Raw genomic sequence first — 42,081 nt, 5'->3', positions numbered from 1 at the left:
TCGTGAGGTTGAGGATATTGTCCTCGAAAATTCAATCCGCCGGCGTCGGGAGCGGCACCTTTTGGTTGCGGCCAGCGGCCGCGCTAAGGGAATACTACCTACCGTGTATATATTCTTTGCAAAAGATACGCATCATGCGCACCAATATCGTTATTGACGACAAACTGATGAACGAAACGCTACGCTTGAACTTTCGTGGCACGCAGACTCCTCAAACTGAGAAACTTGACGGACTGCTGGCATCTTTGCTGGTGGCCATCGCAGCAAGCTTTGCGGCGTCCGCCGCACTGTCTGCACCCTTGCCGCCTGAGCGGTTGCCGGACAGCCTCAAGCCCTGGATCGGCTGGGTTATGTACGGGCAGGAAACACTGGCCTGCCCGCCGGCCTTCAACGACGCGCGACAACGCACCTGCACCTGGCCGGGCGAACTGTTGCTTGAGATCAACGAACGCGGCGCTACGTTCCGCCAGCGCGTTGAGGTCTTTGCCCCGGAGAGTGTCGTCGCGCTGCCGGGCGATGGCGAAGCCTGGCCGCAGGAAGTCAGGATAGACGGCAAGGCGGTGCCGGTGCTGGCGGTGCAGGGGAGGCCGGCGCTGCGCCTTGCTGCGGGGCGTTACCAGGTCAGCGGCGTTTTGCCGTGGACGACGCTGCCGCAGAGCGTTACCGTCCCGGTGGCGACTGGCCTGCTCAGGACCACGCTCAAGGGCACGGCGATTGATGTGCTGCCCGACGCCGAGGGCCGCATCTGGTTGCAGAAGAGCGGCGAAGCACAGAGTGAGGACACGCTGTCGGTACGTACTTTCCGGCATTTCGACGATGCTGTGCCGATTCGTTCGACGGTGCGTTATGAGCTGACAGTCGCCGGCAAACCACGCGAAATCCGGCTGCCGGCGGCGGTGTTCAAATCCTGGCTGCCGGCGTCGATTGACAGCCTATTGCCGGTGCGCATCGATGCCAAGGGGGTCGCCACGGTTCAGGCCCGCGCCGGGCGCTGGGTGGTCACCGTCGGCTCGCGGCGCATGACGTCGGCCGGGGAGTTTACGCTGCCGGCCGAGGCCGGCAATGAGGAAATTTGGGCGCTTGCGGCACACAACGAAATCCGTGTCGTTACCGCGCAAGGCCTGCCTGCAGTTGATCCGAAAAATGTTGGCGCGCCGCCCGGATGGGCGGCCTTGCCGACTTTCCTGGCGCGGCCGGGAAGTACGCTGACACTGGTCGAGGCGCGACGTGGCAACGCCGCCGGCGATGCCGACAAGATCAGCATTGCGCGCACCTTCTGGCTTGACTTCGACGGCCAGGGCTATACCGTCCAGGACCGGTTGAGCGGCCAGCTCGGGCGCACCTGGCGGCTCGATCTGCCAGCGTTGATCGAGCTTGGCCGTGTTGCCGTCGGCGGTCAGGACCAGCCGCTTACCCTCAGTGTCGATGGTCAGAGCAAGGGGGTCGAGCTGCGTCAGGCGACTCTCGCTCTCGAAGCCGACAGCCGTATCGAGACGTCGCAACGAACGCTCCCGGTGAGCGGCTGGAAGGCCGATGTCTCCGGCTGGACGGGGCTGCTCAATCTGCCGCCCGGCTGGCGGCTGCTGCACGTCTCCGGCGTCGACAGCGTACAGGGTGCCTGGCTCAGTGCATGGACGCTGTGGGACATTTTCTTCGTCGCCGTCATTGTTGCCGGCACCTTCCGCCTGTTTGGCCTTCCCGTCGCTCTGCTGCTTGGCGTGGGGCTGATTCTTTCCTGGCACAGCCACGATATTCCGGTCTTTCCGTGGGTCGGTATCGTCGTCGCCAGCGCCCTCGTCCGCGGCTTGCCGGAAGGTCGATTGCAGGCCTGGGCGGCCCGTATCCGGGCGATGTTCGCGGTTATGGCGCTCGTGCTCCTGATCCCGTTTGCCATTCTCCAGGTCCGCCAGGCGTTATATCCCGCGCTACAGTTCCAGCATTACGCAGCGGAGCCGTCCGCTCTACGCGGCAAGAGCATGGTCGTACCGCAGTCGCAGTCATTACTCAAGGAGAAGCGCGAGCGTGCCAACGAGAGCAGTCTGATGGAAGCAGACAAGCTTGAGCAGATGGCGGACGCGGGCATCAATAACGAACCAGCCTATCCCAGCCTGAGTGGCAGCCTGAGTCGACGCTACGAAAAGATCGATCCGAATGCCAAGAGCCTGACCGGGCCAGGCATCCCGAGCTGGGCCTGGCGGTCCTTCCGGATGTCGATTCAGGGGCCGATTACGGCTGAGCAGACGCTGGGTTTCGTCCTCCTGCCACCGTGGGCGAACGCGGCCTGGGGAATCCTCTCGGTGATTATGCTGACGCTGGCGTTGTGGCGAACCTGCGGCGTCTCGCCGGCAAAACTGTCCGGCGATCTAAAAACCCTGGTCGGCCGCACGGCGCTGCTGGTCGTGCTTGCCGCTGTGAGCCTCGGTCATTCCGGCGAGTCACTGGCCGCCAAGGAGGCAACGCCGCCTGGCGCCGATGCCGGAGCGTCGTCTACGCCCTCCGCGGCCATTCTTGCCGAGTTGCGCGAACGCTTGACTGCTCCCCCGGCCTGCATGCCGGGCTGCGCCGAACTGTCCCGCTTGACGCTGATTGCGAACGGCGATCGTGTCGTCATTCGTGCGCAATACCACGCCCAGGCCATCGTTTCCGTTCCGTTGCCAGGTCAGGGGGCCCGTGCCAGACCGGCGGCCGTTACTGCGGGAGTCAATCCGGTAGCGATCCGGCGTGACGAGTCGGGCACGCTGTGGGCGACCCTGTCGCCGGGCGTTACTGAGATTACGATGGAAATTGCCGCCGGTCGGCTGTCGGAGCTTCCTGTGACGCTGCCGATGGCGCCGCACCAGATGCTTACTGAGCTTTCCGGATGGCAGCTTGCCGGTCTTGATGCGCGCGGGTTGGCCGCCGGTTCCGTGCAACTTACGCGGCAGGCGCCAATGGCCGGCGCCGAGCCACGGGATGGCGCCGCCAGCAGGGAGTCTTTGCCTGCGTTTTTCCGGGTCGAACGTACCCTGAACCTTGGCCAGACCTGGGGCATCACCACGCGGATCGTGCGCGAGGGGCAGAGCACGGCGCCGGCGACGGTGCGCGTTCCGCTGCTTGTCGGTGAAGCGGTAACCGACCCGGCGATCCGGGTCGATCAGGGTGACGCCCTGATCGAACTCGGGCAGAGCCCCGGCGCGGAGTTTGCCAGCAGCCTCAAGGAGGGGCCGCAGATCAGCATCAAAGCCGCGTCATATCCGTGGCAGAGTGAACTTTGGATGCTCCAGGCCTCGCCGCTGTGGCATGTGAGCATGAAGGGGATTCCACCAGTGCACCAGAAACGCGGCGATGCGTGGCTGCCGACCTGGCTGCCGTGGCCGGGCGAAGAAATGCAACTGACCATCGATAAGCCGCTTGCCGTTGACGGTCGCACCATGACCCTGGACGCCGTAGCACTACGCTCAGTGATTGGCAAGCGTTCGTCGGATGCCACGGCGCAGATCAGTCTGCGTGCCGGTACCGGTGGCAACTACAGCGTCACCCTGCCTGAAAACGCCCAACTGCTTGGGGTGAACGTTGACGGTGCAATGCAACCGCTGCGCAGCGAAGGGCGCAAACTGACTGTCCCGGTGACGCCGGCAACACGCCTGCTGAAAATCGATTGGCGCGATGCCAACGGGATTAGCGGCGCCTATGTCGCGCCACAGATCGATCTTGGCTTGCCGGCGGTCAATGCCCTGCTCGAGATTGTTGTCCCGCAAGACCGCGTCGTGCTGCTGACCACCGGGCCGCAGATGGGTCCGGCGGTCCTGCTCTGGGGAGTGCTGTTGGTCACCCTGATTCTCGCCGTCCTCGCCGGCCGCCATGCCGACACGCCGCTCTCAAGCCTTGACTGGCTGCTCTTGGGCGTCGGCCTGATGCAGTGGTCGATGCCCGCCACGGTGCTGGTCGCCGGCTGGTTTCTGATCATGGCCTGGCGCCGGCGCGCTACGCCGATGGCCTCGGCCTGGAAATTCAACGCCGTCCAGACTCTGCTGCTGGTGCTGACTTTCGCCGCCGCCTCGGCGCTGTTCTCGGTTCTCCAGAACGGCCTGCTCGGTTATCCGGACATGCTGATCCAGGGCAATGGATCGAACGCCTTCTTCTTGCGCTGGTACCAGGACCGGATCGGTACGCTGACCCCGGCGGCCAGCGTCTTCTCGATTCCCGTGATCGCTTACCGCGTCATCATGCTGGCCTGGGCGTTGTGGCTGGCGTTCTCGCTGATGAAGTGGATCAAGTGGGGATGGTCGTGCTACACCCAGGGCGCTTATTGGAAGTCGACGGCAATCATTTTCGGCCGCAAGAAGAAGGCGGCAGAGGCGCACGCCAGCTAGCAGCCTGTTGGACTCGACCGGAGGTCCCGGCTCAACGCCACTCCTCCGATGAGTGCCCTGCCTCGAACTGCTCGCGGTCGCGTGCAAACAAGGCGGCGAGTTCATCACGCCCCGCTTTGGCCGCAGAGACACGGCTCGCTTCGTCCTTGAAGTCGGAGACGCGGGCTTCCAGGTCGCGGACATTGTGGCGCCGGAAAATATTGGCCATATCCCGCGCCCGAAAGCGATCAATGCCCAATATCTCCAGGCTGTACCGGCCGGCCTTGAGCGCGGCTTCGAAGGTTTCCCGCTCGATGATGTCCACGCCGCGCGAGCGCAGTTCGACGTAGTGCATCACGTTGCGTGCACGGGCGATTATTTTCAGGCCGGGGAAATTTTCGCGCACGATATCGGCAAGCAACAGACTATCCTCAACGTCATCAATGGCATTCACGATCAGAGTGGCCTGGGCTGCACCGGCAGCGTGCAAGAGATCAAGGCGCGACGCATCGCCGTAGAATACTTTGTAGCCGAACTTGCGCAGCAACTCGATTTGATCCGGGTCATGATCCAGCACCACAGCATCGATCCCATTGGCAAACAGCAGACGGCCGACGATCTGTCCGAAGCGGCCGAAGCCGGCGATTATCACACGCGTATTCTTTGCGTTGATTTCGTCGGCTTGTTCTTTGCCAGCACATTCGATGCGCGCAATCCACCAGTCGTGCAACAGCAACAACAACGGTGTGCTGGTCATCGACAGCGCGACAGTCATGTTGAGCAAGTCAGCCCACTCGCGTGACAGTATCCCCGCCGTCTGTGCCGCACCAAAAACCACAAAACCGAATTCTCCGCCTTGTGAAAGCAGGATGGCAAACAACCAGCGCTGACGGGCCGTCACCCCGATGATGCGCGCAGTGAGCCAAAGCGTGGCGAGCTTCAATGTCAGAAAACCTGCCACCAGCATCGCCACCTTGACCGGCTGATTCACCAGCAGTCCGAAATCAATCGCCATCCCGACGGAGATGAAGAAAAGCCCCAGGAGCAAGCCCTTGAAAGGCTCAATATCGGTTTCCAGGGCGTGGCGGTATTCGGAGCTGGCCAGCAACACGCCTGCGAGAAACGTGCCCAAACCCATCGAAAGTCCAACCAACGACATGATCTGTGCGATGCCGATCACCAGCAACAAGGCAAATGCCGTGAACACCTCGCGCAGATTGGTTCGCGCCACGAGCCGTAGCACTGGACGCGTGCAATAGAGGCCAATGAGAATCACCGCAGCGATTGCTCCAAACGCCTTCGCCGCGCTGCTCCAAGCTGGCTCGGCCGGGCTTGCCCCGGTGCCGCTTGAGGCCATTTCACTCATCAGCGGAATGATGGCAAGCAAGGGAATGGCAGCAATATCCTGCAAGAGAAGTACGGCGAAACTTGATTGGCCGGTGGGGGTCGGCAGAAAATTGCGCTCGGTCATAGTGGCGATCGCAATGGCCGTCGATGAGAGCGCCAACGCCAGACCCACGATCAGCGCGGCTTTCCATTCCAGGCCAAGCGCCGCCGCAGCCAGGGCGAGCGCGATGCCAGTGAGCCCCAGTTGCAACGCCCCCCCGCCGAAAACGCTTTTCCGCATTTCTATCAGGCGCTTGGGTTCAAGCTCCAGGCCGATGACAAACAGCATCAGCACCACGCCCAATTCGGAGAAGTGCATGATGGAATCGACATCGGAAACGAGGTTGAATCCCCACGGCCCAATGGTAATGCCGGCGATCAGGTAGCCTAGCACCGCGCCGAGTTTGAAGCGCCAGGCGATGGGCACGCAGATGACCGCTGCCGCAAGATAGATCAGCGCATCACGCAAAATCATTTGGCATCCGAGTTGCGCTGGCAACTTGCGGGTCGGGCGACCACTCGGACAATCGATCGCGAAAGGTGATTGCCGCTGCCGCGATTTCATCATCCGGAATTACGTGCGCGCCATGCAGAGCCAGAGGCCGCTCCCATACCATGCCGCAGAATCTGGCCGTCTGGCGAATCGGCGCTGCAAATTCTTCGAAGGGCACTTGGTGTACTCCGGTCTCGGCGAAGGAAGATTTTTGCCCCCCGGTGGTTGTAACCCACAGGCAGTGTTTGCCTTGCAGCCTGTCACCCCCTTCGCCGTATGCCCAGCCGCGCAGTAGCACCACATCAAACCAGTGCTTCAACATTGCCGGCACGCTGTACCAATAGATCGGGTGCAGCCAGACAACAAGATCCGCACACGCCAAGGCGGCCTGTTCGGCAGCGACATCAATATCAAAATCGGGATAGCGATCATAGAGCGAGCGCACCTCCAGATTGGGCAGACCGCGCACCGCTTCAAGCATGGCGCGGCCTGCTCGGGAGCGCTGTGGATAGGGATGGGCGTGGATGATCAATATCATCGGTCAAGCATAGCGCAAAATTATGAGGGCTGGTTACTCCAAAAAACATGCTATATAGATATTAGCCGTAATGCCGGAAAACTCGCTGAACCAGAAAGATTCTCGGCGAGCTGTAGGGGAAGATGGATTGTTTTGTCGCGCCGCTGTTTAGCCCGGCTTTCCCTCATACTGCGCACATATGGTCTTTGGCGTTCATGCTCACTAGAATGCTGAGTATCAAATAAACCCTGATATAGATAAGCCACGGCGGCAGGAGGAAGCATGTTCAAGAAAGCAAAGATTACAACCTTGCTGGCATGGGGCTTCGGTTTGGTAATTGCCTTGATTGCCGGCATGACACTCGTCGTTTTTCTAAAAAGCGATAGCGTTAATCAGAATGCTTCCCGCCTGGCGGAGGATGTCAATCCCAAAGTCACCGCAGCGGCCACAATTCGCCTCAACATCATGCGTAACTGGTCGAACACCCTGCTGCTTGCTCAAATTTCAGACAGCAGCGAAGCTAGGCGCATCACTGATGAGATGGCTGAAAACAGCAAGGTGATCAGTGAGAAATTCAACTTGCTCGAAAAGGGCATGATCAATGAATCGGAAAAATCATTGCTCGGCGCAGCGTTGAAGGCACGGCAGGAGTACACGGATAGTCGCAAGAAATATCTGGAACTGCTCAAGGCGGGTGCAAAAGAGGACGCTAGTCAGCTTCTTGGCAGCAGCGTTCGAACAAGCGTTCGTGCTTATACCGATGCCATAGGCAAGGTGTTTGAAGATCAGTCAGAAAAAATGGTACGCGTTAGCAACGATACGCTGGCACAGTCGTCGCTTCTGAAAACTACCATGCTGAGCATCGCGCTTGCCGTAGTGCTTATTTCACTAATCGCCGCCTATATTGTTGGGACGGCCGTCCAAAGCATTTTGGGCGGCGATGCGCATTATGCTAGTAAGATTTCACGGGAGATTGCCAGCGGCAACCTCTGTGTCGAAGTCAATACTCAGGCGAACAATACGGATAGCCTCCTTTACTCCATGAAAACCATGCGGGACAAACTTCGCGAGATGGTGACGCGTATTCAGGTGGGCGCCGAACAAGTTGGGCAGTCGGCGCAGCAATTAGCAAAAACTTCGAGCGCGGTGGCCGCGGCGTCCGCTCAGCAGAGCGCGGCGACGATTGCTACTGCCGCTGCCGTTGAGGAAATGACGGTAGGGATAGAAAGCATTTCCAACAACGCCCACAGCGCAAAAACGTTCTCGCAAGAGGCGTCAGGTCTGTCACGGAAAGGTGGCGAAGTCATTCATGGCGCCGCTTCGGAAATAGAGAAAATTGCCGGCTCAGTCGAATCGTCTTCGGCCATTATCAGCGGCCTTGAACAGCAATCCAACGAGATATCCACAATCGTTAGCGTTATCAAAGAGATTGCCGATCAGACGAATCTGCTTGCCCTTAACGCGGCAATCGAGGCCGCGCGAGCCGGAGAGCAAGGTCGTGGCTTTGCCGTCGTCGCGGATGAAGTACGCAAACTGGCCGAGAGGACCACCCAATCAACCCAGCAAGTCGCTCTGACCATAGAGAAAATTCAGCGAGGAACAAAGTCTGCCGTCGAGAGCATGGTGGCCGGGGTCAATCAGGTCAGATCGGGGACCGCTCTTGCCATCCAGGCCGGTGAGTCGATCAAGGAAATTCAGCTTGGCGCTGAAAACGTGGTGGGTGTCGTCAGTGATATCTCCAGCGCGCTCCAGGAGCAAAGCAAAGTCAGTGCCGAGATCGCACACAACATAGAGAACATTGCACAAATGGTCGAAGAAAACAATTCATCTTCAGAACAATCGGCGTCAGCAGCCCGCCAACTCCAGCAGCTTGCGCAAGAGCTGTCTTCCTCCGTTGGGTCGTTCCGCGTTTGAGCCAACAAACTGACGGTTGATCCGTCCGATAAACGTGGGTTTCTCATCAATCGGCGCGGCTGGCGTTGACCTGGTAGTTCATGCGGCTGCTGTCCAGGCTGTCAAAGTGGCCGTCGGCGGTTTCAGCCTGGGGGTAGATTAGGAAGGGCAGTGTTTTTCCTGACGACCCGCGCAGACTGACGTCCTGGGCAACGTTGAAGCTAATCCAGTTCATTTCCCAGAAACCGAAGAGCAGTTTTTTCAGGACGGTCAGTTTGGGATCTCCCATGTTCAGTCGTTCATCACGAATGGCCTTGCGCACGTCGGAGGGGTCAACCGGGATCCAGCCGTAGCCTGGGGTATAGAATTCAGCTCGACAGTGTTGCGCTGTGCTCAGGTTGCCGATCACGCCGAGGCTGCCAAAGAGTCGCGAACTGTCCATGCGCAGGCCGAAGACGGGGCGTGCCGGTATCCCGATGGCGCGGCACAGGCCGACGAAAAGCAGGGCAATGTCGCCACTTTTGCCGCTCAGCTTGCCGCTTTCAAGCATGCTGCCGATATTGTCGTTGGCGACGCTCTTTAGGAACGGGTCGTACATAGTATTTTCAACGACCCATTCGTAAATTGCTTTGCCTTGGGCGAGCGGATCCCTGATGCGCCCGATGGCGTGCTCGGCGGTGTGCCGGACGATGCCGTCGGTGGGTACCCGATCAGTCGAGTGCAGGCAGCGGCGCAGAACTTCGGTGCGTTCGGCAACGGCGCCACGGCGGGTAATGTCGAAATGGCGGTCCTGCGTCGCGATCTGGCTGATGATCTGTAATTGCGGGTTGGCGACGCCTTCAGCCCAGTCGGCGTAGAAGACCTCCATTTCCGCCACCGGATCGCGATAGATGCCGGCATTCTCGAAATTGCCTTGCCAGTTGTGGCCAAGCGAGCGCTCCCACAGGGTATCCTTGTACTGGGCCAGCGGCAGCCAGAGGCGCGCTTTGCCATTGACCCGGTTCAGGGCAACCGTTGAGCGGATGTCGTAGGTGCGCCACTTGTCCGGTTCATCCGGCAAACTGATGACGTTGCGCGTTTCAGTCGGAGGGGTCGTCGGTGCTGCTGCCGGATTTTTTGGGGCTGGCCTGGCGGTTGATTTTGCCGGGCGCTTCTTCGCTGCTATCTTCTTTGCGGCGTTTGCTGGCGCTGCGGCCAGTACAGAGAGGACTGCCGAGGCAGCGAGGAAGTCTCGTCGTTTCAACCTAGAAACCTCACCGCAAAGACGCAAAGACGCAAAGATCGCAAATAAAACAAGGGGTTGCATGGTTTTCCCCATTCACCATATGGGTGAGCACCATGGACAAGAACAACAATATCTAAGCTGTTGATTTCTTTGCGGCACTCCGCGTCCTTCGCGCCTTTGCGGTGAACAACTGAGTTTTTAAGGTTCAATCGACTCTCCGGAATGTGCTGGATCCATTCGCCACGGCTCGAAGGGGGCGGATTATAGCACTTCGGCGGCATAATCGGCGAGACGGGAGCGTTCGCCGCGTTGCAGGGTGACGTGGCCGGAATGTTGCCAGCCCTTGAAGCGATCGACCACATAGGTGAGACCAGAACTGCCTTCGGTCAGGTAAGGGGTGTCGATCTGCGCGATGTTGCCCATGCAGACGACCTTGGTTCCCGGGCCAGCGCGGGTGATCAGGGTTTTCATTTGTTTGGGCGTCAGGTTTTGCGCTTCATCGATGATCAGGAACTTGTTGAGGAAGGTTCGTCCGCGCATGAAGTTGAGCGACTTGATCTTGATCCGGTTGCGGACCAGATCATGGGTCGCCGCGCGGCCCCATTCGCCGCCCTCATTGTCGCTCTTGGTGAGTACTTCCAGATTGTCTTCGAGAGCACCCATCCACGGCCCCATTTTCTCTTCTTCCGTGCCCGGCAGGAAGCCAATGTCTTCACCCACCGGCACCGTGACCCGGGTCATGATGATTTCAGAGTAGCGCTTGGCATCGAGCACCTGGGTCAGCGCAGCGGCGAGGGTGAGCAGGGTTTTACCGGTGCCGGCCTGGCCGAGCAGACTGACAAAATCGACTTCCGGATCCATCAGCAGGTTGAGCGCGAAGTTCTGCTCGCGGTTGCGTGCGGTAATTCCCCAGACGTTGTTTTTCGGGTGCGTGTAATCGGTCAGTGTTTCAAACTGCGCCGTTTTGCCGGAAACTTCACGGACGATGGCGTAGAGCGGCTGCTCGCCTTCCTGGTAGATGAACTCATTGATCAGCAGTTTCGGGCACAGCGGCCCTTTGACACGGTAGAGCGTCAGGCTGTCGCGTTTCCAGGATTCCATCCCCTGCCCGTGCTTGTCCCAGAAGTTTGTCGGCAGTTCAAGGATGCCGGTGTACAGCAGGTCGGTGTCTTCGAGAACCTTGTCGTTGAAATAGTCTTGCGCTTCCAGCCCGAGCGCACAGGCCTTGATGCGCATGTTGATGTCTTTGGACACCAGAAATACAGCGCGTTCCGGGTTGAGGCGTTGCAGGTGGATGACTACGGCCAGTATCTGGTTGTCCGCCTTGGCGGTCGGCAGGCCGGTCGGCAAGTCGTTGGCGATGGCTTCGGTCTGCAGAAAGAGCCGGCCGCTGGCCAGTTTGTGCGACGGGCCAAAAAGGGCGATGCCGTTCTCGATCGCCTCAGTGTGGCTGCTGACAATTTCGTCCAGCGTCCGCGTCACCTGCCGGGCATTGCGCGAGACTTCGGACAGGCCTTTTTTGTTGTTGTCGAGCTCTTCGAGCGTCATGATCGGCAGGAAGACGTCGTGTTCCTCGAAGCGATAGACGCTCGTCGGGTCGTGCAGCAGCACATTGGTATCGAGCACGAAGAGCTTGGTCAGCGGGTTGACGGGTTTCTTTGTTTTTACGCGGTGCTCGGTCTTATGAATCATGGAACGTCATTCTCCGGTTGGTTGGTGTTGGGATGGCATCCATGCCCGTCAAGTGAATCAAAGCGTTTTCACGAAATCCAGCACCTCCTGAGCATGTCCTTGCGCCTTGACGCCGCGCCATTCGCGCCGGAGCGTGCACTGGCTGTCAATGACGAACGTGCTGCGCTCGATGCCGCGCACTTGTTTGCCGTACATCGACTTCATCCGGATCACTGAAAACTGGGTGCACAGCGCTTCGTCCGTATCGGACAGCAGTTCAAAGGGCAGGTCCTGTTTGGTCTTGAAGTTCTCGTGCGAGCGCAGGCTGTCGCGCGATACGCCGACAATCACGCAGCCGGCCTGCGCAAAATCGGGGTAGAGGTCACGAAACTGTTGCGCCTCGGTGGTGCAGCCCGGTGTGCTGTCCTTGGGGTAGAAATAGATGACGAGGGTCTTGCCAGCGAGCTCAGAAAGCCTGAAGGGCTTGCCGCCGGTGGCTGGCAGTTCGAAGTCGCTGATCATCGTGTTGGCCATGATACAAGTGCCTTTATGTGATTTGTGGTGCAAGGATACCGTGCTTGCGTAAGGCGGACTCAGTCCACCAGTCCGGCGAACAATGGGGTGCTCAGATAGCGCTCGCCAAACGAGGGGATGATGACAACGATCAGCTTGCCAGCGTTCTCCGGTCGTTTTGCCACCTGCGCCGCAGCCCACAGCGCGGCGCCGGACGAAATGCCAACGAGCAGTCCTTCCTCGCGCGCGGCGCGGCGGGCAAAGGCGAAGGCGTCGTCGCTCTTGACGCGGATCACCTCGTCGTAGATTTGGGTGTTGAGCACCTTGGGCACAAAACCGGCGCCGATGCCCTGAATTGGGTGCGGCCCCTTGGCGCCGCCCGAGAGTACCGGCGAGGCGTCGGGTTCGACGGCGATAGCCTGGAACGAGGGCTTCTTCGCCTTGAGCACTTCGCCGACGCCAGTGATTGTGCCACCTGTGCCGACACCGGAGATCAGGATGTCGACCTTGCCCCCGGTGTCGCGCCAGATTTCCTCGGCCGTCGTGCGGCGGTGGATTTCCGGGTTGGCCGGGTTGTTGAACTGCTGTAGCAGCAGGTAGCGCGGGTCGGAAGCGGCGAGTTCCTCGGCTTTTCTGATGGCGCCGCCCATGCCGTCCGGTCCCGGGGTCAGGATCAGTTCGGCGCCGTAGCCGCGCAGCAGGGCGCGGCGTTCGCGGCTCATGGTTTCCGGCATGGTCAGCACGATCTTGTAGCCGCGTGCGGCGGCGACCATGGCCAGCGCGATGCCGGTGTTGCCGCTGGTCGGTTCGACGAGAATGGTGTCCGGTTTGATCTGCCCCGCCTGTTCGGCGGCGGCGATCATCGCCTCGCCAATGCGATCCTTGACGCTATGCGCCGGGTTGAAGAACTCCAGCTTGGCAGCGATCGTCGCGCCAGCGCCGTCGTTTAGCCGGTTGATGCGCACCAGCGGGGTGTTGCCGATCAGATCAGTGACGCTGTTGGCGATGCTCATGATAATTTCTCCTGTGCAGTAGACGTCCTCTATGAATAGAAGCCTGGTCAATAAGTTCCGCCCGGCATCACCGGCCAGTGATACCGAGTTACGTCTATTCAAATGAAGAAAAGTTCGTTCCGATGCGTAGCCGATTCGTTTATCATAAGCCCGTTGCCTGCTGCGACGCGTTCCATATCCTTGATCAAGGCTTGATGTCATGCCACTGTCCGACTTCGTACGTTACCTTAACGCGCAACAAGAAGCATCCGGCTCCGGGCTGCGTTCGACCACGGCTTTCGTTTCCCAGGACGGACGGGTTTTGGTTAATTTCTCCAACTTGCGTCTTGAATCGTACTATTCACCCATCATTGATGTCGCTAGTGGCGAGTTGTGCGGACACGCCGCCGGCCTGCATGCTTTCGGGCTGATCAATAATCAGCTACTCGAACCTGAAGCGGTCTTCGTGCTGCCGAGCGATAACGACGAATTCATCTATCTCGACCGGATGGTGCGCACGCTGCACGCCCTGAACTACCTGACCTATCAGAACCGCCACTCACGCGGCACTTTGCTGCTCAGAGTGCATCCGCGCCACGTGGCCAGTGTGGCGGTCGATCACGGCCTGGCCTTTGAGGAAGTCCTGCGCGCATGCGGCCTGCTGCCCAGACAGATCACGCTGGAGATCGAGATCGACGGCGTCGAGGATGCCGCGCATCTGGTTAGTGCGGTCGCTAATTACAAGTCGCGCGGCTACGGCATTGCGGTCGGCCGCTTCGGCCGGCGCGAAATCAATTTCTCGTTGTTGCGTGAAATCAGTCCGGCGATTGTTAAGTTTGATCCGTTGTTGCTGTTGTCCTCAACGCGTCCGTTGGGGAGCATGGTCGACCGATTGCACGACTTTGGCGCGCGGGTGATGGTCGAAGGATTGGATAGCGCAGCGCTACGCAAAGATGCGCAGGCAAACGGCTTTGATCTTCTGCAAGTGCTCCCGCCACCGCACGCCCCTGAGTAATCATCGCTGTGAAACGGGACCTCTGCCTTTTCAACTCGTTGCGAAAGAAACATGGTTGACAACCGACTCGGCCCGCGTTGCCATGGCTTCGGAACCCGCGTTATCCACGCCGGGCAGTCGCCAGACCCGAGCACTGGCGCCGTGGTGCAGCCAATCTATGCCAATTCGACTTATGTTCACGATAGCCCCGGCGTACATAAGGGGCTGGACTACGGACGTTCGCACAACCCGACGCGCTGGGCTCTTGAGCGCTGTATCGCCGATCTGGAAAGTGGCGCCCAGGCTTTCGCTTTCGCATCCGGAATGGCGGCCATCGCCACCGTGCTCGAACTCATCGATTCGGGCGCCCATGTGATTACCGGCGATGATCTTTACGGCGGCACCTTTCGCTTGATGGATAAGGTCCGCACGTGTAGCGCCGGCCTGTCGTTCAGCTACGTCAATCTGGACGCCCCCGCAGAGCTGGCCGCCGCGCTACGTCCAGAAACGCGAATGATCGTGGTCGAGACGCCGAGCAATCCCTTGCTCAAACTTGCCGACCTGGACGCTCTGGCTGCCTTTTGTCGCCAGCACGGCATCATCTCGGTTGCCGACAATACTTTTGCCACGCCCTGGATACAGCGGCCACTGGAATCCGGCTTCGATATCGTCATCCATTCGACGACCAAATACCTCAATGGCCACTCCGATGTCATCGGCGGCGTCGCTGTCGTCAGCGGCGAAGCACGCAATGCGCAGGTGCGCGAGCGACTGGCTTTCCTGCATAACGCCATCGGCGCCATCGCCGGGCCGTTTGACAGCTATCTCGTTTTACGCGGCATCAAAACGCTCAAGCTGCGCATGCAACAGCACTGCGCAAGTGCGCTCGAACTGGCCGGCTGGCTTGAAGGGCAAGCGAAGGTCCGACGTGTCAGCTACCCCGGACTGCGCTCGCACCCACAGCATGATCTGGCCAAACGGCAGATGCGCGGCCGCTTTGGCGGCATGATTGCGTTCGAACTAAACAGCGACTTGGCCGGCACCGTCCGCTTTCTCGAAGCCTGCGAACTGATCACACTGGGCGAGAGCCTGGGCGGCGTCGAAAGCCTGATCGAACATCCCGCGATCATGACCCACGCCAGCATTTCCCCCGAACAACGCAAAAAAATAGGCATCAGCGATTCACTGGTTCGCCTATCGGCAGGCATTGAAAACCTGGCCGACCTGCGCGCAGATCTCGAAAACGCGCTCGGACAGATTTGAGCATCACAGGACAGCCTCATCGACGGACTCTCAAAAACCGGAGAGTCCGGTTAGAGACGAGTTCTGACATCAGTTATTAATGCTTTTGTACTAATGTCGAAAGGATAAAATCATCTGTCAGCTCCTAGGGATGAACTGCAATGCCCCCACAGACATCTGCTTTTCCTTCACCGGTTTCCAGGCGCGCGGGGGGAGTACTGACGTCCACCGCGACGGATGGGGAATCGCTTTTTTCGAGGGTCGTGGCGTGCGTATTTTCCTCGACCCTCAGCCCTCATGCGAGTCGCCGGTGGCCGAACTGGTGCGTCATTACCCGATCCGTTCGCTAAACGTCATCGCCCATATCCGCAAGGCGACCCAGGGGCCAGTCGGCCTCGAAAATACCCCCCCTTTATGCGCGAACTCTGGGGGCGCTACTGGATTTTTGCGCACAACGGCAATCTCGATGGCTATGCACCAGCGCTTGATGGCAGCTTCCTTCCCGTCGGGCAAACCGACAGCGAGCTTGCCTTCTGCCACCTGTTGCAAACCCTTCGCCTGCGTTTTCCCGCGGCAGTTCCCGACCGTTTCGCATTGCGTGGAGTGCTGGAAGAATTCTCGGCGCAAGTCAGGCCCCACGGCCCATTCAATTTTCTGCTCTCGAACGGCGATTGCCTGTTTGCCCACCGCTCGACCGAACTGCACTACATCGTCCGCCAAGCACCGTTCGCCGTCGCGCACCTTAAGGATCAGGACGTGGCGGTCGATTTTAATGACGTGACATCCCCGGATGATCGCGTCGTACTGATCGCCACTTTGCCGCTGACCGACAACGAAACCTGGACGCCGTTGCCGGTCGATAGCGTGGCGATGTTCGCAGAAGGCGCCTATCACCCCGCCTGATCCTGGCCAGTCGGTTTTGACCATCCTTGGTAACTCGTTGATTTTACGTGGTGGGCGGCGAGGGTTTCGAACCCCCGACCCCTACCGTGTGAAGGTAATGCTCTACCCCTGAGCTAGCCGCCCACGCTTTGGCAATCAAAAAGTTACACGCAAAACAAAGAGTCGAAATATTCATTTCTCATCTTTTACCGCCGTGTGAAGGCAGTGCTCTGGCGCTGGGCTAAGCCCCCGACAGAGGGACGGGATTTAACCATAACAATGCCTCATGGTCAATTTGAAGTGTGCTTACTTTACAATACGTCCTTTCCGTTGTTTGGCTAGCGACCATGATACGCACTCGTTTTGCCCCTTCACCGACTGGCTTCCTGCATATTGGTGGCGCCCGAACTGCTCTTTTCTCCTGGGCTTTTGCCCGTCATCACCGGGGCGTATTTGTTCTGCGCGTTGAAGATACTGACGTTGCGCGTTCGACGCCCGAGGCCGTACAGGCGATTCTCGATGGTATGAACTGGCTCGGCTTGGCGCACGACGAAGGTCCGTTTTACCAGATGCAGCGTATGGATCGCTACCAGGCCGCGCTCAAATCGATGCTCGCGTCCGGCGCCGCCTACCTCTGCTACACAACGCCGGAAGAGCTCGAGCGCGTGCGCGAGGAGCAGCGCGCCGGGGGGCTCAAGCCCCGTTACGACGGCGCCTGGCGCCCGGAGCCCGGCAAGATACTGCCGACGCCTCCTGCCGGTGTGCTGCCGGTCGTACGCTTTCGCAATCCGAGTGCGGGCGTGGTGGCCTGGGACGACTTGGTGAAGGGACGTATCGAAATTGCCAATGCCGAACTCGATGATCTGGTGATCGCTCGTGCAGACGGAACGCCAACCTATAATTTCTGCGTCGTCGTGGACGACTGGGAGATGGGAATCACCCATGTTATCCGTGGCGACGACCACGTCAACAACACGCCACGACAAATCAATATTTTCAAGGCGCTGGGTGCGCAAGTGCCGCTCTACGCACATCTTTCGATGATTCTGGGTGATGACGGGCAGAAGCTGTCCAAGCGCCACGGCGCGGTAAGCGTGATGCAGTACGATGACGCAGGCTATCTGCCGGAGGCGGTCCTCAATTATCTGGCGCGTCTTGGTTGGTCGCATGGCGATGACGAGGTGTTCTCGATGCAGCAGTTCTGCGCCTGGTTCGACCTTGAGCACATCACGCCGTCAGCAGCACAATTTAACACCGAGAAGCTGAACTGGCTCAATGCCCATTACCTCAAGCTGGCCGACAATGACCGGCTGGCGGCGCTGGTTCGCCCGCGCCTCGAAGCACGGCGAGTGACGCTTACCCACACCCCGTCATTGGCGGCCATCATCGATCTCTACAAGGTGCGTGTCAGCAATCTGAACGAACTGGCAGACGCCGCCGAAGTGTTCTACATCGACTTGCACCCGAAGGCCGACATACTGGCCCAGCACCTGACGCCGGAAGCGTTGCCGGCACTGGCCGATTTCATCGACGGTATGCACGATGTGGCTTGGGAAGCACCGGCCATCAACGCACTGATCAAGACCTGCATCGGCAAGCATGGATTGAAGATGCCCAGGCTGGCGATGCCGCTGCGCGTGCTCCTGACAGGACAGGTGCAGACACCCTCGGTCGACGCGGTGATCACACTTTTCCCGCGCGAACTGGCACTCAAGCGCCTGACGGCGGCAACGAAAAACTAAGCAATGTCGCGCATGCTCGATGAAGCGTAGAAAGCACTTTACAATACCTGGCCGCATCCCTATAATGCGCCCTTCTTTCGAGAGGGGGTATAGCTCAGCTGGGAGAGCGCTTGCATGGCATGCAAGAGGTCCGCGGTTCGATCCCGCGTACCTCCACCAACGAGTTGAAAGATTTGTTAGTCCGGGTCCCCATCGTCTAGAGGCCTAGGACACTACCCTTTCACGGTAGGTACCGGGGTTCGAATCCCCGTGGGGACGCCAAGAATAGGCAGAGGATGCCAACTGCGACAAGCAGAAGTCCTTTGTTGAAGAAGCACTGGAGTGGTAGTTCAGTTGGTTAGAATACCGGCCTGTCACGCCGGGGGTCGCGGGTTCGAGTCCCGTCCACTCCGCCAATGTAGCCTATAAAAAACCGCCACTGATGGCGGTTTTTTATTTGGGTGTTCTTTTTCGCAACAGAAATTTTGGTGAGTCAACTGTTCCCGAATAGAGCGTGTCCCGTTCAGGTGGACAAAAATTGGCGGTGATCAGTGGAGTCTTGCGGTGTAAGCTTATCCTGGGCCACCGCCGGGCGCCGGAAATCGATTTCTGTCTGTCCGGAGCCGGTATAATCATTTCAACGCACAACCCGTCAGAATTATTGAATCGGCGTTGTTTTCGCGCAGACTGATTACAGCACGACCCAGCCGACATCCCCAATGCAACTCGATATCTTTGAGCACAGCCGCGACGTGGTCTTGCGCAACGCGGTCATAGATGCTTTGCATGAGCGCGACACCGGTGCGTGCGCGCAAGCGATCGCGACACTTGCTGCTGAATACAGCACCGATCCGCTGCTGCCGGCCTTTGCTCTCCTGTGCGAGACCTTGCGTTCTCCAACGCCGACTCCAATTCCGCGCGAGGCCGCCATTGCGATCCTGCGGGAAACCGGAGGCGCTATTTCGGCAGCGGCCCATGAGGTGTTCGGCAGAGCTGCGCAGAAATGGCTTTCGCCGCTTTGGGCCGAGTTGGCGGCGGCCATTGCCAAGTACCCTTTCGATTCCGGCAACGAGTCACTGCATGCAGCGCCACTGCTGCTCCGTGCCGGGTGCTGGGAGGATGCCGCTGTGTGCATCGAACGCATCGAGTCGTGGCGGCGGCAGCCGGCGCCGCTGGCGTGGATGATCGAAGCGCGATGCCGGTTCGGCGGATTCGATGCGATCTGGCCGCTGCTGGCTGAACTTGCTTGGATGGCGCCGCGGCGCGCACAAGCACTTGCGCCACGGCTTGAACTACCTGCGCTAGACCGGCTCGTACGCGGCTTCGACGCCGAGTTTGAAGGGGAGGGTAGCCCCGACGATTTCTCCTGGCTTCCTGCCTGGGCGCTCCTCGCCGATGGCCGGCTGGCGGAAGGGTTGCGGTTGGCCCAGGACGGCGCGCATACGCCACCGGAAAGTTGCGCTCGCGTCGTCCTTGCTCTGCTCGCGCTCGAACGCCAGGGGCGTCATGGTGAACTGGTCGAGAACCGTAAAAAACTGCGCGAGATGCATCCCGCATTGTTCGCGCGCTACATGCAAAACAGATAGGAACTTTCATGGAATGGCAAGATATCAGGACCTCCCTCGCGCGCATGGCGCACCCTTTTCCACAAGCCGCCGCGGAGGAAGCACGCGCGCGCTGGGGTGAATTGGCTCCGTTATTCATCGCGGAAATTGAGCGTGTTGCCGACGGCGGCTCGACGCTGCTAGACGAAACTACATGGGAATATGACGCCCTGTTTTCCTTTGCCGTGTATCTGGCGGCTGAGAAACGCGATGCGCGGGCCTACAGGCCACTGGCGAGAATCTGCCACTGCTCCACCGAGCGTGCTAACGAGCTGTTCGGCGACGACGTTGGCACCCAGCTGGGGCGCATGCTGGCCTCGGTGTGTGACGGTGATTTGGCGCCGCTTCAGGCCTTGGCCGAAGATCGGGCCGCCGACATGTGGTGCCGTTATGCGGCGCTGATGGCGCTGGTGGTGCGAGTGATCGAAGGGGAGGGAGATCGCGACGAAGTGCTGGCCTATATCGAGGTATTGGCAGAGCGAGAAGCGGATGTTCTGCGGCATCTCGAATCGGATAGTGAATCTGATAACGAAACTGAACGCGATGACTTCCTGACCTGGGTGATCGATGCCGCCAGCGAACTCGGGCCGGCGCCACTGCTGGAAAAAATTCGCGGCTGGTTCGGCGAGGGCCTGATCGATCCGAGCGTCACGGGTCTTAAGTGGTTCGAGAACAAGTCTGCCATGCTCGCAACGGACTGCATCGCCGAGGCCGCGACGCAAGAGGGAAACTGCTATATTCGCGATGGCCTGGATGAAATCATGAGCTGGATGTGCTACCAGCCGCCCAAACCAAAGCTCGACCGTCACCCGCAGGCGCCGGTCTGGCCTTCGTATGCTCCGCACAGCGGTGTCACGCCGATCCGTAACCTGCCCAAAGTCGGTCGCAACGATCCTTGTCCCTGCGGTTCCGGCAAGAAGTTCAAGAAGTGTTGCGACAAAGAAAGCAGCGAGGCTGTTGTTGAAGAAGGCAAGGAAGGTGGTGTCGGCCGGGCGATCGAATGGCTGACCAGCTACCACGGCAAGGCGGCGAAGACCGCCATCCAGAACATGCTGAACGATGGTCTGGACAACGAGGAACAAGCGGCGCTGCAAAAGATTGACGATGAGGCTTGGCAAGGGGTGCAGATCAATGCGATGGAGTGGCTGCTGGCCGAGGGTAGCATTGCCGTTAAGGGCGTCCAGCGCGAGGTGATGGAGCTCTTGCTTGGGCCGGGCGGGCCGGCATTCACGCCGGGCCAGCGACGCTGGATCGAGCAGTTGCGCCGCCAGCCGTTGCGACTTTACGACATTACCGAAGTCCTGCCCGGTGTCGGCATGCGGCTGTGCGATGCGCTGGACATCGAGGCGGCGCCGCTGATGGTGTATGAAAAGTCGGGTAGCGCGCAGGCCCGCATTGGCAACCTGATCGGCGTGCGGATCATGGACGTCGACGGCCATCTCGAAATATCCGGCGCGACCTATCCGTTCTCGCGCCTGATGAACGCCGCAGTCATGGCTGAATCCGCCGCTCACGGTGACGGTCAGCCCCAGGTGCTGAGCCAGATCATCCGCCGCAACTGGATCGCGCAGTACGCACGCCCCCTGCCGTTGCCGACAGTCATCGATTTCCATTCGGGCGATCCGATTTTGTTGATCACCGACCATTACCGGGTAAAGAACTGGGATGTCCTCTCTGCCACGCTGGCGACCCAAGCCGACATCGAGGGCGATCGCGCCACCGGCTGGGCGCGACTCATTGACTGCGCGGATGGACAGACACGCCAGACACTAGCGATCAACCCCGGCAAGAGTGCGGAGAAGATAGAGGTTTTCTACAAGACGCAGAATTTTTCCGATCAGGGCCGGCCCTGGTTTGAGGCCCTGGCTGGGGAGTCGGTCGAATTCGCGGGCCGGGTGCTGTCTGATCCCAAGGGCATCATGAACAATGTGTCGCTGGGCGAGACCACTCCTGCCGCACCAAGTGCCCCGAAGCTGCCTCCCGAAGCGCTGGCCGAGATAGTTGAAAAAGTGCTGCGCCGCACGTACGCCAACTGGAGCGACGAACCGCTTCCGGCCTTGGGTGGCAAGACCCCGCGTCAGGCGATCAAGACCTCGGCCGGGCTCGAGCGCGTGAAAGGCTTGCTCAGAAGTTACGCCGAGAGTGAAAAGGATCAGGCTTTACAGCAAGGCCGCCGCGAGATTTCGTATGATTTTCTCTGGGGGTCGATTGGCCTGGGGCGAGCAGAATAATCCTGAAATCCTCACCTTTGTGCTGAGGTTTCCAGCTTCAATGGCCCGTTGGCTGACTGACCGGCACGACGCGCTCGCGTACCGGCCAGACGCCACGCGCAAGGACTTGAGAGTCAGAAAAAACAAGCCAGCTCTGGTTGCCGTAGTGCGGTAGTGCGCGTTGCATGGCGCGTAGCGCTGCGGTGTTTTCGGCGGTAATGACCAAGAGCGGCGATCCATTTTCGCCTCCTGACGTCCACACCTGCGCTGAGGCGTGTCGGTCGGTCTGTGCAAGTTGAACCGGCGGGAGGTCGACGGCGGCCAGTGCTGCGGCCACCTCGGCGTGCGTTCCGGCGAGCAGGATGGTCGCCCCCGAACGTCTGGCGCGGGCCAGGTCGCCCACCGTGATCGTCTTGGGCGGCGTCTCGAAGAAACGCTGTGCCAACTCATTAACGGCGGCGTGCGCCTCGCCGTTGGCAGTGGCATTGATCAGCAAAGGGGCGGGTGCGCCGATCCAGCGGCGCAGGATCGGTGGCAGTTGTGCGTCGTCAAGCCGCCGCCAGACCCGTGTCTCCGGGTCGAGGCGAAGCTGCTGCGGGTTGAAATCCACATCCAGTTGCACCAACTCGCGGGCAGTGCCGAGGTCGATCCAGCGAGTCTGCCGCTGTCCCGGCGCCGAGAGCTCAAGAGGCAGATGCAGCGGCATTGGCCGGCCCGCTTGCGTGATCGTCACGCTCAGTCGATGGCCCTGGCCGAGGGGCTGGGTGCTGGCCGTTTCGATGGCAATCTGCGGTAGGTCGCGACGATCAGTCCAGGCCGCGAAAAATTGGCCGAGCTTTTCGCCGGAGGCGTGCTCGAAGGCCAGCCGCAGGTCCTGCCAGGACGCCACGCGAAACTGCTGCTGCGCCCAGAACTCGCGAATTCCCCGGCGGAACGCTGTTTCGCCGATGCGCTCGCGCAACATCAGGAAAACCATCGCCGCCTTGCCATAGCCCACCGCTGCCTCGGCGCTGTGCGTGCGTGAGCGGAAGTCTCGCAGCGCCGGCTGGTCGGCGGTGGGCAAGGCCGCCGCGTCACGCAGCCAGGAGAGCCGCATCTCGCTTGCGGCGGCGGCCGACTCGCCTTCCTTAGCGGCATAATCGGCCATCAAGGTGGTCAGTCCTTCCGACCAGTTACCCTGTGCGTAGTCGACATAAACGCCATTTCCCCACCAGTTGTGCAGGATCTCGTGGCCGAGCGAGATTTTGCGGATGAAGGGCAGGCGCAGCACCGCAGCGCCGATATAAGTCAGGGCCGGCATGCCGAAGCCGGTCGGCAAGGGGCTGGCAACGACCGAAAATTCGCTGTATGGGTAAGCGCCGATTTCATCGCTGTAGCGTTCGAGATGGCGTGCCGAGTCGTCGAGGTAAGCCTGGGCCAGCCCAGGCTCGGCGTCGAGGCTGAACGGAAAGTAGGTGCGCAGGCGCAGCGGCGCGCCGTTTTGGCGCGCCAGCATTTTCTCGCGAACGACCCAGGGGCCGGCCATCAGGTCGATACCATCGGTTGGCTGGCTGAATTCGAAACTGGCCCGGTAACGGTCGTCGGAGGCTTGCGATTCGGTGAGCAGTCGTCCGGAAACCAGAGCACGCTGGTTGGCCGGTACTGACAGTTGTAGCCGATAGGAAAACAGCGCCGGCGGTTTGGGATACCAGCCGCTGCCCGCCGGCAGAAAACTTCCCTCGGGCGACGCCATCGGCGGCATGCCGTGCAATACGCTGCGATGATCCCGGCCCTGTTCAAGCGGCGGCAGGATGCCTGCATAATTGACATGAACCCGCGTTGCCCCCCGTGTTGCCCCTTTTGGCAGCATGATTTTCCACTGCACCAGCGGGCTGTCACTGGCCAGCCGTTGGGCTTTGAGCGCTTTGCCATCGACGCTGACGGCAACTATTTTCAGCGACTCATGCAGGACAAAGCGAAAGTCGCTGATTTCCGGTGTGATCAGAGCTTGTGCCTTGAACTGCCGGGTTGGCGGGTCGAGTGAGAGGTCCAGTTCGATCGAGGGCAGCGCCGTGGTCAGGCGAAAAGCGGCGAGCAGCACGAGGGCGAAGAACCAGCGGCAGGCAACTGAAAACAGGGGCATCGCTTTACGGAGCAGGCGGGAAACGCACGACCAGGTCGAGGCTTGCGTCACCGCGCCGTAGGCGCAGCGGCAACCAGGTACCGGGCGCTTGCCGGCGGACCGCAGCAATGACCGAGGCATTTTTTTGCACAGGGCGTCCGGCCACTTCGAGCAACTGGTCGCCGACTTTCAGTCCGCTTTGCTCAGCCAGGCTGCCGGCAGTTACGGCGACGATGCGCACGCCGCCGCCAGCGCTACTCTCGTCGAGCTGGACGCCCAGTCTTGGCGGATCAGGAGGCGGTACTGGCTGCTGGGCGATGGCAAAGACGGCATCGGCGAAAGCGGGCGGGAACTCCCGGCAATCGTCACCGGCCGTAACCGGCAGCAGTGTGCTCAGTTGGCCAATGCCGAGGTCACGCAATTGGTGTGGTACGCCGTAGCCAAAACGTAGATGGCCGCTGCCGATGATACCGACCAGCAGTGGCCGGTCGACGCCGGCACCGAGCCGCTGCGCCAACGCCTCGGCCATGGCGCGATCCCAGGCCAGTTGAGCATCGACAAAGTTCTTGAACTCCGGATCGGATTTCGCCGGACGGCGCGGGCCTGCGCTGCCCTTGACCGGATGCTGACGATAAATCTCGAACAGGAAATCACGATACGCGGGCGGTGGCGGTGCGGCACGGCTGAGTCCTTCGCGCTCGCTTACGGGGACGGCGTCCCAGCCTTTTTCGGAGATTGCACGGCTTAATTTTTGGTCAATGTTGAGCGCCAGCATGGGGATGCGGTTAATGCGGGCGAAATCGAAGAGTGGCATGTAGAGCATGATCGGCTGCCCCCAGACGCTGTCCCACTCCGATTGGGTGAGAAACTCCTTGGGACTCAGCCGACCCTGGACCCAGCAATCAAGAACCGATTGGATGCGCCGGGGAAACATTTCCAGGCCGATCACCAGATCCTGGCGTTGCCCGTACAACGCCGCGAGTACCTGAAGTTGCCAGCGATGATGGTCCTCGTTGTCGTGTTCTTCGCCGAGCAGGACAATATCATTAAGCAAGGCCGCGCCGATAACCTTGCTGCCAGCCAGCGGGCGCGGCAAGCTTCCCGCAAGCGTCAGCCAGCGTCCGGGTTCGCTGCAACCAGGGCTGCCCGTATCACCCGCAGCCACGGTTGATGAACACCCGACGGCAAGGGCCAGCAGGACGCACCACGAGGGCAATGCGCAGCGGCGAAAGGTTTCGATCGTCATAGGCCAATTTTCTCTGGAAACCACGGTTGCTACGATTCGGGCGAGAATGCGTGAGCAGCTTACCCCGTTCGAGAGGTGCGATTCAAACTGATGTAGCAGCAGCTCATGCTGCGTGCTTCAGATTGCTGTCCCAATACGCATCACAATGCCGGTTGGCACGATTAAGGGCAAGGCCAACATGTGTTCAGCATTTTCTGCACGTCACCAAGCCACTGGGCAAGTCGGCGTCGTCAATGCCGTAGTACTATCTGCAATGCAGAAAAAACAAGCAAGCAATGACCTACAGTCCGCAGCGCAGTACATAAGATGAGCATGCGTATTCAAAGGAGGCTGTGATGGCCGCAACGAACTTCAAGACTGAAAACAATACATTTCGCAAGCTCATTGGCAATGGGCTGACATACCGCATTCCCCGTTTTCAGCGTGACTACAGTTGGACTGACGATGAATGGGAAGACTTGTGGATGGACTTGATGGGAACGCTACAGTCGGGGGGCGAACCAGCTCACTATATGGGCTATCTTGTCCTGCAATCTGCGGACGACAAAACCTTTGAAGTCATCGATGGGCAGCAACGTCTGACCACCGTCAGCATCATCGTGCTTGCGGTGTTGAAAAACCTGCAACGGCTGATTGACGCGGGTAACGACTCCGAAGCCAATGGGCGGCGAATGGAGCAAATTCGCCAGACCTATGTGGGCTATCTTGATCCGGTAACCCTGATCGCACGTCCCAAGCTGACGCTGAACCGCAACAACAACAGCTATTACCAGGATTTCATGGTGCCGATGGGTCATCTGCCCCAACGCGGTTTTCGTGCGTCCGAGCATCTGCTGCGGAAAGCTTTTGAGTGGTTTGACCGGCGCGTGACAGAGTTCCTGAAAAAGAGTACGGGCACCGAGGGCATGCGCTTGGCTCAATTCGTTGAGGACATGAGCGACCGACTATTTTTTACGGTCATCACGGTTACGGATGAGCTGAACGCCTACAAGGTCTTTGAAACCTTGAATGCGCGCGGAGTACGGCTGTCGGCAACCGACCTGCTGAAAAACTACTTGTTTTCCGTACTCGATCGCGGAAACGACAAGGATCACGAATTACGCAATTTGGAAGAACGCTGGGAGGCCATGGTTGGACGTTTGGGGGCGGAAAGTTTCCCGGATTTCCTGCGCGCCCACTGGAATAGCCGCCGTACTTTTGCGCGCCAGGCCGAACTGTTCAAAACCGTCCGAAATCAGGTCAATTCGCGCGAGATGGTTTTCCAACTCCTGCGTGACATGGAAGAAGACCTCGATACCTACCTCGCTTTATCTTCACCTGAAGCCTCTGATTGGCCGCAGGAGATCAAAGGGTTCGCCAGTACATTGCGCACCTTCAATGTTCGTCAGCCCTTGCCTTTGCTGTTAGCGGCCAAGCGCATCTTCGATACGCCGGATTTTGCCGGACTGATGCGGGCCTGCGTAGTAATTTCAATGCGCTTCAATGTCATTTGTAGCTATAGCACTGCCGAACAGGAAAGAACCTATAACGCTGTTGCAGAACGCATCGCAAAAGGCGAAGTGGCGAATCTGGGCGCAGCGCTTGCTGCAATGCAAAGCATCTACCCCAGTGACGCAGCATTCCGCTCCGCCTTTGCCGAGAAAACCATCCGTACGACGCAATCACGCAACAACCGCGTAGTTCGCTTCATCTTGTGCGCGCTGGAAAAACATTTGTCCTCGCAAGACCATAATTTCACTAGCGACAGCTTCAATATAGAACATGTCCTGCCGCAGAATCCCCAGACCGGCTGGGAGGCATTCACCGACGAAGAGGTCGATGCCTTGACCTATCGCCTCGGCAACATGACCTTGATGCAGGCGGGCGCCAACAAGGACTTGGGTAATACAGGCTACGCGGCCAAACGTCCCGTATTCGAACAAAGCGGCTTTGCCATCACACGCAGGCTGGCGACCGATCACGCCGAATGGACACCTGAGCGCATCGCCGCGCACCAAAACTGGATGGCGGCACAAGCCACGGCTGTTTGGCGTATCGCGCAAATCGGTTAAGGCGGGCGACAGAATTTCATGAGCAAGAAACAAAAACTCGAACTCACCTGGATCGGCAAGGATGCGCGTCCGAAGCTGGAGCCGCGTATTTTGTTGGGCGATTCTGAGAAAAGCTAGTTGGGTGAGCACTGTCACCCCCGACACCTCTCCTGGAGTGCGAGGGGAGAAAGTCTCGTGCCGCGAATCCAGCGCAAGGCGGTTTGTTTTGTGAGGAGGATTGAGCATGGCAAAAAACGATTCATCGGTGCCTGCTGCGCCAGCGCTGTACGGGCGGGCACGTGAAATTCTGGAGGCGGCACGCAGCAACATTGCCCGTACCGTCAACACGACACAAGTCATTGCGAATTGGCTGGTCGGGCGGAAAATCGTTGAGGAAGAGCAAGCGGGGAAGCGGCGTGCGGGTTATGGCGATGCCTTGCTGACGGATCTTGCCGAGCGGCTTTTTCGGGAATTTGGGAAGGGCTGGTCGGTACGTCAATTGGAATACTGCCGCAGTTTCTACCTTTCCTATCCGCTGTTGATCGAATCCCGGAATTCCAGCGTTTCACTGAACGCACTGGACATTCACGAAGCCATGCCGGGCGAAGCGTGCAAGCCGGGCCAACTGAATTCGAACCTTTCATGGACGCACTATCGCAATTTGCTGCGCGTGAGCCGTGACGAAGCGCGCACTTTCTATGAGATCGAGGCAGCGCGTAACGCGTGGTCCGCACGGGAACTGGAGCGCCAGATCGGCAGTCTGCTATTCGACCGGCTGGCGAAAAGTCGTGACAAAAAAGGGCTGATGCGCCTAGCCGTTCAAGGACAGGAAATCACGCAGCCCATCGACGCGCTGAAAGACCCGGTGGTGCTGGAGTTTCTTGACCTGCCCGCATCGCCGCGCCTGGTGGAGTCGAAGCTTGAGCAGGCGCTCATCGACAATCTACAAACCTTCTTGCTGGAACTGGGCAAGGGCTTTGCCTTTGTTTCCCGGCAGGAGCGCATCACGCTCGACGGCGACCACTTTTACATCGATCTGGTTTTTTATCACACGGTGTTGAAATGCTTTGTGCTGATCGACCTGAAAGTGGGCAAGCTAACGCACGCCGATCTGGGCCAGATTCAGTTTTACGTGACTTACTACGACCGCGAACGGCGCACCGAAGGCGACAACCCGACCCTGGGATTGATCCTTTGCCCGGACAAGAACGATGCGGTGGTGAGGTACACGTTGGGCGATCAGCAAGAACGCAACATTTTCACCAGCCGCTACCAGCTTTATTTGCCGACCGTTGAAGAGTTGGAAAGCGAGATGAGGCGTGAGCTCCGGTATTTGGCGCCAGTGGAAGCGGTCACCGGATCGCGCAAACCGGCTGCACGGTCGGCCCGCAAGAAGAAAGCTCTGGAATGAGTCTGGAAAACATCGTTCACTCGATTAGTAGCCGTTTAAGCTTGCGCGAACCACAAGCCGAAAGCTTACGTCGTCTGCATCGGGCGGTTGATGAAGTGCCTGCGCTGCGCGATCCGAAAGCACGATCCGCTGAAGAATTGAAGGCGATGCAGGATGCTCTGTTTCAATGTTCTTCGGTCGGCGTCTATTACTGCGCAGTTTGATTCGAGCGATTAAAATGCAGGTCAATCAGGATATCCTGAACCACTGCTGAAGGCCGGATTTCCCATGGCACGTCCAATTTTTCCAAGATCGCCCTTGCTGACCGGCGTCAATGTCGAGCAAAAACGTGCGGAGATTCTCGCCTATTTTCACGCCACATTTGACCGCTACGAACAGCTTTTTGAGGTGTTGACCTGCGCTGAAGCTTATTTCAGCAAGCCAATCGCGCTGCGCCACCCGCTGATTTTTTACTTTGGTCACACCGCGACGTTTTTCATCAACAAGCTGCTGTTGGCTGGACTGATCGATAAACGCATCAATCCTGAACTGGAATCGATATTTGCCGTCGGGGTCGATGAAATGAGCTGGGATGACCTTGGCGAAGGACGCTATGACTGGCCAGGAGTGGACGCGGTAAAAGCCTATCGCAAGGCCGTGCGGGTCACCGTCGAGCAGTTGATCCGGAACTTGCCGCTGATCCTGCCGATCGGCTGGGAACATCCCTGGTGGGTTATTTTGATGGGCATCGAGCACGAGCGCATCCATCTTGAAACCTCATCCGTCCTCATTCGTCAGCACCAGCTCAAGTATGTTGCGCCACACCCGGCGTGGGAGCCTTGCCGGGAGGCTGGGACGGCGCCGTCAAACGAACTGGTGGACATTCCGCCGGCAACATTGCGGCTCGGTCGAATGCATAGCGATCCGGTCTATGGCTGGGACAACGAATACGGCAGCCATGAGGTGTCCACTGCCGCTTTTCAGGCCAGCCGTTATCTGGTCTCCAATCAGGAGTATCTGGCATTCGTCGAGGCTGGTGGCTATGCCGACGATTCGCTATGGACCGACGAAGCTTGGAGCTGGAAGATTTTTGCGCGAGCCGAACATCCAAGCTTCTGGGTCCGGGACGGTGTGCACTGGCGTTTGCGCCTGATGCTCGAAGAAGTTGCTATGCCCTGGAACTGGCCGGTCGAAACCAACTGCCACGAGGCCAGGGCGTTCTGCCAGTGGAAGGCGCGCGTGAGCGGCGCGGCAGTGCGTCTGCCGAGCGAAGACGAATGGCAGGCGCTGCGCCAATTCGCCGGAATCACCCAGGACACCGCTCTTATCGCTGAAGGTGCCGCCACGGCGAACATCCAGCTTGACCATTACGCGTCATCGTGCCCGGTCACCGAGTTTGCGCATGGCCCGCTGTTTGACGTGATCGGCAACGTCTGGCAGTGGACCGAGACGCCAATCTATCCCTTCGCCGGTTTTCAGGTCCATCCGGTCTACGACGATTTTACGACCCCCACCTTCGATGGGCGCCATAACCTGATCAAGGGCGGATCGTGGATCGCCTGCGGTAACGAGGCGTCACCCTCGTCGCGTTACGCCTTTCGCCGGCATTTCTTCCAGCACGCCGGATTCCGCTATATCGTCTCCAGCGTCCCGGCTACCGCTCAGGCGTCGCATTATGAGACCGATCGGTTGGTATCCGAGTACGCTGAGTTCCACTACGGCGATACGTACTTCGATGTGCCGAATTTTCCGCGTGCGCTGGCCCAGTTGGCGATTGACGCGATGGGCGACAGGCCGGCAGCAAAAGCCCTCGATCTGGGCTGCGCCACGGGACGCGCCAGCTTTGAACTGGCGCGGCATTTCGGGCAGGTCACCGGGATCGATTTTTCCGCCCGTTTCATTGGTCTGGGCGCGCAACTTGCGGACCAGGGCAGGCTGCGCTATACCCTGGTCGACGAGGGCGAGCTCGTCACTTACAAGGAGCGGACGCTAGCCGAACTCGGGCTCGACCAGGTCGCCAACCGGGTCGAGTTTTTCCAGGGCGATGCCTGCAATCTCAAGCCGGTCTTCTCCGATTACGACCTCATTCTGGCGGCCAATCTGATTGACCGCCTGTACAACCCGGGGAAATTCCTCGCGGCGGTGCACCAACGGCTCAAGCCGGGTGGCTTGCTGTTGATTGCCTCGCCCTACACCTGGCTGGCGGAACACACCAAACGTGAAGCCTGGGTCGGCGGTTTCAAAAAGGACGGCGAGAGTTTTACCACCTTCGATGGACTCAAGGCCATTCTCGGCAAGCACTTTTGCCTGCTGCGCGGCCCTTTGTCGGTACCCTTCGTGATTCGTGAAACCCGGCGGAAATTTCAGCACACAATCTCGGAAGTGAGCATTTGGGAGCGTTGTTAGACTGAAGTTCCGGCGGTTTTTAGCGGGTTTTTAGCCGCGCTTTGTTCACCAAAAATCGCTGCAATCCGCTCAGAGCAAGGGTTTTGTCGATTTTTTCATTGCGAATGTAGTGTCAGAGTCGTGTTGGTCCCGCGATACTTTTGGCTTGATCAATACTGCTTTGCCATTGTTATCTACGCTGTGAACGGCAAAGATGTTCTTGGCGAGATCAATTCCTACGGCCATAATGCCCATGGATTTTCCCTTTCGTGGTCTGTCAATGGACGACTTCAGAATTACCATTTTTGAAATGTCGATGGCGAAACAACTACCGAGTGATGTAGTCCGCACCCGGTCAATCGAATATTTCAGGTAGCAGTTACTCTGTGAAGCCGCGCGCGCCGGTGATTTCAACGTTAGCCGCACACGTTTGCCGAGGAGGCGTGAATGAACTATTTCGTAACTGGTGCCACCGGTTTTATCGGCAAACGCCTCGTTGCCAAACTTCTGGCACGGCCCGACAGCGTCGTATACATTCTGCTCCGCGCCCTTGAGTTGCCGCGCATCAGCGAGTACCACGAGTATTGGGGCGTCGACCCAAGCCGTGTCGTTCCTGTCGTCGGTGACCTGACCCTGCCGCATCTGGGCGTTTCAAAAACAGACCTGCGCAAGCTTAAAGGAAAGATCACCCATTTTTTCCACCTCGCCGCAATTTACGACCTCAAGGCCAGCGCTGAAGATCAGCAGCGCGCCAATGTCGATGGCACGCGCAACACCCTCAATCTTGCCGAAACGATTGCTGTAAAACATTTTCACCTGGTCAGCTCGATTGCCTCGGCTGGCCTATTTGAGGGACTCTTTCGCGAAGACATGTTCGAGGAGGCCGAGCATCTCGAGAATCCCTACTTCCGCACCAAACATGACTCAGAAGCCATTGTGCGCAAGGAGTGCCGTGTGCCGTGGCGCATCTACCGCCCGGCCATTGTCGTCGGCGACTCGCGTACCGGTGAGATGGACAAGATCGATGGTCCGTACTACTTCTTCAAACTCATCCAGAAGATCCGTAAGCTTGTGCCAAGCTGGATGCCGACCATCGGCATTGAGGGCGGACGTATCAATGTTGTTCCGGTGGACTTTGTAGTTTCTGCGATGGATTACATTGCGCACCTTAAAAATGAGGACGGTCAGTGCTTTCACCTGACAGACCCGAGCCCCATGCGGGTTGGCGATCTGCTCAACAGTTTTGCCCGCGCCGCCCACGCGCCGCAAATGACCATGCGCATCAATGCGGCGATCTTTGGCTTCATTCCCCGTCACATCCGCAAGGCGCTGTTCGCCCTGACCCCGGTTCGCCGTATCCGTAACGCGATAATGAAAGATCTCGGACTCCCCGACAGCATTTTCGAGTTCGTCAATTACCCGACCCGTTTTGATTGCCGCGAGACTCTGCGCGTACTCAAAGGCACCGACATCGCCGTTCCGCCACTCGATACCTACGCCTGGCGCCTGTGGGATTACTGGGAGCGCCATCTTGATCCCGATCTGTTCATTGACCACACCCTGCGTGGCCAGGTCGCCGGCAAGGTTGTGCTGCTCACCGGAGGTTCCTCTGGCATCGGAAAGGCCACGATCCGCAAGATTGCCGAAGCCGGCGCCATCGCTGTGACTATCGCCCGTGATGCCAAACAGCTTGACGAAACCCGCCTTGAGTTCGCAGCGGCAGGTCTGACGCTGATCACCCACGTGGTGGACATCGCCGCGAAGGAGCAATGCGATGCCCTCGTCAAGCTCATGAACGAGCAGTATGGCGGCGTCGATATCCTGATCAACAATGCCGGTCGTTCCATACGCCGCGGCGTCGAGAACTCGTTCGATCGTTTCCACGATTACGAACGCACCATGGAGGTCAATTACTTTGGCGCACTGCGTCTGACCATGGGCTTGCTCCCCGCGATGCTTGCAAAACAGAAGGGGCACGTGGTCAACATTTCTTCGATTGGCGTCCTGACCAATGCGCCACGCTTCTCGGCCTATGTCGCCTCAAAGGCGGCGATGGATGCCTGGACTCGTTGCGCGGCTTCGGAATTCGCTGACCGTCATATTGACTTCACGACGATCAACATGCCACTGGTCAAAACCCCGATGATCTCGCCGACAAAACTCTACGAGCAGGTGCCAACGCTAACGCCGGAAGAAGCCGCCGTTCTCGTGATTGATGCCATCATCCGCAAACCGGTTCGCATTGCCACCCGGCTGGGTATTTTTGGCGCGCTGCTGCATTCACTGACGCCGAAGGTAGCGCAAATCGTCATGAATACCAGCTTCAATATGTTCCCCGACTCAATTGCTGCCGGTCAAAACAAGGAGTCTGTTGCGCTCCAACACCCATCGGCAGATCAGATCGCTTTTGCGCAGGTCATGCGCGGCTTGTATTTTTGAGCGCTGCATGGCGGGCGTGCTAAGCTCAGCAAGCTTCTTAACATCAAACAGAACAGTTTCAACATGCCCAATCCTTCAGAGAATCCCGGACAGAACGCCCGCGCCCTGCTTAAATCCTTGCAAGAGAGTTTTTCGGCTTTCCGCGATTACTCGCCGCTGGCGATTGGCATCGACAAACAACTCCTTGCGCGCCTGAGCAGCCTTGACCGAAAAACCCTGCGCATTGCGCTGGGCATGCACACCCACTCGCAGCGCTATCTCAAGACTATGGAGAAAGCGACTCACCGTCTTGATCTGGACGGCAATATCGGCGACGAAGTCACGGCAACACATCGCAACCACGCGACCGAAGTCCTGTGCGAGCGCTCCAAAAAGGACGCCGAGCGACGCAAAGCTCAACGCGCGGCCGAAGCGCTCGAGCGCCAGCGTACCGAGAAACTCAGCCAACTGGTCGAAAAGTTCGGCAAGGCCAGGTAGCGCGTCGTGAAACGCTTCAGGCCAGCGCTCACTTTACGGCTTGCGCAATGACCGGAAGCTGCAAGGAGGCGTCCTGTTCAATCGTCCAGTTGCCGGTCAAACGCCATTCGTTCTTTTCGTCTTCCAGGGCAATATGCCAACGGCCAACCAACAGGGCGCCGAGCTTGCCTGAATAAGCCCCCCCGCCGTCGGCGCGCAAGAGCAGGTTCTGATCGACTCCGGCGCGTGTTGGATGAACGATGTGGAGTTTGAGCACTTCCGGCAGCACGACGCCCGGCCCCGCGTGCAGCAGAGCCCGAATCTGCGCGCCGTCGGCGCTTTGCATCAGCGTGGCTTGCAAGCCCAGACTGAGCGCTTTCTGCTCACGCTCGTTCATCTTATTTATGGCCAGGCCCTGCTTGTAATAATCACCATCGACCAGACCATCATTGCTCTTGACCGCCAGATAGGCAGTAAACAACCCGGCAATGACAACGATGAACGGTCCGGCCATGAGTATCCATGGCCAGGAATGGCGGTACCAGGGTTGAGTTTTTTCGCTTAGATTAGTATTCATGGCATGAAGAACGTGGTTTTCTCGCGCACGGCAATCTTGTCGTGATTAAGCGCGCGAATATCGAAGAATATCTTGTTGGAGCCCTTGCTGGCGGCCCCGTTCTTGACCGAAGTGACGATCAGAAATTTCTGGTTGGTAGCGGCTGGCACCTCGACGATCTGCTCGCCAGCGATCTCGATGCCTTCGATCCCGTTGGCGCTGATCGCGTAGCGATGCGCCATATCGTCGGTATTCATGACGTGCAACGTGAACACGTTCTCGATTCGTTCGTCGTCCGCCTCACGGTAAAGTGTCGAGCGATCACGCAAGACATCGACCTTGAGCGGAATTCGGGCACTCAGACTCCAGGCCGTAGCGGCCATGATCAGCAGCAGGATCGCAGTATAGAGGATAGTGCGCGGACGCATCAGATGGCCGAGAATATCGCGCGACGCATAGTGCTTGGCCAGCGCATTTTCGGTCGAGTAACGTATCAGTCCGCGCGGGAAGCCGACCTTATCCATCACTGTATCGCAGGCGTCGATACAGGCGGCACAGGCAATGCACTCGTACTGCAAACCGTTACGAATATCGATACCGGTCGGACAGACCTGGACGCAAATCCCGCAATCGACACAATCACCCAGCGGCGAGGCTTGGGCATCAAGCCCTTTCTTGCGCAGGCCGCGGGGTTCGCCACGCGCCTCATCATAGGTGATGATCAGCGTGTCGGGATCGAACATGACGCCCTGGAAACGGGCGTAGGGGCACATATACTTGCACACCTGCTCGCGCATGAAGCCGGCCATCATGTACAGGAAACCGGCATAAAACAGGATCCAGAAAATCTCCCAGGAGCCCAGCGTTAAGGCGACAGTGGAGACGATCAGCTCCTTGATCGGCGTGAAGTAGCCGACGAAGGTGACGCCGGTCCACAGCGCCACGAGCAGCCATAACAAATGCTTGACGAGCTTCAAACGCAATTTGCGCGCATTCATCGGCTGACCGTCGAGCTTCATCCGCGCCGGACGCTCACCCTCGACCTTGCGCTCTATCCACATGAAGAGTTCGGTGTAAACCGTCTGCGGGCAAGCGTAACCGCAGAATAAGCGACCGCCGACAGCGGTCACGAGAAAAAGCACATACGCCGAAATGACCAGTAGAACAGCCAGGTAAATCGCATCCTGTGGCCAGAAAACCATGCCCAGAATATAAAACTTGCGCTCCACCAGATGAAAAAGAACGGCTTGACGTCCCCCCCAGTCAATCCAGCACAGGCCATAGAACAGTGCCTGGGTAAAAAAAACCATGACCCAGCGCCAGTTGTCGAATACGCCTTTTACGCTGCGTGCATAAATCGTTTTGTGCTTCTCGAACAGTCCGTCGGTGTTGATGACAATCGGCTTGACGGGAGGTTTCGCTGCCTTATTCATGACCTACGCCTTAATCTATTTCAGAATTACACGCTACTCTAATATTGCTTGTAAGAGGGCATGTAATTATGAAACAAACCAGATTTCTTGCTTACATCGCAAAACGGGGCAACTCGCGTTGCCCCGTTACTGGCCAGAATTACTACTTCTTCTCGCCGCCACCGCTCAGATTGAGCACATAAGCGGAGAGCAGGTGAATCTTGGCTTCGCCAAGGAATTCTTTCCACGCCGGCATCTGGTTGACGCGCCCCTTGGTGATTCCTTCGACGATTTTTGCCTCGGAACTCCCGTACAGCCAGACCTTGTCCGTCAGATTGGGGGCGCCGACCGCCTGCATCCCCTTGCCATCCTGACCATGACAGGCAAAGCAAACAGTCTCGAACTTCGTTTTTCCCTTGGCGGCAAGCGCACTGTCGTGGGTCAGGCCAGAGAGCGAGCGGACGTAGTTGGCCACTTCCCTGGCGCCGGCTTCACCACCGATGGCATCGGGATTCCCGCCATAGGGCGGCATCATTCCCATGCGACCATTGGTAATCGTTTCCACGATCTGAGCCGGTTCACCACCCCACTGCCAATCTTTGTCGGTGAGGTTCGGGAAGCCCTTGTCCATTGCCCCTTGTCCCGTCGTGCCATGACACTGGATGCAGTAGGTCTGGAACAGACGGCCCCCCATTTCCATAGCCTCCCGGTCAGCCGCGACGGCCTGCAGGTCCATCTTCAGATACTTGTCGAAAAGCGGCTTGACCTGGGCATCGACGGTTTCGACTTCCTTCTTGTACTCACCGGCTGAAGACCAAGCAAACAGGCCCTGAAAACGACCGAATGTCGGATACAAAATGCCATAAACCAGCGCAAAAACAACCGTCAGGTAAAACAGCCAACTCCACCATTTTGGCAAGGGATTGTTGAACTCCTCAAGATCTTCGTCCCATACATGACCGGTGGTATCCGTCGTCTCTGCCTTCCCCCGGTGGTGAATGCTTTGCGACCAGAGAAAGACGGCGCACGCCAGAATGCTGGCCAGAACAATTACGATGACATACCAGTTCCAAAACTCATTTACAAAATCGCTCATGATGTTTTCCTTTGTTCGTTGCGCGACATACCGAGCTCGGTTCGATCTGCTCCCTCATCTGCAAACGGCAAGTTGGCCGCTTCATCGAATCGTTTTTTGTTGCCTTTCATGCCGTAAGCCCACCACACGATACCCAGAAAAGTCAGCAGGGAGACCACCGTCATGACAGAACGTAGCTCGTTGATATCCATGGTTTTACTTGGCGCCTTTCAGTTCGATCCCCATCCCCTGCAGATAGGCGATCAGAACTTCCAGTTCGGTTTTGCCTTCAAGCAGCTTGCTGGCCCCGGCAATCTCGGCGTCGCTGTAAGGCACACCGACCCTACGCAGGGCGCTCATTTTTGCGCCGATGACGGAGGCATTGACCGCAGTCTTGTCAAGGAAGGCGTAAGCCGGCATATTGGATTCGGGAACGACATCCCGCGGATTGATCAGGTGCGCGCGATGCCACTCGTCCGAATACCGGCCGCCGACCCGATGCAGGTCCGGCCCCGTGCGCTTGGAACCCCACTGGAACGGGTGGTCATAAACGAACTCGCCGGCCACCGAATAGTGGCCATAGCGCTCGGTTTCGGCGCGGAACGGACGGATCATCTGCGAGTGGCAGTTGTAGCAGCCTTCGCGGATATAGATGTCGCGCCCCGACAGGCGTACCGGGTCGTAGGGCTTCAGACCCTCGACCGGCGTGGTAGTTGATTTCTGGAAAAACTGGGGAACGATCTCAAGCAGGCCGCCAACACTGATTACCAGCACAATCAGGATGATCAGCAGACCAACGTTGCGTTCTATTGAATCATGCGTAAGTTTCATTTTATTGTAGCCTCCCTGTTAGGCGTGTTGACCGGCCGGAACCAGCACGGGAGCATCTTCTGTACTGCCGCCAGCGATTGTCTTGAACATGTTGTAGGCCATGATCAGCATGCCGGACAGGAAGAGCAGGCCACCCACCAAACGGATTGCATAGAATGGATAGGTCGCCTTGACCGTTTCAACAAAACTGTAAGCTAACGTGCCGTCGGCATTACCCGAGCGCCACATCAGACCCTGCATAACGCCGGAAATCCACATCGAAGCGATATAGAGCACGATGCCGATGGTCGCCACCCAGAAGTGGACAGTCATCAGCTTGATGCTATGCATTTCGGGTTTGCCGTACAGGCGTGGCAGCAGGTAGTACAGGGAACCGATCGTCACCATAGCCACCCAGCCCAGCGCACCGGAGTGCACGTGGCCTATCGTCCAATCGGTATAGTGCGATAACGCATTCACCGTCTTGATCGACATCATCGGGCCTTCGAAAGTCGACATGCCGTAAAAAGACAGCGAGGTAATCAGGAACTTCAGGATCGGATCATCGCGCAACTTATGCCAGGCGCCTGACAAGGTCATGATGCCGTTGATCATGCCACCCCAGGACGGCGCCAGCAGAATCAGCGAGAAGAGCATGCCGACCGATTGCGTCCAGTCGGGCAGCGCGGTGTAGTGCAGGTGATGCGGACCGGCCCACATATAGGTAAAGATCAGCGCCCAGAAGTGCACCACCGACAGACGGTACGAATAAATCGGACGACCGGCCTGCTTCGGGACAAAGTAGTACATGATGCCGAGGAAACCCGCGGTCAGGAAGAAGCCGACCGCGTTGTGACCATACCACCACTGAATCATCGCATCCTGCACACCCGCATAGGCCGAATAGGACTTGGGCGTCAGGATGCCGGCGGCAAAGACCGGAATCTCGGCGCTATTGACCAGGTGCAATACAGCCACGGTCAGGATCATGGAGCCGAAGAACCAGTTGGCGACGTAAATATGACTGACCTTGCGCTTGACGATGGTGCCAAAGAAGACAATGGCGTATGACACCCAGACGACGGTGATCAGGATGTCGATCGGCCACTCCAGCTCGGCGTATTCCTTGCCGGTGGTAAAACCCAGGGGCAGGGACAGCGCTGCCAGCAGGATCACCAGTTGCCAACCCCAGAAGGTGAAGGCCGCCAGGCCGCCAGCAAACAAACGGGCATGGCTGGTGCGCTGAACAACGTAATAGGAGGTTGCGAACAACGCACAGCCGCCAAAGGCGAAAATCACCGCATTGGTGTGCAGCGGACGCAAACGACCGTAGGAAAGCCACGGCCCGAAATTCAACTCGGGCCAGACCAGTTGGGCAGCGATGATCACGCCGACCAGCATCCCGACGATGCCCCAAACAACGGTCATCACGGCAAATTGCCGCACTACCTTGTAGTTATATGTTGACAGAGTTTCCGACATGGACCACCTCATTTTGAGAGAAAAACCCGACTTTCGCCGCCTTTAAATACCCCTATCAGCAGCATTGTATTAAACAGCCAGCATTCTACCCAATTGCCGGAAAGCTATGTTTATTTTTGCGGCGCTCCTGTGCCACGTTTCGCATCCGCTTTCACTTTCGCCTCAACCGATCGTCCAGATATGGCATCGTCATCGTCCATCAAAATTCGATAGGCCGGCCCTTCCATATCGTCGAACTGGCCGCTACGCACCGACCACCAGAAAACAACGCCGATCAGGAAGACCAGAACGACAGAAACAGGAACAAGGAGATACATGATTTCCATCAGACCCCTTCCACCCTTTGCAAACGCAGGGAATTTAACACCACCAGCAGCGAACTGCCGGACATGCCGACGCCGGCCATCCACGGCGTGATGAAACCGGCCATCGCCAGGGGAAGCGCTACAAGGTTATAAGCAAAGGACCACAGCAGGTTTTGCCGGATGATGCGCAAGCAACGGCGCGCAACGAAAAAACCCCGGCCCAGATGCTCCAAATTTTCCGAGAGCAATACCAGATCAGCCTGCGTGCGCGCCAACTGCGAGCCACCGCCCATGGCCACCGACACCTGCGCCTGAGCCAGTACCGGCGCGTCATTGACCCCATCACCGACCATCGCGACGATCGCCCCGCCAGCCTGCAAACGACTGACATATTCATGCTTACCCTGCGGTGAAATACCGGCATGCACCTCATCAATCGCCAGAGCCCGCGCCACCTTGAAGGCAACCGGCGCGGCATCACCGGTAAGCAGTGCAATCTGTCGCCCAGCGGCGCGCAGCGCAGCGATCATCGCTACCGCTTGCGGCCGGATTTCATCTCCGAAGCGAAACAGCGCCAGCCAGCCCGCCTCGCTTCCCAACGCAATCACGGTATCGCTGCTCGCCGCGAAAACGCGCGCCGACTCCGGCAGCGGCTGCCCGTGCAGCGCACAGACGTAGTCCGGACGCCCAACCCGGACGGCTTTGCCCTGGTGCAGCGCACTCATACCGCTGCCCGGCTCATTGCTCACGCTAGCAAGCACTGGAAGACCGGCGCCGACCGCGGCTGCGCGCAGCGCTGCACCGATTGGATGCTCGGAAGACTGCTCGATGGCTGCCGCCAGCGCCAGGCAAGCCGGCTTGTCGAAAACGGTGCCCAGAGGCAGAACCTCCAGCAACTGCATGTGTCCGCGAGTCAAGGTTCCGGTCTTGTCAAAAACAAAGTGCGTTGCCCGCGCCAGAGTCTCGATCGCGTGGCTGTGCGTCACCAGCAGACCGGCGCGCGCCATGGCGCCGCTGGCCACTGTCAGGGCCACCGGCGTTGCCAGCGACAAGGCGCAGGGACAGGTCACCACCAGCACCGAAACGGTGATCCACAAGGCCTTCGCCGGATCGATAACGCACCAGGCCAACGCCACTGCCGCCGCAATGACCAGCAACGCCAGAATAAAGCGTCCGGCAATCCGGTCGGCAAGCTCGACGAGTCGGGGCTTCTCCAGCGCCGCGCGTTCCATCAGGCGAATGATCGCCGACAGACGGGTCGCCTCGCCGACCTGTTCGACGCGGATGAACAGTGGGCTTTCGACATTGAGCGCACCACCGGTCACCGCCGCGCCGGGAAACTTGGCAACCGGCGCGCTTTCACCAGTGAGCAAGGACTCATTGGCGCAACTGGCGCCTTCGATTACCAGGCCGTCCGCCGGAATCGTTTCCCCTGCCCTGACCAGCACCACATCACCTGGCGCGAGTTCGGCGGCCATCACCTGCTCCTGCGCTTGATCAAGCGGATAGCCGGCAACGCGCGCAGCAAAGGCTGGCAGCAAGCGGGCCAGCGCCTCGGTGACGCTCACCGCGCGCTGCCTGGCCGTCATTTCGAGGAAGCGCCCGCCGAGCAAGAAAAAGACAAACATGGTGACCGAATCGAAATAGACCTCGCCCGATGCCGTCAGCGTCGCCCATACGCTGGCCGCAAAGGCGGCGCCAACGCCCAGCGCGACTGGCACGTCCATGCCGACCCGACGCCGCCGCAGATCGCGCCAGGCGCCGCGAAAGAAGGGCGCGGCCGAATACAGGATGACCGGCAACGTCAGCAGCATGCTCGCCCAGCGCAACAACAATTCGATGTCCGGCGCCATATCACCGTCACCAGCGAGATAAACCGGAATGGCGTACATCATCACTTGCATCATCCCGAAGCCAGCGACGAATACGCGCCACAGCGCGCTGCGCCGCTCTTTGCGCGCCAGGTCCTCGCTCATCGCCGCGTCGTAGGGGTAGGCGCGATAGCCGATGGCAACGATTGCCGCCAGGATGTCGGAGAGTTTGATCCGGCGCTCATCCCAGCGCACGCGTGCACGCCGAGTGGCGAAGTTGATATGCACAGCGATTACGCCGGGAAGCTGCGCAACCTGCTGCTCGTTAAGCCAGATGCAGGCGGCGCAGGTGATCCCCTCGATGATCAACGACGCTTCACGTTCACCCTCACCAAAATCCCGCACGAAACTCTTCTGGAAATCGGCATGGTCATAGAGTTTCAGCCCCTGCAGAACGGTCGGCACCGCCTCGCGCGGCGAGTCCGGCAGTGCATCGCGATTGCGGTAATAGTCGCTCAGCCCGTTATCGACAATCGCCTGCGTCACGGCCTGACAGCCAATGCAGCACATGACACGCGGCTGACCATCAATGCTCACCGATAGATCAAGGCCGGCCGGAACCGGCAGACCACAGTGATAGCAATTATCCTGACCCATCTCCGCTCAGTTCCCGATAACAAAAAAAGCCGCCAGCCACCACCCGCGTCTTTCGAAGGTCGAGAGTATATGCCAGTTCCGCGCCGGACCGATTCTGATGGGAGGTGATCGAGCCAGGGCAATTGCATCAAATTCCCTTTAACCCGAGGAGACTGGCGCGATAAGCATCGGAAGAAGCGGCGAGAATGCGACGAGTATAGATACCCCCTTTTTTCTTGGAGGTATCGAGGCGGAAAAGATTGAGGACGAGGC

At 58.8% G+C, this 42,081-nt stretch carries 28 protein-coding genes, 4 tRNA genes and 5 pseudogenes; 18 read left to right on the top strand and 19 right to left on the bottom strand.

Annotation, left to right across the window (positions count from 1 at the left end):
* Nucleotides 1-134: 134 nt before the first annotated feature.
* Entirely contained in the window at nucleotides 135-4,352 is a 4,218-nt protein-coding gene (locus tag Q1J43_RS09630) for a hypothetical protein (protein WP_301102268.1), read from the top strand.
* Between the two features lie 31 nt (nucleotides 4,353-4,383).
* On the opposite strand, the gene kefC is transcribed toward Q1J43_RS09630, so the two are convergent.
* Both kefC and kefF read right to left on the bottom strand, forming a co-directional pair.
* Nucleotides 4,384-6,192 carry a glutathione-regulated potassium-efflux system protein KefC gene (kefC, locus tag Q1J43_RS09625; RefSeq protein ID WP_301102267.1) on the bottom strand — a complete coding sequence of 603 codons (1,809 nt, stop codon included), beginning with the start codon at nucleotides 6,190-6,192 and terminating at the stop codon, nucleotides 4,384-4,386.
* Nucleotides 6,179-6,748 carry a glutathione-regulated potassium-efflux system oxidoreductase KefF gene (gene kefF, locus Q1J43_RS09620; RefSeq protein ID WP_301102266.1) on the bottom strand — a complete coding sequence of 190 codons (570 nt, stop codon included), beginning with the start codon at nucleotides 6,746-6,748 and terminating at the stop codon, nucleotides 6,179-6,181. The genes kefC and kefF overlap by 14 nt, the downstream gene beginning before the upstream one ends.
* 261 nt (nucleotides 6,749-7,009) lie before the next feature.
* Here kefF and Q1J43_RS09615 point away from each other — a divergent pair, with 261 nt between their 5' ends.
* Complete coding sequence (locus Q1J43_RS09615) at nucleotides 7,010-8,641, top strand: methyl-accepting chemotaxis protein (protein WP_301102265.1); 1,632 nt, start codon at nucleotides 7,010-7,012, stop codon at nucleotides 8,639-8,641.
* Nucleotides 8,642-8,687: 46 nt separating this feature from the next.
* Here the strand turns inward: Q1J43_RS09615 and Q1J43_RS09610 are convergent, their stop codons facing one another.
* The 4 genes from Q1J43_RS09610 to cysK all read right to left on the bottom strand — a co-directional run bounded on the left by Q1J43_RS09610 (nucleotide 8,688) and on the right by cysK (nucleotide 13,042).
* Nucleotides 8,688-9,863 carry a transglutaminase-like domain-containing protein gene (locus Q1J43_RS09610; protein ID WP_301102264.1) on the bottom strand — a complete coding sequence of 392 codons (1,176 nt, stop codon included), beginning with the start codon at nucleotides 9,861-9,863 and terminating at the stop codon, nucleotides 8,688-8,690.
* Nucleotides 9,864-10,106: 243 nt separating this feature from the next.
* Nucleotides 10,107-11,537 carry a PhoH family protein gene (locus tag Q1J43_RS09605; RefSeq protein WP_301102263.1) on the bottom strand — a complete coding sequence of 477 codons (1,431 nt, stop codon included), beginning with the start codon at nucleotides 11,535-11,537 and terminating at the stop codon, nucleotides 10,107-10,109.
* A 57-nt stretch (nucleotides 11,538-11,594) separates the two neighbouring features.
* Nucleotides 11,595-12,050 (bottom strand): peroxiredoxin, encoded by a 456-nt coding sequence (locus Q1J43_RS09600; protein ID WP_301102262.1) that lies wholly within the window; start codon nucleotides 12,048-12,050, stop codon nucleotides 11,595-11,597.
* Between the two features lie 59 nt (nucleotides 12,051-12,109).
* The gene (cysK, locus tag Q1J43_RS09595; protein ID WP_301102261.1) at nucleotides 12,110-13,042 is read right to left on the bottom strand and encodes a cysteine synthase A; all 933 of its coding nucleotides are present in this window, start codon (nucleotides 13,040-13,042) and stop codon (nucleotides 12,110-12,112) included.
* A gap of 199 nt (nucleotides 13,043-13,241) precedes the next feature.
* On the opposite strand from cysK, the gene Q1J43_RS09590 reads away from it, so the two are divergent.
* From Q1J43_RS09590 to Q1J43_RS09580, 3 genes and pseudogenes are all read left to right on the top strand, one after another.
* Nucleotides 13,242-14,036: an EAL domain-containing protein gene (locus Q1J43_RS09590; protein ID WP_301102260.1), complete on the top strand. Its 795-nt coding sequence runs from the start codon at nucleotides 13,242-13,244 to the stop codon at nucleotides 14,034-14,036.
* A gap of 51 nt (nucleotides 14,037-14,087) precedes the next feature.
* Nucleotides 14,088-15,278, top strand: coding sequence for a PLP-dependent aspartate aminotransferase family protein (locus Q1J43_RS09585; RefSeq protein WP_301102259.1), 1,191 nt, complete (start codon nucleotides 14,088-14,090; stop codon nucleotides 15,276-15,278).
* A gap of 112 nt (nucleotides 15,279-15,390) precedes the next feature.
* Nucleotides 15,391-16,160, top strand: a pseudogene (locus Q1J43_RS09580) (class II glutamine amidotransferase).
* Between the two features lie 48 nt (nucleotides 16,161-16,208).
* Here the strand turns inward: Q1J43_RS09580 and Q1J43_RS09575 are convergent.
* Nucleotides 16,209-16,283 (bottom strand) — tRNA-Val (locus Q1J43_RS09575).
* A gap of 203 nt (nucleotides 16,284-16,486) precedes the next feature.
* On the opposite strand from Q1J43_RS09575, the gene gltX reads away from it, so the two are divergent.
* The 7 genes and pseudogenes from gltX to Q1J43_RS15905 all read left to right on the top strand — a co-directional run.
* Nucleotides 16,487-17,881 (top strand): glutamate--tRNA ligase, encoded by a 1,395-nt coding sequence (gltX, locus tag Q1J43_RS09570; protein WP_301102258.1) that lies wholly within the window; start codon nucleotides 16,487-16,489, stop codon nucleotides 17,879-17,881.
* An 83-nt stretch (nucleotides 17,882-17,964) separates the two neighbouring features.
* Nucleotides 17,965-18,040 (top strand) — tRNA-Ala (locus tag Q1J43_RS09565).
* A gap of 26 nt (nucleotides 18,041-18,066) precedes the next feature.
* Nucleotides 18,067-18,142: transfer RNA gene (locus Q1J43_RS09560), tRNA-Glu, on the top strand.
* 57 nt (nucleotides 18,143-18,199) lie between these two features.
* Nucleotides 18,200-18,276: transfer RNA gene (locus tag Q1J43_RS09555), tRNA-Asp, on the top strand.
* Nucleotides 18,277-18,579: 303 nt separating this feature from the next.
* Nucleotides 18,580-19,446, top strand: a complete 867-nt coding sequence (locus tag Q1J43_RS09550; protein WP_301102257.1) for a hypothetical protein — start codon at nucleotides 18,580-18,582, stop codon at nucleotides 19,444-19,446.
* 8 nt (nucleotides 19,447-19,454) lie between these two features.
* Nucleotides 19,455-20,234 (top strand): annotated as a pseudogene (locus tag Q1J43_RS15910) (DUF1186 domain-containing protein); the annotation flags it as partial.
* Nucleotides 20,235-20,321: 87 nt separating this feature from the next.
* Nucleotides 20,322-21,695, top strand: a pseudogene (locus Q1J43_RS15905) (SEC-C metal-binding domain-containing protein); the annotation flags it as partial.
* Between the two features lie 37 nt (nucleotides 21,696-21,732).
* On the opposite strand, the gene Q1J43_RS09540 reads toward Q1J43_RS15905, so the two are convergent.
* A complete protein-coding gene (locus Q1J43_RS09540) occupies nucleotides 21,733-23,796 on the bottom strand; it encodes a M1 family aminopeptidase (protein WP_301102255.1) in 2,064 nt (687 codons plus the stop codon).
* Nucleotides 23,797-23,800: 4 nt separating this feature from the next.
* A complete protein-coding gene (locus tag Q1J43_RS09535; RefSeq protein WP_301102254.1) occupies nucleotides 23,801-25,021 on the bottom strand; it encodes a ChaN family lipoprotein in 1,221 nt (406 codons plus the stop codon).
* A gap of 335 nt (nucleotides 25,022-25,356) precedes the next feature.
* Here Q1J43_RS09535 and Q1J43_RS09530 point away from each other — a divergent pair, with 335 nt between their 5' ends.
* From Q1J43_RS09530 to ovoA, 4 genes are all read left to right on the top strand, one after another.
* Entirely contained in the window at nucleotides 25,357-27,072 is a 1,716-nt protein-coding gene (locus tag Q1J43_RS09530) for a DUF262 domain-containing HNH endonuclease family protein (protein ID WP_301102253.1), read from the top strand.
* Between the two features lie 223 nt (nucleotides 27,073-27,295).
* Entirely contained in the window at nucleotides 27,296-28,462 is a 1,167-nt protein-coding gene (locus Q1J43_RS09525) for a PDDEXK nuclease domain-containing protein (protein ID WP_301102252.1), read from the top strand.
* Nucleotides 28,459-28,665 carry a hypothetical protein gene (locus Q1J43_RS09520; RefSeq protein WP_301102251.1) on the top strand — a complete coding sequence of 69 codons (207 nt, stop codon included), beginning with the start codon at nucleotides 28,459-28,461 and terminating at the stop codon, nucleotides 28,663-28,665. The genes Q1J43_RS09525 and Q1J43_RS09520 overlap by 4 nt, the downstream gene beginning before the upstream one ends.
* 64 nt (nucleotides 28,666-28,729) lie before the next feature.
* A complete protein-coding gene (ovoA, locus tag Q1J43_RS09515) occupies nucleotides 28,730-30,847 on the top strand; it encodes a 5-histidylcysteine sulfoxide synthase (protein WP_301102250.1) in 2,118 nt (705 codons plus the stop codon).
* Between the two features lie 129 nt (nucleotides 30,848-30,976).
* Here ovoA and Q1J43_RS09510 read toward each other — a convergent pair.
* Nucleotides 30,977-31,081 (bottom strand): annotated as a pseudogene (locus tag Q1J43_RS09510) (IS110 family transposase); the annotation flags it as partial.
* A 192-nt stretch (nucleotides 31,082-31,273) separates the two neighbouring features.
* Here Q1J43_RS09510 and Q1J43_RS09505 point away from each other — a divergent pair.
* On the top strand, nucleotides 31,274-33,265 hold the full coding sequence (locus Q1J43_RS09505; RefSeq protein ID WP_301102249.1) for an SDR family oxidoreductase: 1,992 nt from the start codon (nucleotides 31,274-31,276) through the stop codon (nucleotides 33,263-33,265).
* A gap of 63 nt (nucleotides 33,266-33,328) precedes the next feature.
* Nucleotides 33,329-33,742 (top strand): ProQ/FinO family protein, encoded by a 414-nt coding sequence (locus Q1J43_RS09500; RefSeq protein WP_301102248.1) that lies wholly within the window; start codon nucleotides 33,329-33,331, stop codon nucleotides 33,740-33,742.
* Between the two features lie 28 nt (nucleotides 33,743-33,770).
* Here Q1J43_RS09500 and Q1J43_RS09495 read toward each other — a convergent pair whose 3' ends face one another.
* From Q1J43_RS09495 to Q1J43_RS09455, 9 genes and pseudogenes are all read right to left on the bottom strand, one after another.
* Nucleotides 33,771-34,298: a FixH family protein gene (locus tag Q1J43_RS09495; RefSeq protein ID WP_301102247.1), complete on the bottom strand. Its 528-nt coding sequence runs from the start codon at nucleotides 34,296-34,298 to the stop codon at nucleotides 33,771-33,773.
* The gene (gene ccoG, locus Q1J43_RS09490) at nucleotides 34,295-35,710 is read right to left on the bottom strand and encodes a cytochrome c oxidase accessory protein CcoG (RefSeq protein ID WP_301102246.1); all 1,416 of its coding nucleotides are present in this window, start codon (nucleotides 35,708-35,710) and stop codon (nucleotides 34,295-34,297) included. The genes Q1J43_RS09495 and ccoG overlap by 4 nt, the downstream gene beginning before the upstream one ends.
* A 142-nt stretch (nucleotides 35,711-35,852) precedes the next feature.
* Nucleotides 35,853-36,785: a cytochrome-c oxidase, cbb3-type subunit III gene (gene ccoP / locus Q1J43_RS09485; RefSeq protein WP_301102245.1), complete on the bottom strand. Its 933-nt coding sequence runs from the start codon at nucleotides 36,783-36,785 to the stop codon at nucleotides 35,853-35,855.
* Nucleotides 36,782-36,976 (bottom strand): cbb3-type cytochrome c oxidase subunit 3, encoded by a 195-nt coding sequence (locus tag Q1J43_RS09480; protein ID WP_301102244.1) that lies wholly within the window; start codon nucleotides 36,974-36,976, stop codon nucleotides 36,782-36,784. The genes ccoP and Q1J43_RS09480 overlap by 4 nt, the downstream gene beginning before the upstream one ends.
* 4 nt (nucleotides 36,977-36,980) lie before the next feature.
* The gene (gene ccoO / locus Q1J43_RS09475) at nucleotides 36,981-37,595 is read right to left on the bottom strand and encodes a cytochrome-c oxidase, cbb3-type subunit II (RefSeq protein WP_301102243.1); all 615 of its coding nucleotides are present in this window, start codon (nucleotides 37,593-37,595) and stop codon (nucleotides 36,981-36,983) included.
* Nucleotides 37,596-37,613: 18 nt separating this feature from the next.
* The gene (gene ccoN / locus Q1J43_RS09470; protein WP_301102242.1) at nucleotides 37,614-39,056 is read right to left on the bottom strand and encodes a cytochrome-c oxidase, cbb3-type subunit I; all 1,443 of its coding nucleotides are present in this window, start codon (nucleotides 39,054-39,056) and stop codon (nucleotides 37,614-37,616) included.
* Between the two features lie 110 nt (nucleotides 39,057-39,166).
* Nucleotides 39,167-39,382, bottom strand: coding sequence for a cbb3-type cytochrome oxidase assembly protein CcoS (gene ccoS / locus Q1J43_RS09465; RefSeq protein ID WP_301102241.1), 216 nt, complete (start codon nucleotides 39,380-39,382; stop codon nucleotides 39,167-39,169).
* Nucleotides 39,382-41,829, bottom strand: coding sequence for a heavy metal translocating P-type ATPase (locus tag Q1J43_RS09460; protein WP_301102240.1), 2,448 nt, complete (start codon nucleotides 41,827-41,829; stop codon nucleotides 39,382-39,384). Before Q1J43_RS09460 ends, ccoS begins: the two co-directional genes overlap by 1 nt.
* Nucleotides 41,830-41,956: 127 nt before the next feature.
* Nucleotides 41,957-42,081, bottom strand: a pseudogene (locus tag Q1J43_RS09455) (ISAs1 family transposase); the annotation flags it as partial.

Origin of the sequence: Propionivibrio sp. (assembly GCF_029255185.1) — a bacterium.
Taxonomy (GTDB): domain Bacteria; phylum Pseudomonadota; class Gammaproteobacteria; order Burkholderiales; family Rhodocyclaceae; genus Propionivibrio.
This window is presented reverse-complemented; position numbering and strand designations above follow the sequence as displayed.

What these genes read in the sequence shown, in the direction of transcription:
- Q1J43_RS09630 (WP_301102268.1), top strand. Translation starts at nt 135, where the DNA reads ATGCGCACCAATATCGTTATTGACGACAAACTGATGAACGAAACGCTA.
- kefC (WP_301102267.1), bottom strand. Translation starts at nt 6,192, where the DNA reads ATGATTTTGCGTGATGCGCTGATCTATCTTGCGGCAGCGGTCATCTGC.
- kefF (WP_301102266.1), bottom strand. Translation starts at nt 6,748, where the DNA reads ATGATATTGATCATCCACGCCCATCCCTATCCACAGCGCTCCCGAGCA.
- Q1J43_RS09615 (WP_301102265.1), top strand. Translation starts at nt 7,010, where the DNA reads ATGTTCAAGAAAGCAAAGATTACAACCTTGCTGGCATGGGGCTTCGGT.
- Q1J43_RS09605 (WP_301102263.1), bottom strand. Translation starts at nt 11,537, where the DNA reads ATGATTCATAAGACCGAGCACCGCGTAAAAACAAAGAAACCCGTCAAC.
- Q1J43_RS09600 (WP_301102262.1), bottom strand. Translation starts at nt 12,050, where the DNA reads ATGGCCAACACGATGATCAGCGACTTCGAACTGCCAGCCACCGGCGGC.
- cysK (WP_301102261.1), bottom strand. Translation starts at nt 13,042, where the DNA reads ATGAGCATCGCCAACAGCGTCACTGATCTGATCGGCAACACCCCGCTG.
- Q1J43_RS09590 (WP_301102260.1), top strand. Translation starts at nt 13,242, where the DNA reads ATGCCACTGTCCGACTTCGTACGTTACCTTAACGCGCAACAAGAAGCA.
- Q1J43_RS09585 (WP_301102259.1), top strand. Translation starts at nt 14,088, where the DNA reads ATGGTTGACAACCGACTCGGCCCGCGTTGCCATGGCTTCGGAACCCGC.
- gltX (WP_301102258.1), top strand. Translation starts at nt 16,487, where the DNA reads ATGATACGCACTCGTTTTGCCCCTTCACCGACTGGCTTCCTGCATATT.
- Q1J43_RS09550 (WP_301102257.1), top strand. Translation starts at nt 18,580, where the DNA reads ATGCAACTCGATATCTTTGAGCACAGCCGCGACGTGGTCTTGCGCAAC.
- Q1J43_RS09540 (WP_301102255.1), bottom strand. Translation starts at nt 23,796, where the DNA reads ATGCCCCTGTTTTCAGTTGCCTGCCGCTGGTTCTTCGCCCTCGTGCTG.
- Q1J43_RS09535 (WP_301102254.1), bottom strand. Translation starts at nt 25,021, where the DNA reads ATGACGATCGAAACCTTTCGCCGCTGCGCATTGCCCTCGTGGTGCGTC.
- Q1J43_RS09530 (WP_301102253.1), top strand. Translation starts at nt 25,357, where the DNA reads ATGGCCGCAACGAACTTCAAGACTGAAAACAATACATTTCGCAAGCTC.
- Q1J43_RS09525 (WP_301102252.1), top strand. Translation starts at nt 27,296, where the DNA reads ATGGCAAAAAACGATTCATCGGTGCCTGCTGCGCCAGCGCTGTACGGG.
- Q1J43_RS09520 (WP_301102251.1), top strand. Translation starts at nt 28,459, where the DNA reads ATGAGTCTGGAAAACATCGTTCACTCGATTAGTAGCCGTTTAAGCTTG.
- ovoA (WP_301102250.1), top strand. Translation starts at nt 28,730, where the DNA reads ATGGCACGTCCAATTTTTCCAAGATCGCCCTTGCTGACCGGCGTCAAT.
- Q1J43_RS09505 (WP_301102249.1), top strand. Translation starts at nt 31,274, where the DNA reads ATGAACTATTTCGTAACTGGTGCCACCGGTTTTATCGGCAAACGCCTC.
- Q1J43_RS09500 (WP_301102248.1), top strand. Translation starts at nt 33,329, where the DNA reads ATGCCCAATCCTTCAGAGAATCCCGGACAGAACGCCCGCGCCCTGCTT.
- Q1J43_RS09495 (WP_301102247.1), bottom strand. Translation starts at nt 34,298, where the DNA reads ATGAATACTAATCTAAGCGAAAAAACTCAACCCTGGTACCGCCATTCC.
- ccoG (WP_301102246.1), bottom strand. Translation starts at nt 35,710, where the DNA reads ATGAATAAGGCAGCGAAACCTCCCGTCAAGCCGATTGTCATCAACACC.
- ccoP (WP_301102245.1), bottom strand. Translation starts at nt 36,785, where the DNA reads ATGAGCGATTTTGTAAATGAGTTTTGGAACTGGTATGTCATCGTAATT.
- Q1J43_RS09480 (WP_301102244.1), bottom strand. Translation starts at nt 36,976, where the DNA reads ATGGATATCAACGAGCTACGTTCTGTCATGACGGTGGTCTCCCTGCTG.
- ccoO (WP_301102243.1), bottom strand. Translation starts at nt 37,595, where the DNA reads ATGAAACTTACGCATGATTCAATAGAACGCAACGTTGGTCTGCTGATC.
- ccoN (WP_301102242.1), bottom strand. Translation starts at nt 39,056, where the DNA reads ATGTCGGAAACTCTGTCAACATATAACTACAAGGTAGTGCGGCAATTT.
- ccoS (WP_301102241.1), bottom strand. Translation starts at nt 39,382, where the DNA reads ATGGAAATCATGTATCTCCTTGTTCCTGTTTCTGTCGTTCTGGTCTTC.
- Q1J43_RS09460 (WP_301102240.1), bottom strand. Translation starts at nt 41,829, where the DNA reads ATGGGTCAGGATAATTGCTATCACTGTGGTCTGCCGGTTCCGGCCGGC.